Annotated in this window: 49 protein-coding genes (2 of these 49 cut by a window edge); 22 read left to right on the top strand and 27 right to left on the bottom strand. The window is 70.8% G+C overall.

The features are described 5' to 3' along the window. Nucleotides 1-2006, top strand: the 3' portion of a protein-coding gene (locus ACTJKJ_RS22540) for a LamG-like jellyroll fold domain-containing protein (protein WP_440822185.1). 187 nt of this gene lie to the left of the window's left edge; only the last 2006 of its 2193 coding nucleotides appear in the window; its start codon lies off the left edge, out of view; the stop codon is at nucleotides 2004-2006. 48 nt (nucleotides 2007-2054) lie between these two features. Here the strand turns inward: ACTJKJ_RS22540 and ACTJKJ_RS22535 are convergent, their stop codons facing one another. Then, nucleotides 2055-2693, bottom strand: a complete 639-nt coding sequence (locus tag ACTJKJ_RS22535; RefSeq protein WP_440822183.1) for an N-acetyltransferase family protein — start codon at nucleotides 2691-2693, stop codon at nucleotides 2055-2057. 238 nt (nucleotides 2694-2931) lie between these two features. Here ACTJKJ_RS22535 and ACTJKJ_RS22530 point away from each other — a divergent pair, with 238 nt between their 5' ends. Next, the gene (locus tag ACTJKJ_RS22530; protein ID WP_440822181.1) at nucleotides 2932-4383 is read left to right on the top strand and encodes a pectate lyase; all 1452 of its coding nucleotides are present in this window, start codon (nucleotides 2932-2934) and stop codon (nucleotides 4381-4383) included. A gap of 65 nt (nucleotides 4384-4448) precedes the next feature. Here the strand turns inward: ACTJKJ_RS22530 and ACTJKJ_RS22525 are convergent, their stop codons facing one another. Next, complete coding sequence (locus ACTJKJ_RS22525; protein WP_440822179.1) at nucleotides 4449-7610, bottom strand: hypothetical protein; 3162 nt, start codon at nucleotides 7608-7610, stop codon at nucleotides 4449-4451. A gap of 226 nt (nucleotides 7611-7836) precedes the next feature. Here ACTJKJ_RS22525 and ACTJKJ_RS22520 point away from each other — a divergent pair, with 226 nt between their 5' ends. Beyond that, complete coding sequence (locus ACTJKJ_RS22520; RefSeq protein WP_440822177.1) at nucleotides 7837-9240, top strand: pectate lyase; 1404 nt, start codon at nucleotides 7837-7839, stop codon at nucleotides 9238-9240. Between the two features lie 75 nt (nucleotides 9241-9315). Here ACTJKJ_RS22520 and ACTJKJ_RS22515 read toward each other — a convergent pair whose 3' ends face one another. After that, the gene (locus ACTJKJ_RS22515) at nucleotides 9316-9960 is read right to left on the bottom strand and encodes a YbhB/YbcL family Raf kinase inhibitor-like protein (RefSeq protein ID WP_440822175.1); all 645 of its coding nucleotides are present in this window, start codon (nucleotides 9958-9960) and stop codon (nucleotides 9316-9318) included. A gap of 50 nt (nucleotides 9961-10010) precedes the next feature. Beyond that, nucleotides 10011-10322, bottom strand: coding sequence for a putative quinol monooxygenase (locus tag ACTJKJ_RS22510; protein WP_091733606.1), 312 nt, complete (start codon nucleotides 10320-10322; stop codon nucleotides 10011-10013). Between the two features lie 108 nt (nucleotides 10323-10430). Here ACTJKJ_RS22510 and ACTJKJ_RS22505 point away from each other — a divergent pair, with 108 nt between their 5' ends. Then, entirely contained in the window at nucleotides 10431-11396 is a 966-nt protein-coding gene (locus ACTJKJ_RS22505; protein ID WP_440822172.1) for a GlxA family transcriptional regulator, read from the top strand. A gap of 52 nt (nucleotides 11397-11448) precedes the next feature. On the opposite strand, the gene ACTJKJ_RS22500 is transcribed toward ACTJKJ_RS22505, so the two are convergent. Beyond that, on the bottom strand, nucleotides 11449-12126 hold the full coding sequence (locus tag ACTJKJ_RS22500; RefSeq protein WP_440822170.1) for a type III effector: 678 nt from the start codon (nucleotides 12124-12126) through the stop codon (nucleotides 11449-11451). A 239-nt stretch (nucleotides 12127-12365) separates the two neighbouring features. On the opposite strand from ACTJKJ_RS22500, the gene ACTJKJ_RS22495 reads away from it, so the two are divergent. From ACTJKJ_RS22495 to phoR, 12 genes are all read left to right on the top strand, one after another. Then, nucleotides 12366-13184, top strand: a complete 819-nt coding sequence (locus ACTJKJ_RS22495) for an alpha/beta fold hydrolase (protein WP_440822168.1) — start codon at nucleotides 12366-12368, stop codon at nucleotides 13182-13184. Between the two features lie 92 nt (nucleotides 13185-13276). Continuing rightward, nucleotides 13277-13951: an RlmE family RNA methyltransferase gene (locus tag ACTJKJ_RS22490; protein WP_440822166.1), complete on the top strand. Its 675-nt coding sequence runs from the start codon at nucleotides 13277-13279 to the stop codon at nucleotides 13949-13951. 242 nt (nucleotides 13952-14193) lie between these two features. Then, nucleotides 14194-16098 (top strand): ATP-dependent zinc metalloprotease FtsH, encoded by a 1905-nt coding sequence (ftsH, locus tag ACTJKJ_RS22485; RefSeq protein WP_147240354.1) that lies wholly within the window; start codon nucleotides 14194-14196, stop codon nucleotides 16096-16098. Nucleotides 16099-16317: 219 nt separating this feature from the next. Beyond that, a complete protein-coding gene (gene folP / locus ACTJKJ_RS22480; RefSeq protein WP_440822163.1) occupies nucleotides 16318-17166 on the top strand; it encodes a dihydropteroate synthase in 849 nt (282 codons plus the stop codon). A gap of 145 nt (nucleotides 17167-17311) precedes the next feature. Continuing rightward, a complete protein-coding gene (gene glmM / locus ACTJKJ_RS22475) occupies nucleotides 17312-18646 on the top strand; it encodes a phosphoglucosamine mutase (RefSeq protein ID WP_297388635.1) in 1335 nt (444 codons plus the stop codon). 351 nt (nucleotides 18647-18997) lie between these two features. Further along, nucleotides 18998-20032: a phosphate ABC transporter substrate-binding protein PstS gene (pstS, locus tag ACTJKJ_RS22470; protein ID WP_147240352.1), complete on the top strand. Its 1035-nt coding sequence runs from the start codon at nucleotides 18998-19000 to the stop codon at nucleotides 20030-20032. Between the two features lie 87 nt (nucleotides 20033-20119). Further along, nucleotides 20120-21142 (top strand): phosphate ABC transporter permease PstC, encoded by a 1023-nt coding sequence (pstC, locus tag ACTJKJ_RS22465; protein WP_440822161.1) that lies wholly within the window; start codon nucleotides 20120-20122, stop codon nucleotides 21140-21142. Then, nucleotides 21139-21999 (top strand): phosphate ABC transporter permease PstA, encoded by an 861-nt coding sequence (gene pstA, locus ACTJKJ_RS22460; RefSeq protein WP_147240351.1) that lies wholly within the window; start codon nucleotides 21139-21141, stop codon nucleotides 21997-21999. Before pstC ends, pstA begins: the two co-directional genes overlap by 4 nt. Before the next feature lie 72 nt (nucleotides 22000-22071). After that, nucleotides 22072-22857, top strand: coding sequence for a phosphate ABC transporter ATP-binding protein PstB (gene pstB, locus ACTJKJ_RS22455; protein WP_091733906.1), 786 nt, complete (start codon nucleotides 22072-22074; stop codon nucleotides 22855-22857). A gap of 19 nt (nucleotides 22858-22876) precedes the next feature. Next, nucleotides 22877-23584 (top strand): phosphate signaling complex protein PhoU, encoded by a 708-nt coding sequence (gene phoU / locus ACTJKJ_RS22450; protein ID WP_099862999.1) that lies wholly within the window; start codon nucleotides 22877-22879, stop codon nucleotides 23582-23584. A gap of 83 nt (nucleotides 23585-23667) precedes the next feature. Beyond that, nucleotides 23668-24369: a phosphate regulon transcriptional regulator PhoB gene (phoB, locus tag ACTJKJ_RS22445; protein ID WP_091733626.1), complete on the top strand. Its 702-nt coding sequence runs from the start codon at nucleotides 23668-23670 to the stop codon at nucleotides 24367-24369. A 10-nt stretch (nucleotides 24370-24379) separates the two neighbouring features. Then, on the top strand, nucleotides 24380-25726 hold the full coding sequence (phoR, locus tag ACTJKJ_RS22440; RefSeq protein ID WP_440822158.1) for a phosphate regulon sensor histidine kinase PhoR: 1347 nt from the start codon (nucleotides 24380-24382) through the stop codon (nucleotides 25724-25726). A 22-nt stretch (nucleotides 25727-25748) separates the two neighbouring features. Here phoR and ACTJKJ_RS22435 read toward each other — a convergent pair whose 3' ends face one another. From ACTJKJ_RS22435 to trxA, 4 genes are all read right to left on the bottom strand, one after another. After that, a complete protein-coding gene (locus ACTJKJ_RS22435; protein ID WP_297388644.1) occupies nucleotides 25749-27398 on the bottom strand; it encodes a hypothetical protein in 1650 nt (549 codons plus the stop codon). A gap of 250 nt (nucleotides 27399-27648) precedes the next feature. Continuing rightward, nucleotides 27649-27912, bottom strand: coding sequence for a type B 50S ribosomal protein L31 (locus ACTJKJ_RS22430; protein WP_091733632.1), 264 nt, complete (start codon nucleotides 27910-27912; stop codon nucleotides 27649-27651). A 140-nt stretch (nucleotides 27913-28052) separates the two neighbouring features. Then, nucleotides 28053-29315 carry a transcription termination factor Rho gene (gene rho / locus ACTJKJ_RS22425; RefSeq protein WP_091733634.1) on the bottom strand — a complete coding sequence of 421 codons (1263 nt, stop codon included), beginning with the start codon at nucleotides 29313-29315 and terminating at the stop codon, nucleotides 28053-28055. A 236-nt stretch (nucleotides 29316-29551) separates the two neighbouring features. Beyond that, a complete protein-coding gene (gene trxA / locus ACTJKJ_RS22420; RefSeq protein ID WP_088383781.1) occupies nucleotides 29552-29881 on the bottom strand; it encodes a thioredoxin TrxA in 330 nt (109 codons plus the stop codon). A gap of 312 nt (nucleotides 29882-30193) precedes the next feature. Between trxA and ACTJKJ_RS22415 the strand changes: the two genes are divergently transcribed. Further along, a complete protein-coding gene (locus tag ACTJKJ_RS22415; protein ID WP_440822155.1) occupies nucleotides 30194-32893 on the top strand; it encodes a PD-(D/E)XK nuclease family protein in 2700 nt (899 codons plus the stop codon). After that, a complete protein-coding gene (locus tag ACTJKJ_RS22410) occupies nucleotides 32890-36474 on the top strand; it encodes a UvrD-helicase domain-containing protein (RefSeq protein ID WP_440822153.1) in 3585 nt (1194 codons plus the stop codon). Before ACTJKJ_RS22415 ends, ACTJKJ_RS22410 begins: the two co-directional genes overlap by 4 nt. 63 nt (nucleotides 36475-36537) lie before the next feature. On the opposite strand, the gene ACTJKJ_RS22405 is transcribed toward ACTJKJ_RS22410, so the two are convergent. Beyond that, nucleotides 36538-37221, bottom strand: a complete 684-nt coding sequence (locus ACTJKJ_RS22405; RefSeq protein ID WP_440822151.1) for a hypothetical protein — start codon at nucleotides 37219-37221, stop codon at nucleotides 36538-36540. Between the two features lie 148 nt (nucleotides 37222-37369). On the opposite strand from ACTJKJ_RS22405, the gene ACTJKJ_RS22400 reads away from it, so the two are divergent. Beyond that, nucleotides 37370-38062: a glutathione S-transferase N-terminal domain-containing protein gene (locus ACTJKJ_RS22400; RefSeq protein WP_297389313.1), complete on the top strand. Its 693-nt coding sequence runs from the start codon at nucleotides 37370-37372 to the stop codon at nucleotides 38060-38062. A gap of 41 nt (nucleotides 38063-38103) precedes the next feature. Here ACTJKJ_RS22400 and ACTJKJ_RS22395 read toward each other — a convergent pair whose 3' ends face one another. Together ACTJKJ_RS22395 and ACTJKJ_RS22390 are read right to left on the bottom strand one after the other, a co-directional pair. Next, on the bottom strand, nucleotides 38104-38331 hold the full coding sequence (locus tag ACTJKJ_RS22395) for a hypothetical protein (RefSeq protein WP_091733643.1): 228 nt from the start codon (nucleotides 38329-38331) through the stop codon (nucleotides 38104-38106). Between the two features lie 15 nt (nucleotides 38332-38346). Next, on the bottom strand, nucleotides 38347-39186 hold the full coding sequence (locus ACTJKJ_RS22390; RefSeq protein WP_440822149.1) for a PEP-CTERM sorting domain-containing protein: 840 nt from the start codon (nucleotides 39184-39186) through the stop codon (nucleotides 38347-38349). A gap of 365 nt (nucleotides 39187-39551) precedes the next feature. Between ACTJKJ_RS22390 and ACTJKJ_RS22385 the strand changes: the two genes are divergently transcribed. Then, nucleotides 39552-39809 (top strand): hypothetical protein, encoded by a 258-nt coding sequence (locus tag ACTJKJ_RS22385; RefSeq protein WP_091733647.1) that lies wholly within the window; start codon nucleotides 39552-39554, stop codon nucleotides 39807-39809. Nucleotides 39810-39891: 82 nt separating this feature from the next. Here ACTJKJ_RS22385 and ACTJKJ_RS22380 read toward each other — a convergent pair whose 3' ends face one another. The 3 genes from ACTJKJ_RS22380 to ACTJKJ_RS22370 form a co-directional block, all read right to left on the bottom strand. Next, entirely contained in the window at nucleotides 39892-40857 is a 966-nt protein-coding gene (locus tag ACTJKJ_RS22380) for a PA2778 family cysteine peptidase (protein ID WP_440822146.1), read from the bottom strand. A 7-nt stretch (nucleotides 40858-40864) separates the two neighbouring features. Next, a complete protein-coding gene (locus tag ACTJKJ_RS22375; RefSeq protein ID WP_175538485.1) occupies nucleotides 40865-41302 on the bottom strand; it encodes a PA2779 family protein in 438 nt (145 codons plus the stop codon). A 145-nt stretch (nucleotides 41303-41447) separates the two neighbouring features. Further along, nucleotides 41448-42257, bottom strand: coding sequence for a hypothetical protein (locus ACTJKJ_RS22370; RefSeq protein WP_440822144.1), 810 nt, complete (start codon nucleotides 42255-42257; stop codon nucleotides 41448-41450). Between the two features lie 395 nt (nucleotides 42258-42652). On the opposite strand from ACTJKJ_RS22370, the gene ACTJKJ_RS22365 reads away from it, so the two are divergent. Beyond that, on the top strand, nucleotides 42653-43810 hold the full coding sequence (locus tag ACTJKJ_RS22365; RefSeq protein WP_440822143.1) for a DUF2799 domain-containing protein: 1158 nt from the start codon (nucleotides 42653-42655) through the stop codon (nucleotides 43808-43810). Between the two features lie 64 nt (nucleotides 43811-43874). Here ACTJKJ_RS22365 and ACTJKJ_RS22360 read toward each other — a convergent pair whose 3' ends face one another. The 11 genes from ACTJKJ_RS22360 to ACTJKJ_RS22310 all read right to left on the bottom strand — a co-directional run bounded on the left by ACTJKJ_RS22360 (nucleotide 43875) and on the right by ACTJKJ_RS22310 (nucleotide 55082). Beyond that, entirely contained in the window at nucleotides 43875-44666 is a 792-nt protein-coding gene (locus tag ACTJKJ_RS22360; RefSeq protein ID WP_440822141.1) for a hypothetical protein, read from the bottom strand. Nucleotides 44667-44745: 79 nt separating this feature from the next. Next, nucleotides 44746-44970 (bottom strand): DUF350 domain-containing protein, encoded by a 225-nt coding sequence (locus ACTJKJ_RS22355; RefSeq protein WP_091733655.1) that lies wholly within the window; start codon nucleotides 44968-44970, stop codon nucleotides 44746-44748. Nucleotides 44971-45083: 113 nt separating this feature from the next. Continuing rightward, a complete protein-coding gene (locus tag ACTJKJ_RS22350) occupies nucleotides 45084-46685 on the bottom strand; it encodes a DUF4178 domain-containing protein (RefSeq protein WP_183480092.1) in 1602 nt (533 codons plus the stop codon). Nucleotides 46686-46717: 32 nt separating this feature from the next. Continuing rightward, on the bottom strand, nucleotides 46718-47770 hold the full coding sequence (locus ACTJKJ_RS22345) for an SPFH domain-containing protein (RefSeq protein WP_091733659.1): 1053 nt from the start codon (nucleotides 47768-47770) through the stop codon (nucleotides 46718-46720). A 119-nt stretch (nucleotides 47771-47889) separates the two neighbouring features. Further along, a complete protein-coding gene (locus tag ACTJKJ_RS22340) occupies nucleotides 47890-48582 on the bottom strand; it encodes a hypothetical protein (RefSeq protein ID WP_440822138.1) in 693 nt (230 codons plus the stop codon). After that, nucleotides 48579-50009 (bottom strand): aspartate aminotransferase family protein, encoded by a 1431-nt coding sequence (locus ACTJKJ_RS22335; protein WP_297388940.1) that lies wholly within the window; start codon nucleotides 50007-50009, stop codon nucleotides 48579-48581. The genes ACTJKJ_RS22340 and ACTJKJ_RS22335 overlap by 4 nt, the downstream gene beginning before the upstream one ends. A gap of 146 nt (nucleotides 50010-50155) precedes the next feature. Further along, the gene (locus tag ACTJKJ_RS22330) at nucleotides 50156-50818 is read right to left on the bottom strand and encodes a class II aldolase/adducin family protein (protein WP_297388937.1); all 663 of its coding nucleotides are present in this window, start codon (nucleotides 50816-50818) and stop codon (nucleotides 50156-50158) included. Then, nucleotides 50815-52419, bottom strand: a complete 1605-nt coding sequence (locus ACTJKJ_RS22325) for a xylulokinase (protein WP_297388933.1) — start codon at nucleotides 52417-52419, stop codon at nucleotides 50815-50817. Before ACTJKJ_RS22325 ends, ACTJKJ_RS22330 begins: the two co-directional genes overlap by 4 nt. After that, complete coding sequence (locus ACTJKJ_RS22320; RefSeq protein WP_297388930.1) at nucleotides 52419-53339, bottom strand: TorF family putative porin; 921 nt, start codon at nucleotides 53337-53339, stop codon at nucleotides 52419-52421. Before ACTJKJ_RS22320 ends, ACTJKJ_RS22325 begins: the two co-directional genes overlap by 1 nt. 24 nt (nucleotides 53340-53363) lie before the next feature. Then, complete coding sequence (locus ACTJKJ_RS22315) at nucleotides 53364-53771, bottom strand: DUF2147 domain-containing protein (RefSeq protein WP_297388927.1); 408 nt, start codon at nucleotides 53769-53771, stop codon at nucleotides 53364-53366. 117 nt (nucleotides 53772-53888) lie between these two features. Further along, on the bottom strand, nucleotides 53889-55082 hold the full coding sequence (locus ACTJKJ_RS22310; protein WP_297388920.1) for an MFS transporter: 1194 nt from the start codon (nucleotides 55080-55082) through the stop codon (nucleotides 53889-53891). A 125-nt stretch (nucleotides 55083-55207) separates the two neighbouring features. Between ACTJKJ_RS22310 and ACTJKJ_RS22305 the strand changes: the two genes are divergently transcribed. Continuing rightward, nucleotides 55208-55882, top strand: a complete 675-nt coding sequence (locus tag ACTJKJ_RS22305; protein WP_091733675.1) for a TetR/AcrR family transcriptional regulator — start codon at nucleotides 55208-55210, stop codon at nucleotides 55880-55882. Nucleotides 55883-55918: 36 nt separating this feature from the next. Here the strand turns inward: ACTJKJ_RS22305 and trhA are convergent, their stop codons facing one another. After that, on the bottom strand, nucleotides 55919-56457 hold the 3' portion of the coding sequence (trhA, locus tag ACTJKJ_RS22300; RefSeq protein WP_147241475.1) for a PAQR family membrane homeostasis protein TrhA. It continues 133 nt past the right edge of the window; only the last 539 of its 672 coding nucleotides appear in the window; its start codon lies off the right edge, out of view — the gene reads right to left on this strand; the stop codon is at nucleotides 55919-55921.

Here is a 56457-nt window from a genome sequence, read left to right as displayed (position 1 = left end):
CCTTCAAGCATCCGGGGGTGCTCCACACCGAAGAAGACTTCCAGCGGATGCGGACCCAGGTGAAGGCGGGCGCGCAGCCATGGCTCGACAGCTGGCGGGAACTGACCGGCGACGCGCAGTCGCGCCCCGGCTTGCCGATCAGCTCGCAGCCCGTCACGCGGCGCGGCGGCGAGGGCCAGAACTTCGGCACGATGGTGCATGAGATGAACCATGCGTATGAGCTCGCGCTGCGCTGGAAGATCTCCGGCGACCTCGACTGCGCGCGGGACGCCATTGCCGTGCTCAATACCTGGGCCACCACGATGAAGCGGATCGAGGGCAACGCGGACCGCTTCCTGGCCGCCGGCATCTATGGCTACCAATGGGCCAACACGGCCGAGATCCTGCGCACGCACGAAGGCTGGGCGGCGGCCGACGTCCGGCAGTTCCAGCAGTGGCTGCTGGACGTGTTCGTGCCGCTCAGCCGCGACTTCCTGCTCGCGCACAACGGCGCGGACATCACCAACTACTTCGCCAACTGGGACCTGTGCGCGCTGTGCGGCCTGATGGCCATCGGCGTGTTCTGCGATCGCCGCGACCTTTACGACGCGGCGCTGAGCTACTACCAGACGGGCCGCGGCAACGGCGCCGCGCTGCGCTGCGTCTACTACGTGCATCCGGGCTACCTGGGCCAGTGGCAGGAGAGCGGTCGCGATCAGGGCCATTCGACGCTGGGCGTCGCGCTGGCCGGCGCCTTGTGCCAGATCGCCTGGAACCAGGGCGACGACCTGTTCGGCCACCTCAACAACCGGCTGCTGGCGGGCGCGGAATACGTGGCCCTGTCCAACCTGGCCGACGCGGACGGCCATCGCCTCCACCAATTGCCGTTCGTTCCGATGACCCGCTTCAACAGCGCCAACGGCCATCCCGAGACCGCCACCGAGGTCAGCGGCTCGCCGCATCGCCGGCATTGCTGGGCGCTGATCCACAACCACTACGTCAACGTCAAAGGGCTGTCGGCGCCGTGGACGACGGCCATGGTGGCTCAGCTGCAGCCGGCGCCGGACGGACTGGACGGCGACATGCCGGGCTTCAGCCGGCTGACCTACAGCCGCCAGCCCGGCACGCCGGCCGCGGCGGCGAGCGGGCTCGAGGCCCGCGTGCGGGCCGGGCAGGTGGTGCTGTCGTGGTGGGGCACCTCGGCGGCGACGGGCTACGTGATCAAGCGCGGCAGGTCGGCCAGCGGCCCCTTCGTCGCCATTGGTCGCGCCACCGAACCGCGCACCTTCACCGACGAACCGGGGCGGGGCGTCTGGTTCTACGCGGTGACCGCCGTGACGGCGCGCGGTGAGGGCCGGCCCTCCAACATCGCGCGCGCGGCCACCGCCGGGGAGGTGCTGCTCCACCTGCCGCTGGACGGCAATGCCCGCGACGCTGGCGGCAGCGGCAAGACCGGACAGCTCGCGGAAGGCGCATCCTGGGGCGCGGGACGCAAGGCGGGACGCGCGTTGGCGCTGGACGGCAGCGCCGGACACCTGGTCCTGCCGTCCGGGATCCTGCAGGGCGTGAGCGACTTCACCGTCGCGCTGTGGGTGTACTGGGACCAGGCCGCCGACAACACCCGCATCTTCGACTTCGGACACGACGACGTCGCCTACATGGCGCTGACCCCTCGGCACCATGACGACCACCGGATGCGTTTCATGATCACCACCATGCGCTGGTCATCCGAGCGCATCGTCGCGACCAGCGGCGCGCTGCCAACCGGCCGCTGGGTGCATGTGGCGGTGACCTTGTCCGGCGGCGTGTGCAGCGTCTATGTGGACGGGCAGCTCGACGGACGCAAGGAGGGCTGGGACTTCGCGCCGTGCGACCTCGGAGCGACGACGCAGAACTGGCTCGGGCGCTCGCAGTATCCGGACGCGCCGCATTCGCCGGTCCCGCGATTCAACGGCCGCATGAGCGACCTGCTGATCCGCAGCGGCGCGATGGACGAGCGGGAGATCGCGGCGCTGGCCGCGGCGTGAGCGGTTCCGCCGGGCGCCGCGGGTCGCCCGAGCCGGTCCGGCCAAGCCTCAGCCGGCCTGCAGCACCAGGCCGAGGATCACCATGTCCCGGCTCTTCGCGTCCGCCCACACGATGCCCGGCAGGCGCCCCCAAGCGCTGAAGCCCTGCGCTCGGAACAGCGTCAGGCTGGCCGCGTTGTCGTGCCAGATGAAGGCCATCAGGCGGTCGATGTGCCACAGCGGCGCCTCGATCCGCGCGTGGGACAGCAGGCGCCGTCCGACGCCGCAGCCGCGCCAGCCGCTGGCGATGTAGATCGCGACCTCCGCCGCCGGCATGCAGGCGGGCCGGTCGGCGAAGCCGAGCAGGCTCAGCCATCCCACGACCTCCACGCCGGCCTGCGCGACCCACAACGGTCGGCCATTGGCGCGATGCGAGGCCATCCAGTTCGCGAGGCCGTCGGCCGGCAACTGCGCCAGGTAGCTGCCGAGCACCGGCCGGCCGCCGGCGCGCGCGTCGACGCCGGGCAGCGGCGTGGGCAACGGCGGCAGCGACTCGTTGTAGATCCGGGTGATGGCCGCGAGGTCGCCATCCAGCGCCGGACGGATCGCGATCGCCGTCGCGGCCGCGATGGGCGGCTCGCCCGTGATCGCCGCCATGGCCACGGTGAACGCGGTGGAGGCGGGCAGGGCATCGGTCGTCGCAGTCATGGCGGTTCGGCGCTGAAGTCTGGGATGACCGCAATCTAGGAAGGACCGTGAGCCGTCACGGCGCGCATCGCGAAGCGGCGCGTCGGCGCGCGAAGGGCGCAGGGTCCTGCCCGCGCGGCGCTTCGCGGCCGGGCACGTCGCTTCGCCCAGGGGCGCGCCGGGCGCAGGGCGATGCCTACCCTCACCAATCGATAACACGCGGCGCACCGCGCCATCCCGGCCTTACCCAGGAGCAGCCATGTCCATCGATGCGATCGATCGTCCCTCGTCCGTGCAGCGCCCGTCGGCGCTCGACCTCTACAGCCAGTTCCTCAACGCACCCATGGCGCAGCCGCAAGGGCCCGCTAGCGGTGGGTCGCCCGGCCAGCAGCTGATGGCCATGCTGGTCTACAGCCTCATGGCCGCCGCCCAGCCGCAGCAAGGCGGCGGCAGCCCCTGGCCCGACACCGCCGCCGGCCCCGGCTCGACCGCCGGCCCGGCCGGGCCGATGGGCCCGGGCACCGCGGGCAACAACCCGCAGGCCGGCCAGCTCGCGCTGATCAACAGCATCCTCCAGCTGCTGCAGGCCTTGCTGCCGCTGCTGCAGTCGCTCGCGCAGAACGGCCTGCAGCCCACCAGCGCCGCCAATCAACTGGCCAACCAGTTCGGCGGTGGCGGCGGGGGTGGAGGCGGCGGCTTCGGCAGCGGAGCGGGCGGTGGCGGTGGCGGCTCGCCCTTCGGTGGCATGGGCGGCATGGGTGGCATGGGCGGACCGTCGGTGGGCCCGGGCGCGGGTGGACCGGGCGGCGGCTCGCCGTTCTCGTCGATGCCCTCGGCCCCGTCCATCCCTTCGATCCCATCGATGCCTTCCTCGCCGGAGTCCGATCCCTTCTCGCCCTGGTCATCGCCACCGGGCAAGCCGTCGACGCCTTCGGTGCCGTCGTCCGGGCCGTCCTCGCCGAGCGCACCCTCGACGCCGTCCAGCCCGGCCGCGCCGTCGGCGCCGAGTGCGCCGTCCGCGCCGCCGTCCCCGTCCTCGCCGTCCGCGCCTTCCGGAACCGCACCGACCTCGGGCGCGGGCAAGCCGACCGAGATCCCGCCGGCGACCGGCAAGGTGATCGTGAACGAGCCCATCGTCGTCAAGGCCGGCCAGACCTTCAACGGCGAGGGCAAGCTCTACCAGGCCGGCCCGTCGCTGGGCGACGGTGGCCAGAGCGAGACCCAGAAGCCGGTCTTCATCCTCGAGCCCGGCGCGAAGCTGGAGAACGTGCAGGTCGCTGGCGGCGACGGCATCCACACCCGCGGCGACGCGACGCTCAAGGATGTCTGGTGGAAGGACGTCGGCGAGGACGCGATGACGATGAAGGGCCCCGGCAACGTCAAGGTGATCGGCGGCGGCGCCTACGCGGCCACCGACAAGATCTTCCAGATCAACGCGCCGGGCTCGCTGTCGATCGACGGCTTCACCGCGGACGGCTTCGGCAAGGCGGTGCGCACCAACGGCGGCCACGACTTCCCGATCAGCATCGACATCCGCAACTCGGTCTTCCGCAACGGCGACGAGGCCGTGGTGCGCAGCGATGCCAAGGACGCGAAGATCAACATCGCCTCGGACGTGGTGATCGAGAACACACCGCACAAGGTGCTCGCGCCCCCGACGGCCGACGTGCAAGGCGTCGGCGCCTGGGAATACAAGCCCTACAGCGGCTGATCGAACCGCCCCGGCCTGGCGCCGGGGCTTCGCGCACGAAGGCTCTCGAAGGAGGGCGCGCGGTCTCAGCGCGCCGGCACGTCGACTCGCGCGTCGATGTGCGACGCCTCGGCCGCGGTCACGCTGCCAAGCTGGACGACGAGGTCCAGCCCGTGCGTGCGCTGCGCCATGTTGCGCTCGTAGGAGCGCATCGAGTACGGCCGCATCGCCGCGGAATCCCGCCACTGCGATTCGATCTCGCGTTCCAGCGCGGCCACTTCCGCCGGCAGGCCGCCGGGCTGGCGCTCGCACAGCGCGATCGCGGAGCGGTAGGCATCGTCGCGCAATCGCATCTCCGTGCCGACCACCACCCGCGCCGCGGCGCTGTGATTCGGGCTGGCATGGCGCTGGATGTCGGTCACCAGCTGTTCCAGCCGCTGGCGGTCCGCGCCCGCCGCGACCCAGTCGCCGAGTTGTGGCTTCACGTGCTCGGCGAAGGCGTCGAGGTCCTGGTACTCGGTCTCGACGAAGGACAGCGGATGCAGGCGGCCGTCCTCGTAGACGGCCTCCCGCCGCTCGAAGACGCCGCCCAGGATGCGCTCCGCGCCGAGGCCCGCCTGCAGCGCGCCCATCGTGAGGTCGGCCTTGCCGGCATCGCCGACCGAGCCGGCCACCGTCTGCGACGCGCCCAGCGAGGCCCGCAGCGCCACGCCGACGCGGCTGGCGTGGCCGTCGATGCGGCGCTCGACGCGCATCGCGCCGCTGGCGTCGCCGTAGCGGCGGGTGACGTCGCGTTGCGTCTCGACGTAGCCGCCCGCGCTCGCCGTCGCCTTGAGCCGCCACCTGCCCAGCGACGCGGTGACGTCGGCCCCCAGGCCGTGCCGCCGACGCGCGTCCCCCGCGTCGCCGATCTGGTTGATGGTCACATCCGGAAATTCCTGCAGCAGCTGGCGCAGCAGCGGCGGATCCCCGGGGTTGCGGGCGGCACCGCCGGCGCTGTGGTCGATGATCCGGTCGATCAGGCGCGAGAAGTCTCCGCGCAGCTCGGACACGGGCCGGCCGACGCGCGGCAGGCGCAGCGACAGTCCCTGCATCTCGGACCAGTCGTGGCCGAGGAGCAGCGCATCGACGTTGCCGCCGACCTTGAACGCGCCCAGGTCCGGCCCCACGCTCACGCCCAGCCCCACCTGGCCGGTGGTCTGGCGCTGCGTCCCGAGCACGATCTCCATGTCGTAGGGCGGCATGGCGATCTCGAAGACGGCATGCCGGGCCCGCTGCGCGCGTGCATCGACGCGTCCCCGCACGAACAGCGCCGAGGCCACCGCGCTGATCGACGCCGTGATCTGCCGCAGCCCGACGCCGGCGATGCCGCCGCCGGTCAAGCGCAGCCGCGAGGAGCCCTCGATGTTGGCGACGATGTCCTTCAGCGCGGTCCGCAGCGTCTCGCGGTCGACCGTCTTCACGCGCGTGTCGCGGCCGTTGGCCTCGTCCTCGGCACGGGCGAGCGCGGCCGACGCGGTGAGGAGCAGGGACGCGGAGCTCGCCGGCGCTGCGTTGGCGGCGCTGGTCGCGTCGGCGTTGCCAGCGTTGGTCGGGTTGGCCAAGTCGGTCGGATGCGCCGGGGGCGCTCCGCTGGCGCCCTGTGAGCGCGCGTCGGCCACCCAGTCCGCCAGCGCCGCGGCGTCCAATCGCAAGCCGGCCAGCGCCTTGAGGTCGGGCAATTCGTCCAGGCGGCGGGCGAGGGCGCTCAGCACCGGCGGATCCGCGGCGGCCGCCTCGGACAGCATCAGCCGCGCCAGCCGCTCCCCGATCGCCTTGCGCGCGTCGGCATCGAAGCCCACGCGCTCGAAGGACGGGCTGGCCTCCTCCAGGCAGTGCGACAGGACCGCGGCGCGCAACAGGTGGGCCGGCACCGCGGCCGGGCCGCTCGACCGGCCTGCCGACGCCCGGAGCAGGCCGTCCCGCAGCGCGCTCGCGGCTTCGGTCAGGGCCCGCTCGCGCGCCGGGCGATGGCGTGCCACGGCCGGCCCGCGCTCCACGCCCTGCACGCCGTGCCGCAGCGCGCGGAACGGCGACTTGCCGATCAACGGATTACGCGGGCGCAGCGCGCCGCGCGGCGCGGCGCGGTCGATCCAGCGGCCCATCTTCATCAGCCGCGCGTCCAGCGCCGCGAACCGCGTGCCGGGCCCGGTCTCGTGCAGATCGTTGCGTACCGCCGCGAGCGCCCATCGATGCGGCTCGGCGGCTGCCACGTCGCCCGCCATCCGCGCGGCGGCGCAGAAGACCGCTTCGCCGGTGAGCGTCCGCAGCGTGGCAGGATCACGCAGCAGCGCCGTCGGATCGCCGTGGTGATCGAGCCCGCGCGGCGCGCCTTCGGACGCCTTCAGCAGCAGCGCGAAATCGCGTCGCCGCGCGGGATCGACCGGTCGCGCGGTGACGGCCATCAGCACGTCCATGCCGGCCGGCGTGCCGCCCAGCGCGGAGGAGGTCCGCCACGCGGCCTGCCGGGCGGCGAGCTCGTCCGCCGCCGCGTGCTCGATCAGCATCGGCCCCCAGCCCAGCCGGTTGTTGCGCAGCCCGTCCTGGCGCCGGCGACGGCCGACGTCGGTGAGCCGACCGGGACTGCCGAGCAGCGCGGCCGATGGCGACGCCGATGCCGACAGCAGCGGCGATCCCGCCGGCGTGCGGTTCGCGCCGGCCTGCCAGGCCGCGATCAGTTCCGCCTCCGCGTCGAGCGCGGCCAGCGAGTCCAGGGCGTCCAGCGCCAGCCGCGCGTCGCCTTCGCAGGCCGCGGCCAGCGACTGCGCGAGCAGCACCACCGGCGCGGACGGCAGGTCGGGCGTGGGCGGCACGCCGGACAGGTCCAGCCGCGACAGCTGGCCGGACAGGCGCGCCAGGTCTTCCGGCATCGCGCCGTCGCGGGTGAACAGCGTCGCGATCAGCGGGGCCAGGTCGGGCCGGTCGACGCGCATCGTGTCCAGCAGCACCGCGCCGGTGGGCGCGGCGCGGGACGGTGTCTCGGGCGGCGACACGGCGGCCGCGGCGGCGTCGCCGGCCTCGACCGGCCGGGCCGGCAGGGCGGCGCGCGGCGCGGCGGCGGACTCCGGCTGCGGCCGGGCCGGCGGGGCATCCAGCGGGCGGATCGCCGTGCTGGGCAGCAGCGGCGTGCGCTGTTCCTGGGAGAGCGGCGTGTCGATGGCGACACGAGAGAGGCCGAGCTGGCGTGCGATTCGAGTGGTGAAGGACATGGACTGCTCCTTCGTCCCGATCGTGGCGAGCGGTCATGACGGCCAGCCGCGCCGGAGCGAAGGGCTGGCGTCGGGCGCGAAGAGGCGACGGCTCGACGGGCGCATGCCGCCGCGGAAGGCGATGTCTTCGCTTCGCCGGACGGCGGTTCGGCGGCTGTCGACCGTCGCCCGGGTCCGGTCCCGAGAGTCAGGGGTGAATCCCCATGTCCTCGCACAGGAATCGTCCATGAGCGCCATCGATCCGATCTCTTCCCTCAACGGCAGCGGCCCGCGCCTGTCGCCGATGCAGCAGCTGTACCAGCAGCAGCTCTACGCGGACCCGCAGCCCGCATCCCCGGCCAACGTCATCGCGCCGCTCATGACGATGCTGGTCCAGCAGATCATCGCGATGCTGGTGCAGCAGCTCCTGCAGTCGCTGCAGGCCCAGCAGCAGGGGCAGCAAGGGCAGCAGGGCATGCCCGGCGGGGGCGGCGGCGCGGGCGGGGGGCTCGGCGGAGCGCCCGGCGGCGGAGGCGGGAACCCGTTCGCCGCCGGTGGCGGGCCAGGCGGTGGCGGAGGCAATCCGTTCGGGCCCGCCGGCGGCTTCGGTGGCGCGGGGAGCGGGAGTCCCGGCCTCGGCGGCTTCGGTGAGGCTCCGCCTGCGCCGGCGCCCGCTTCCCCAGAGCCAAGTCCTGCTCCGAGTCCAAGTCCTGCTCCAAGTCCGAGTCCGAGTCCTGCTCCGAGCCCGAGCCCGAGCCCGAGCCCGAGTGCCGCGCCCGCTCCAGCGCCGGCGCCAGCTCATAGCCATCATCACCACCATCACGGCCACGCCCCGGCTCCGGCGACGCCCGATCCGCTGCTCGCGCCCGCACCGGCGCCGGCACCTTCGGTCGGCGCTCCCGCCAAGCCCGACGACGCGGGTCCGGTGTCCAGCAGTACCCCCGCGACCTCGGTGCTGCCGCCGCATCGCGGCGAGGTCGTGGTGAACAAGCCCATCGTCGTCGGCCCGGGCGAGACCTTCGACGGCAAGAACCAGTTGTTCACCGCCGGGTCGGGACTGAGCGGCAATTCGGCCGAGACCTACCAGCCGGTCTTCATCCTCGGCCCGGGCGCCACGCTCAAGAACGTGCAGTTCAAGGGCGGCGACGGCGTCCACCTGCTGGGCGACGCCAAGATCGACAACGTCCACGCGGTGCAGGGCGGCCCGGACGACATGATCACCATCGACGGGCCCGGCAACCGCGCCCACGACGCCCAGCTGGCGGGGATCTCCCCGGCGTCGATTCCCAACGACCGGCCCGCCGAGGTCGAGATCAGGAACTCCTCGTTCCGGCACTCGCATGACAAGGCGATCCAGATCAACGGCGATGCCAACGTGAAGCTCAGCGGCGTCTATGCCGAGGACGTCGGCCAGCTGCTGGTGACGCTGGGCGGCCAGCCGATCAAGGCCAACGTGTCGATCGACGACTCGCAGTTCAGCGGCGTGCGCTCGCACCTGGTGCGGCTGGACGATCGCGACTCGACGCTGCGGCTCGGTCCGAACGTCAGCACCGACTCGGGCCGCCTCCAGGTCATGATGGGCACCCCGGCCAATGCCAGCGGCGCGACGGTGGTGATGCCGTCCTCCAGCCCGGCGGGCGGCAACGACTGAGCCGGCGCCATGGCCACGAGGACGAGCCGCCGGCGGGCGGTCGTCCTCGATCTCTGCATGGCCGGTGCCGGCGCGTCAGCGACCGTACAGCGCGGTGAACGAGGCCTTCCCGAGCATCTTGCGGCCCAGCCCCCGGTTCAGCACGAAGCCGTGCAGGGCCGCGGTCCCGGTCTTCGGGACGCCGGCGGCCGCGTCGATGTCCGCCACGGCCAACGCGTAGACGGTGAACACGTAGCGGTGCGCCTTTTCTCCCGCCGGCGGACAGGGGCCGCCGTAGTTGCCGTTCTCGCCGGTGACGCCCGTGTCGAGAAAGTCGTTGGCGCCGCCATGGGCGCCGGCGGGCAGGCGGGTCGCGGCGTTGCCCGCGCCGCGCGGCAACTGGGTGACCGAGGCCGGGATGTTGTAGACGGTCCAGTGCCAGAAGCCGCTGCCCGTCGGGGCATCCGGGTCGTAGACCTGCACCACGAAGGACTTGGTGCCGGCCGGGGCGTTCTTCCATTCCAGCGCCGGGGAGACGTTGTCGCCCGAGCAGCCGAAGCCGCTCAGGACGAACCGGTTGTCGATCCCGCCACCCGGCGTGATGTCCGGGCTGGAGAGCGAGAACCCGTCGCTTGGCGGGGCCGCCGCCGGCCGGGCGGTGGCGGGCAGGGATGCGACGCAGGCCAGGGCGGCGGCGCAGGTCGCGAGCAGCGACCGGCGGGGCAAGACATTCGGAGACATGGACTTCCTTGTCGGCAAGGATGAATGGGGGAGGAGGGAGGACTTGTCCATCAGGCCGGGACCGGGGCGTTCTTCAGGCCCAGCACCTGGATCGATTCGATCGACGGCGGCACCGCGAACAACTCGTCCGCCCGGGCCATCAGCGCCTGCGCGATCGGGCCGGCCAGGTGGTTCTGCCGGCCCGCCTCGTCGTGGAACGCGTCGAAGATGCCGAAGCTCGTGGGGGACAGCCGCAGCGCGAACCAGATCGGCGTCGATGGCTCGTCCAGGGCGAGCGCCAGGCCGGCGCGCAGGAACTCGGCCACTTCGGCCTCCTTGCCGGGCCTGGCTTCGAGACGCGCGAAAAGTGCAAACTGAATCATGGTGGGACACCTCTTCGGTTGATGCCGGACATCCGACAGCGGCCAATGTAGGTTTTCACCGCGTGGTGGCGTATTGCCGCGAATGACAACATCGATATCATTCGCGCCATGAGGATCTCGGTGCTCGCCGTCGACGGCGTCTTCGATACCGGCCTGGCCGCCGTGCTGGACACCTTTGCCACGGCCAACGAACTGGCCGAGCTGCAGCGGATGCCGTCACCGCGCTTCGAGGTCCACGTCGTCGGCGTGCGCAAGAGGGTGCGCACCGCGCTGGGCCTGCGGGTGCCGGTGAAGGCGGTGTCGACGCTCAGGCGGCCCGATTGGATCGTGGTGCCGGCCTTGGGGACCAAGATGCCGGAGCCCCTGCAGGAGGCGCTGGAGCGGCGGGAAGCGCAGGACGCGGCGGAGCAGCTGCGGTGCTGGCATGCCGGTGGCGCCCGCATCGGCGCTGCCTGCATCGGCGGGTTCCTGCTCGCGGAGTCCGGATTGCTCGACGGGCATGAGGCCACGACCGCCTGGTGGCTCGGCCCGCTGTTCCGCCAGCGCTACCCCGAGGTGCGGCTCGACGAGCAGCGGATGCTGGTGCCGTCCGGCCGGCTGGTGACCGCGGGCGCGGCGATGGGGCATCTGGAGCTGGCCTTGTGGCTGGTCCGGCAGAGCAGTCCCGCGCTGGCCGACATGACGGCGCGCTACCTGCTCGTGGACACCCGCCCGTCGCAGGCGCCTTACATGATCCCGGTGCATCTGGCGCAAGCGGACCCGCTGGTGCAGCGGTTCGAGGGCTGGGCCCGCGGCCGGTTGCGGGAAGGGTTTTCGCTCGACGCCGCGGCGGCGGCGATGCACACCAGCAAGCGCACGCTGCAGCGGCGCATCGAAGCCGTGCTGGGCAAATCCCCGCTGTCGTATTTCCAGGACCTGCGCGTGGAGCGCGCCGTGCACCTGTTGCGCACCAGCCGGCAGGATCTGGAGGCCATCGCCGCGGAAGTGGGCTACGCCGACGGCGTGACCCTTCGCACCCTGCTGCGCAGGAAGCTGGGACGCGGCGTGCGGGAACTGCGACGGCCGGGCGACTGAGTCCTTCGCGGTGGTGCTTGCGGGCGGTCCTCCGCCCCGGAGGCGCCGGCGATCAGCGGTCCGGCTCGGTCTTGACGTCCTTCAGCAGCGGCTGCATTTCCTGCGGCATCAGATGCGCTGGCAACGGGCCGACATCGTGGTCGAGGAGCTGCCTCACGTTCTCGGCATGGGCATGCACGCAGTTGCTGCCCTCCAGGCCACTGGTCTCATAGCGCGGGAAGACCGTGCGCGCCTGCATGGCCTCGTAGCGGCGCGACTGCTCCGGCGTCATCGTGCCGTGGTCGATCACCAGCGTCGACGGCCCGATCGGGATCGGCTTGTCCTCGCCCGCGAGCTTCGCTTCCGCGCGCACCCCTTGGACATTGAACGGCCGGCCACCGGACAACTCGCCGCTCACGGGGAAGGACTCGGACCGCTGGCCCGCCACGAACTGCGGCGAATGCCCCAGCGCGGGCGCCAGTCGCGGATTGAGCCGCAGGTCCTCGGCCGACGGCTGGAACTGCACGTGGCCGGGCGTGAGGATCTTGGTTTCTCCGTCAGCCTCGCGCGTGCGCGTGGGGTCGATGACCGTCGAGATGGGGCGGGAACCCCGCTGCGGCAGGTCCGCGAGCGCCCCGCTGGGCAGGTTGGATGTGGACGTGGACTCGGCGCCGGACTTGCCGGCGTTGTCGCGGACCGATCCCAGCGCGGCGCGGATCGGTGGCGAATTGGTGAGGGGGCGTCTCCACACGGGTGTCTCCTGTCGCGGTTGTGGTTGTCCGCCGAATCTAGGACGGGCGAGTCCGGATGCGATGCCCGGTGCGAAACGGAGCAGGGCAGGGCGAAGGACTTCGTTCCCGCGCACCACCCTTCGCACGCTGAGCTCCGGGGCCTCCGATGCGCTTCCTACAATTCCGTCCGGGCCTTGCGCGGTGCTGAGCAAGACCTGGCACCTCCGCCGACCTTCTCCCGATCTTTCCTCGTACACCCATGCCTGTCATCGACATCGCCGGCCGTTCCCTGCACTTCCAGGACCACGGCACCGGATTCCCGCTTCTGCTCGGACACAGCTATCTGTGGGATTCCGCCATGTGGGCGCCGCAGATCGAGGCGCTCTCGCGGTCCTATCGCGTCATCGCGCCGGACCTCTGGGGGCATGGACGATCCGATGCGCCGCCCGAGGGCACACGCACGCTGGGCGACCTCGCCGCGCAGGCCGGGCTGCTGCTGGACGCGCTGGGCATCCGCGAATGCGCGGTGGTGGGCCTGTCGGTCGGCGGGATGTGGGGCGCCGAGCTCGCCCTGCGCGAACCCGAGCGGGTCCGCGCGCTGGTCATGATGGACACCTACCTCGGCGCCGAGCCGGAGGCGACCCGCGCGCGCTACTTCCAGATGCTGGACACGATCGAGTCGCTGGGCCGGTTCCCACCGCCCATCCTCGATGCGGTGGTCCCGCTGTTCTTCCGCAGCGGCGCTGACCTGGGCGGTCCCCTGCCGATGGCCTTCCGGCGCGCGCTGGAGGGGTTCTCCACCGAGCAGCTGCGCAACGCCATCGTGCCGCTGGGCCGGCTGATCTTCGGCCGTCCGGAGGCGCTACCGCGCCTGGCGGCGCTCGATCCGGAACGTACCTTGCTGATGTGCGGCGCGCTGGACATCCCCCGTCCGCCGGCCGAAACCACCCGGATGGCCGAACTCATCGGCTGCGAGCAGGTCATCGTGCCCGACGCGGGTCACATCTCGAGTCTCGAACAACCCGCGTTCGTCACGCGGGCACTGGAGGCTTGGCTGGAACGGCAGATCGGGCGCTGACGCGCGCCGAGCAGTCCCGGCATACATATCCGAGGTGATATGGTGCGGCCTGCGTCCAGGCGATCCCGCCCGAAGTCGCCGTGATCCGTGCCATGAAAGTCGATACCAAAAGCAAGAAGGTGAACAAGGCGTGGTTGAACAACCATGTCAACGATCCCTACGTGAAACAGGCCCAGAAAGAGGGCTACCGGTCGCGCGCCGCCTACAAGCTCAAGGAAATCGACGAGGAATTCCAGTTGATCCGGCCCGGGCAGGTGGTCGTCGACCTGGGGGCCTCGCCCGGGGCGTGGAGCCAGTACCTGCGCCGGCGCTTCGCGCCCAAGGAGGCGGGCGCCGGCGGCGCGGCGGTGGGCGCGCTGAACGGCCGCATCATCGCGCTCGACCTGCTGGACTTCGAACCGATCGAGGGGGTGGAGTTCCTCCAGGGCGACTTCCGCGAGCAGGAGGTGCTGGCGCAACTCGAGGCGACGCTGGGCGGGGCGAAGGTGGACCTGGTGGTCTCCGACATGGCACCCAACCTGTCGGGCATCGAAAGCACCGACGCGGCGCGGATGGAACACCTGATCGAACTGGCGTTGGATTTCGCCCAGCAGCACCTCAAGCCGGAAGGCGCGCTGGTTGCCAAGGTTTTCCACGGCAGCGGCTATGACCAGCTGGTGCAGGCCTTCCGGGCGCAGTTCAAGCGCGTGAAGACCGCCAAACCCAAGGCCTCCCGAGACAAATCCGCGGAAAACTTCCTGGTCGGCATCGGCCTGAAGAAGGGCTGAGCGGGCGCAAGCGGCCGTGCGGGCCGGTTCGGCCCCGGCTGAAGCCGCGATCAAGCGTCAAAGTCGGGGCCGCTTCGGGCGCTTGTCTTGAGGCACGCATGGCAATATCTATCGTGGCGTGTGGGAATGCCAATCAAGTCGTGGGACTTGACTGGCCTAGAATCCGCCCCATATGCCGTGAAAGTCCGCTGCCCGAGGCTGTTTCCATGGGTCGGCGGTGATGGAATGACAAAGGAGTCGCGGTGAACAATCAGTGGTTCTCGAAAGTGGCTGTGTGGATGGTGATCGCCTTGGTGCTGTTCACCGTCTTCAAGCAGTTCGATCGCAGCGCAACCCAGGGGACTCAGATCGGTTACTCGGACTTCCTCGAAGAAGTCCGCGCCAAGCGCATCAAGCAGGTGGTGCTGCAGGAAACCCCTGCCGGCACCGAGATCCAGGCAACGACCGGTGACGGCAACAAGCTCCGCACCACCGCGCCCTACATGGACCGCGGCTTGGTCGGCGACCTGATCAACTACGGCGTCAAGTTCGACGCCAAGCCCCGCGAAGAGCCCTCGGTCCTGATGAGCATCCTGCTCAGCTGGGGCCCGATGCTGCTGCTGATCGCCGTCTGGGTGTATTTCATGCGTCAGATGCAGGGCGGCGGCAAGGGCGGTGCGTTCAGCTTCGGCAAATCGAAGGCACGCATGCTCGACGAAGCCAACAACACGACCACCTTCGCCGACGTCGCCGGTTGCGACGAGGCCAAGGAGGAAGTGAAGGAGCTCGTCGACTTCCTGAAGGACCCGCAGAAATTCCAGAAGCTGGGCGGCCGCATCCCGCGCGGCGTCCTGCTGGTCGGCCCTCCCGGCACCGGCAAGACGCTGCTGGCCAAGGCCATCGCCGGTGAAGCCAAGGTGCCGTTCTTCACGATCTCCGGTTCGGACTTCGTCGAGATGTTCGTCGGCGTCGGCGCGGCCCGTGTGCGCGACATGTTCGAGCAGGCCAAGAAGAGCGCGCCCTGCATCATCTTCGTCGACGAAATCGACGCGGTCGGTCGCCATCGCGGCGCTGGCCTGGGCGGCGGCAACGACGAGCGCGAGCAGACCCTCAACCAGATGCTGGTCGAGATGGATGGCTTCGACACCAACCTGGGCGTCATCGTGATGGCCGCGACCAACCGTCCGGACATCCTCGACCCGGCGCTGCTGCGTCCGGGCCGCTTCGACCGTCAGGTGTACGTCACGCTGCCGGATGTCCGCGGTCGCGAGCAGATCCTGAACGTGCACATGCGCAAGGTGCCGGTCGGCCAGGACGTCCGCGCCGACATCCTGGCGCGCGGCACCCCGGGCTTCTCCGGTGCCGACCTGGCCAACCTGGTGAACGAGGCCGCGCTGTTCGCCGCCCGCCGCAATGGCCGGGTGGTCGACATGCAGGACTTCGAGAAGGCCAAGGACAAGATCATGATGGGCCCCGAGCGGAAGTCCATGGTCATGCCCGAGGAAGAGCGCAAGAACACCGCCTATCACGAAGCCGGCCACGCGCTGGTGGCGCGCCTGCTGCCCAAGACCGATCCGGTCCACAAGGTGACGGTGATCCCGCGCGGCCGCGCGCTGGGCGTGACGATGCAGCTGCCGGAAGGCGACCGCTACAGCATGGACAAGGAGCGCATGCTCTCGACCATCTCGGTGCTGTTCGGCGGCCGCATCGCGGAAGAGGTCTTCATGAACCAGATGACGACCGGCGCCAGCAACGACTTCGAGCGGGCCACGGCGATCGCCCGCGACATGGTGACCCGCTACGGCATGACCGATGAGCTGGGCCCGATGGTCTACGCGGACAACGAAGGCGAGGTGTTCCTCGGCCGTTCGGTGACGAAGACGACCAACATGTCGGAAGAGACCATGCGCAAGGTCGACCAGGAGATCCGCAAGATCATCGACGAGCAGTACACCATCGCTCGCAACCTGATCGAGGAGCACAAGGACAAGATGCACGCGATGGCGACGGCGCTGCTCGAATGGGAAACCATCGACGCCGACCAGATCGACGACATCATGGACAACCGCCCCCCGCGTCCGCCCAAGGACTGGACGCCGCCGGCCAACAAGTCGGACAGCGGCGGCACCCCCGCGGTGAACACGGGCAGCGCTCCCGCCGCCGCCTGATCGTCGGGCAGTCCACGCACCAGGGGCAATCCCTTTGAAAGGCCGGTCGAGAGACCGGCCTTTCTGCTTTCCGCCCGGCGAAGTTCACGACGGACCATTGGCGGGCCGTTAGCGGACCGTTAGCGCCGCACCTCCGCAGCTTCCGTCATACTGTCCGCTTGGCGTGGCAGTTCCCAGCGCGATCTAGCGTGCCGCCGCGCGCCCGATGTCCTGCCGCCCATGACTGCTGCCTCGCTCTGGAAAACCACCCGCTTCGATCTCGACCTGACGGAGCGCCCCCTGGTGATGGGCATCGTGAACGTGACGCCCGATTCGTTCTCCGACGGTGGCCAGCATGCCGAGGCGGCCAAGGCGATCGACTTCTGCGAGCGGCTGCTGGGCGAGGGCGTCGACATCCTGGACCTGGGCGGCGAATCGACGCGGCCCGGCGCCCCCCGGCTCGACGCCGACGAGGAATGGCGTCGCCTGGAGCCGGTCATGCGGGCGGTGCTGAATTTCGGCGTCCCGGTCTCCGTCGACACCTGCAAGACCGAGGTGATGCGCCGGGCCCTGGACCTGGGCGTCGACATCATCAACGACGTGCAGGCGCTGCGGGACGAGGGCGCCGACGCGCTGCTCGCGGAACATGGCAGCGCTGGCATCTGCCTGATGCACATGCGGGGCGAGCCCGCCGGCATGCAGCAGCTGACCGATTACGCGGATGTGGTGACCGAGGTGTCGGCGTTCCTGGATGAGCGGATGCGGCACCTGGTCACGCAGGGCGTCGCGGCCGAGCGGATCACGCTCGATCCGGGATACGGATTCGCCAAGACGGTCGACCAGAACCTGGACCTGCAGCGCCGGCAGCGCGAGCTGCTGACGCTGGGGCGGCCGCTGCTGGTGGGGTGGTCGCGCAAATCGACCTTGGGGGCCGTGACGGGTCGGGCCGTCGACGAGCGCCTGCCGGCCAGCATTGGCGCGGCGCTGGCGTCGGTGGCCCTGGGCGCGCGGATCGTGCGCGTCCACGATGTCGGCGCCACGGTCGACGCGCTCAAGGTCTGGCAGGCTTTCGGCGCTCCACAAGGATGACCGGCCCGCGCCGTTTCCGATCCATCCCCAATCCCCCATCCCCCATCCCCCGATTACGGGGCCCCATCCTGGGCGAGGAGTGCCCGATACGGCTTCGGCGACAATCCGCGGATTCACGATTGAGAAGTCTCAGGAGGTTGCTTCAATGAGCCGCAAGTATTTCGGGACCGACGGCATCCGCGGGACCGTTGGCCGTACCCCCATCACGCCTGACTTCATGCTGCGGCTGGGCCATGCGGTGGGCCGGGTGCTCAAACGCAGCTATGCCAAGCCCAGTGTCCTGATCGGCAAGGACACCCGCATCTCCGGCTACATGCTCGAGTCGGCGCTCGAGGCGGGCTTTGCCTCCGCCGGCGTCAACGTCCTCCTGACCGGTCCCTTGCCGACCCCGGGCGTCGCCTACCTGACCCGGGCGCTGCGGCAGCACCTGGGCGTGGTCATCTCGGCCTCCCACAATCCCTTCGCGGACAACGGCATCAAGTTCTTTTCCTCCAGGGGCGAAAAACTGCCCGACGCGTGGGAACTCGACGTCGAAGCCGTGCTGGACGAGCCGCCGGTCTGGGTGGATTCCGCCAGCCTTGGCCGGGCGCGGCGCCTGGATGATGCACAGGGCCGCTACATCGAGTTCTGCAAGGCCAGCTTCAGCGGCGACCTCAGCCTGCGTGGCATGAAGCTGGTGGTCGACGCCGCGCACGGCGCCGCCTATCAGGTGGCGCCGTCCGTGTTCCACGAGCTGGGCGCGGAAGTGATCACCATCGGCAACAAGCCGGACGGCTACAACATCAACGACAAGGTCGGCGCCACGGCGCCCGAGGCCCTGGTCGCCGCCGTCAAGGAGCACCAGGCCGACTACGGCATCGCGCTGGACGGCGATGCCGACCGCCTGCAGATGGTCGACGGCGACGGCCGTCTCTACAACGGCGACGAGCTGCTGTACGTGATGGTGGCGGATCGCCTGGCGCGCGGCGAGCGGGTCCCGGGCGCCGTCGGCACGCTGATGACCAACATGGCGGTCGAGCTGGCGCTGCGCCAGCGGGATGTCGAGTTCGTGCGCGCCAAGGTGGGCGACCGGTACGTGCTCGAGGAACTGGCCGCCCGCGGCTGGCAGCTCGGCGGGGAGGGCTCCGGTCACCTGCTGGCGCTGGACCGTCACACCACGGGCGATGGCATCGTCAGCAGCCTGCTGGTGCTGGAAGCCGTCTGCCGCAGCGGCCGTCGCCTCGTCGACCTGCTGGACGGCGTCTCCCTGTTCCCGCAGACCTTGATCAATGTGCGCCTGCAGGCCGACCAGCAGGACTGGAAGAGCAACCCGGCGCTCGCCCGCACCGAGGCCGAGGTCATGGCCGAACTGGGCGATCGTGGCCGGGTGCTGATCCGCAAGTCCGGCACCGAGCCGCTGCTGCGCGTCATGGTCGAGGCGAGCGATGCCGGGCTGGCGCAACGTTGCGCGGAACGTCTGGCCGACGCGATTCGCAGTTGAGCCTTGGAAGCCTGGGCGGCACGCGCCGCTCCGGGCAGTCGGGAACGTGAAAAGAGAGCCGCCGGCGCGAAAGCGTCGGCGGCTTTTTTCCGGTTCATCGCCCCAGCACGCGCCGACACCGTCGTCGAAAGGGTTTTCTGCGCGGTCTGGCGGGCCCTGGAATGAAGATGACAACGGGGTGAATTGAATATGACAATGGCCGCGACCCGGTGGCCCAAGGGTCATTTCTCCTCTGGGGCGCTCTCCGTAACGAGATTTTTCCGACCCGGGGTCAGCGTCACGGATGTGTCACATTGAGGTCATAGCATCCGCTCCGTTCGCCAACCAACCAAGCGATAGGACTGAATGACCATGAATCAACTGCGTGCTGGCCTGCTGTTCGCCGCTTGTGCCGCGATGTTCTCCGTGGCCCATGCTCAAGAGGTGACCGGCGCGGGTGCCTCCTTCCCGGCCCCCGTCTACGCCAAGTGGGCTGACGCCTACAACAAGGCCACCGGCGTCCGCATCAACTATCAGTCGGTGGGTTCTGGCGCCGGCATCAAGCAGATCCAGGCCAAGACCGTCGACTTCGGCGCGTCGGACGCCCCCCTGAAGGACGAGCAGCTGGCCAAGGACGGCCTGGTCCAGTTCCCGACCGTGATCGGCGGCGTCGTGCCGGTCATCAACGTCAAGGGCATCACTCCCGGTCAGCTCAAGCTCAACGGCCAGATCCTGGGCGACATCTACCTGGGCAAGGTCGCCAAGTGGAACGACCCCGCCATCGCCGCCCTGAACCCGGGCGTGGCGCTGCCGGACGCCGCCATCGCCGTGGTTCGCCGCGCCGACGGCTCGGGCACCAGCTTCCTGTTCACGAACTACCTGTCCAAGGTCAATGCCGAGTGGAAGTCCAAGGTCGGTGAAGGCACCGCCGTGAACTGGCCCACCGGCGCCGGCGGCAAGGGCAACGAAGGCGTGTCGGCCTTCGTGACGCGCCTGCCGAACTCGATCGGTTACGTCGAGTACGCCTACGCCAAGCAGAACAAGATGACCTACGTGCTGATGAAGAACGCCGCCGGCAACTTCGTCAGCCCCAGCGACGACGCCTTCAAGGCCGCTGCCGCCGGTGCCAAGTGGAACGAATCGTTCTACCAGGTGCTGACCGAGCAGGCCGGCAAGGACAGCTGGCCCATCACCGGCGCGACCTTCATCCTGATGCACGCCGCCCAGGACAAGCCGGCCCAGGCCGCCGCCGCGCTGAAGTTCTTCGACTGGGCCTACACCCAGGGCGACAAGACCGCCGACGAGCTGGACTACGTGCCGCTGCCGGCCGCCGTCAAGGATCTGGTCCGCAAGCAGTGGGCCGATCATGTGAAGGACGGTTCGGGCAAGGCCGTCAGCTTCAAGTGATCCTCGCCTGACGACACAGCCCGGTGACCCGCGTCGCGGCCACCGGGCTTTCGCACAAGAATTCCAGACACTCCCAGCGGAGGCCCCGTGGCCGCAATACTTCCAGCCAATTCCATCGACCGAGATCGCGGCCAGGAGCGCGCCCAGCCTGACGGCCGTCCGCCCCAGCGCCGACGCGTCGCGCCCTGGGCCGACACCGTGTTCTCGGCGCTGACGCACGGCGCGGCCTGGCTCACGCTGGCCTTGCTGGCCGGCATCATCGGCTCGCTGCTGATCGGGGCCGCGCCCGCGATCAAGCAGTTCGGCCTGAACTTCCTGATCACCGCGGACTGGGACCCGGTGCAGGAGAAGTTCGGCGGCCTGGTGATGATCTACGGCACGCTGATGACCTCGCTGATCGCGCTGCTGATCGCGGTGCCGGTGAGCTTCGGCATTGCGCTGTTCCTGACCGAGCTCGCGCCGGGCTGGCTGCGCCGCCCGCTGGGCATCGCCATCGAGCTGCTGGCCGCGGTGCCGTCGATCGTCTACGGCATGTGGGGCCTGCTGGTGTTCGGGCCGATCCTGGCGACCTACGTGCAGCAGCCGCTGCAGTCGCTGCTGGGCGGCGTGCCCTACCTGGGCGCGCTGGTGTCCGGCCCGCCGGTGGGCATCGGCATCCTCTCGGCCGGCATCATCCTGGCCATCATGATCATCCCGTTCATCGCCTCGGTGATGCGTGACGTCTTCGAGGTCACGCCCGCGATGCTCAAGGAATCGGCCTACGGCCTGGGCTCCACGACCTGGGAAGTGGTCTGGAAGGTCGTGCTGCCGTACACCAAGACCGGTGTCGTGGGCGGCATCATGCTGGGCCTGGGCCGCGCGCTGGGCGAGACCATGGCGGTCACCTTCGTGATCGGCAACATGAACCAGCTGAACTCGCTGTCGGTCTTCGAGGCCGCCAACAGCATCACCTCGGCGCTGGCCAACGAATTCGCCGAAGCCGGCGCCGGCCTGCACCAGGCCTCGCTGATCTACCTGGGCCTGGTGCTGTTCTTCATCACCTTCGTGGTGCTGGCGTTCTCCAAGGTCCTGCTCAACAAGCTCAAGAAGAACGAGGGAGCCCGCACATGAGCGCCACCAACGCCAAGCGCCTGGCGATGTACAACAAGCGCAAGCGCGTCAACCAGATCGCGCTGACGCTGTCCCTGGCCGCGATGGGCTTCGGCCTGGTCTGGCTGATCTGGATCCTGCTGGAGACGCTGATCCAGGGCGTCGGCGGCCTGACGATCGCCACCTTCACCCAGATGACGCCGCCGCCGATGGCGGAAGAGGGCGGCCTGGCCAACGCGATCTACGGCTCGCTGCTGATGGTCGGCCTGGCCACCTGCGTCGGCACTCCGATCGGCGTGCTGGCCGGCGTCTACCTCGCCGAGTACGGCCAGAAGACCTGGCTCGGCGCCTGCGTGCGCTTCATCAACGACATCCTGCTGTCGGCCCCGTCGATCGTCGTGGGTCTGTTCATCTACACGGTCGTCGTTACGCGGATGAAGTCGTTCTCGGCGCTGGCCGGCATCCTGGCGCTGGCGCTGATCGTGATCCCGGTGGTCATCCGCACCACCGAGAACATGCTGAGCCTGATCCCCAATGCGCTGCGCGAGGCCGCCTACGCGCTGGGCACGCCCAAGTGGAAGGTCATCCTGACCGTCACGCTCAAGGCCGCCCGCGCGGGCGTCGTCACCGGCGTGCTGCTGGCGCTGGCCCGCATCTCGGGCGAGACCGCGCCGCTGCTGTTCACCGCGCTGTCCAACCAGTTCTGGACCAGCTCGCTGGGCAGCCCGATGGCCAGCCTGCCGGTGACCATCTTCAAGTTCGCGATGAGTCCCTACGAGAACTGGCAGAAGCTCGCCTGGGCCGGCGTCTTCATCATCACCATCGGCGTGCTGCTGCTCAACATCGCGGCCCGCGTGCTGTTCAAGGAAAAGCATTGACCGGCTGACTGCCGCCGGAGCCGCGTGCTCCGGCGCCTCACGATCAACGAATCCCACGAATCGAGAAACAACATGGACGTCAAAGTCGACATGCCGGTGACCGAGAAGGCGAAGCTCTCGGTGAAAAACCTGAACTTCTACTACGGCAGCTTCCACGCGCTGAAGAACATCAACCTGGACATCCCCGAGAACAAGGTCACCGCCTTCATCGGGCCGTCGGGCTGCGGCAAGTCCACGCTGCTGCGCACGCTGAACCGGATGTTCGAGCTCTATCCGGAGCAGCGCGCCGAGGGCCAGATCCTGCTGGACGGCGAGGACATCCTCACCAGCAAGGAAGACGTGTCGCTGATTCGCGCCAAGGTCGGCATGGTGTTCCAGAAGCCGACGCCGTTCCCGATGTCGATCTACGACAACATCGCCTTCGGCGTGCGGCTGTTCGAGACGCTGTCGCGCGTCGAGATGGACGAGCGCGTCGAATGGGCGCTGAAGAAGGCCGCGCTGTGGAACGAGGTCAAGGACAAGCTGAACCAGAGCGGCTCGGGCTTGTCGGGTGGCCAACAGCAGCGCCTGTGCATCGCGCGCGGCATCGCCATCAAGCCGGAAGTCCTGCTGCTGGACGAGCCCTGCTCGGCGCTGGACCCGATCTCGACCGGCAAGATCGAGGAGCTGATCCACGAGCTCAAGCACGACTACACCGTCGCGATCGTGACCCACAACATGCAGCAGGCCGCCCGCTGCTCGGACTACACCGCCTACATGTACCTGGGCGACCTGATCGAATTCGGACCGACCGCGGAGCTCTTCATGAAGCCCAAGCGCAAGGACACCGAGGACTACATCACGGGTCGTTTCGGTTAATCAGAGGGGAGCGAAGACCATGACTGACAAGCATCTGTCCACCCAATTCGACGCCGAACTCAGCGGCATCTCCACCCGCGTGCTCGAGATGGGCGGCCTGGTCGAATCGCAGGTCGCGCAGGCCGTCGAGGCGCTGGGCACCTTCAGCGGCGACATCGCCAGCCACGTCCTCAAGCAGGAGGAGATCGTCAACACGATGGAGATCGAGATCGATCGCGACCTGTCGACGATCATCGCCCGCCGCCAGCCGACCGCGCGCGACCTGCGCCTGCTGATCGCCGTGTCCAAGACGATCGCCAACCTCGAGCGCGTCGGCGACGAGGCCGCCCGCATCGCCCGCACCGTGCAGCGCCTGATCAACACCGGCGTGTCGAGCCGCCTGCGCCTGCCGATGTCGGACCTGTCGTACGAGGCCGAGCTGGCCACCGCGCAGCTGCGCAAGGCGCTGGACGCGTTCGCGCGGCTGGACGTGGACCGCGCGCTGGAAGTGCTCAAGGCCGACGACCAGATCGACAAGGAGTTCGACGGCCTGATGCGCAAGCTCATCACCTACATGATGGAAGACCCGCGCACCATCTCGTCGTCGATCGACCTGGTCTTCGTCGCCAAGGCGATCGAGCGCGTGGGCGACCATGCCAAGAACCTGGCCGAGGTCATCATTTACGTGGTCAAGGGCACCGACGTCCGCCACAACTCGCCCGACGCCGTCGAGCACATGGTGCGCTGAGCACCGATCGCGATCCTCCCGTGCGGCCCGGCCCTGATCGGGGTGCCAGGACCGGCGGGACCGAATAAGAGGAGTTACCCCGCATGAGTCGCATCCTGGTCGTCGAGGACGAATCCGCCATCGCTGAACTGATCTCCATCAACTTGCGCCACGCCGGTTATGAGGTCACGCTGGCCGGCAATGCCGAGCAGGCGCAATTGGAAGTGGACCGCGTGCTGCCGGATCTGGTCGTGCTCGACTGGATGCTGCCGGGCCAGACCGGCCTGGCGCTGGCGCGCCAATGGCGTGGCGCGACCCGCACCCGCGAACTGCCCATCATCCTGCTGACGGCGCGCGCGGAGGAGGTCGACAAGGTCTCCGGCCTGGACGCCGGCGCCGACGACTACCTGACCAAGCCGTTCTCCACCAACGAGCTGCTGGCCCGCATCCGCGCGGTGCTGCGCCGCAAGGCGCCCGAGGCGCTGGACACGGCGGTCGAGGTCGGCGGCCTGGTGCTGGACCCGGGCACGCGCCGCGTCAGCCGCGAGGGCGTGGAGGTCAAGCTCGGCCCGACCGAATTCCGCCTGCTGCACTTCTTCATGACGCACCCGGAGCGCGTGCACAGCCGCTCGCAGTTGCTGGACCGCGTCTGGGGCGACCATGTGTTCATCGAGGAACGCACCGTCGACGTCCACGTCAAGCGCCTGCGCGAGGCGCTGGAGAAGGTCAGCTGCGCCCGCATGATCGAAACGGTGCGCGGCGCCGGCTACCGTCTGACCCAGCAAAGCAGCGCCCTGTCGGCCTGAGGACGCGTCCATGGCATGGATGTTGTCGCGGGTGCTGATGCTGGTGCTGGGCACCGGCGTGGCGGGGGGACTGGGCTACTGGTTGGGGGAATGGATGCGGATGCCGCAGCTGGCGGCGGCGCTGGCCGCGGCGGCGGCCGTCATCCTGATGGCCGTCTGGGACGCGGCGCGGGCGCATCGGCTGGTGACCTGGCTGCGCGGCGACCAGAACGACGACGCGCCCCGGCTTGGCGGCCTGTGGGGCGAGATGGCCTACCGCGTCGAACGCGGCCTGCGCGACCGGGAGCGCCGCTACGACCGCGAGCGCCAGCAGCTCGAGCAGTTCCTGCTGGCGATCGAGGCTTCCCCCAATGGCGTGATCCTGCTCGACGGCCAGGACCACATCCAATGGTGCAACGTCGTCGCCGGCGACCATTTCTCGCTGGATCCGCAGCGCGACAAGCTGCAGCGGATCACCAACCTGGTCCGGTATCCGGCCTTCGTCTCCTACCTGCAGAACGGCAATTTCCAGCAGCCGCTGACGCTGACCAACACCCGCGCGAAATCCACGCTGCAGGTGCTGGTGCGCGATTACGGCGTCGGCGGGGAGTCGCGCAAGCTGGTGCTGTCGCTGGATGTGACGGACCGCGAGCGCAACGAGGCGATGCGGCGTGATTTCGTGGCCAACGTGTCGCACGAGATCCGCACGCCGCTGACGGTGCTGGCCGGCTTCATCGAGACCATGGCCAGCCTGCAACTGACCGAAGCCGAGCGCAAGCGCGTGCTGCACCTGATGCAGCAGCAGACGACGCGGATGCAGACGCTGGTCGGCGACCTGCTGACGCTGGCGCAGCTCGAGGGCAGCCCGCGGCCGGCCGCCGATCACTGGATCGCANCGCAGGCGCTGTCCAGCGGACGGCATGAACTGGTCTGCGAGCGCCAGACCGGTGTCGAGCTGGCGGGCGTCGAGACCGAAATCCTCAGCGCGATCGCCAACCTGGTCAGCAACGCGGTGCGCTATACGCCGGAAGGCGGGCGCATCGAGCTGCAATGGCGCTGGACGCCGGACCATGGCGGCGAGATCTCGGTGATCGACAACGGCCCCGGCATCGCGCGCGAGCACCTGCCGCGGCTCACGGAGCGCTTCTATCGCGTCGACGGCAGCCGCTCGCGCGATACCGGCGGCACCGGGCTGGGACTGTCCATCGTCAAGCACGTGGTCCAGCGCCATGGCGGGGAACTGCGCATCGACAGCGAGCCGGGCAAGGGCTCCAGCTTCCGACTCAAGTTCCCGGCCACGCGCGTCCGGCTGGCGGATTCGCCGGCGATGGGGGATGAGGCCGCACCGGCGGCGCTGGCGGGCGGCGAAGGGCTCTGAGGCGCTTCGGCGGCGGGGCGGGTCAGCGATCCTTCTGCATGACCAGGTAGGTGGCGAAACGGTCCGTCGGGCGGCGGACGACGCCCAGGACCTTCCAGCCGCTCGGCGGCGTCGGCGTGCCCTCGCCCTGCACCGAGATCGCGATCGAGCAGGCGGTGGCGGCCAGGTTCTGGGTGGCATCGACGCGCCAGTGGCCCTGGAACTCCAGCGCAGCCAGCGCATGCGTCGGCAGGCTCGGCGCGGCGATGCAGTCGACATCCCTGGGCACATGCGCCGCGATGCGGTCGACCAGCGGCTTGTTGCTGCGCGCGTAGTTCAGCGGATGCAGGCCCAGGGTCATGGCCAGCAACCAGGCCAGCGCCACGCCGCCGGCCGGCAGCGCCAGGCTCTTCCAGATCGCGTGGCGGTGGCGGGCGGTGCGCCAGCGCACCAGCCACAACCAGGCCAGGGTGCCCAGCAGGGCCAGCACGAAGGTGAGCAGGCTGAATTCCGGCTCATAGCCCTGGGCCAGCTTGCGGACGTTGGCCAGGAACTTGGCCGGCCAGCCGACCTGCAGCGCGGTGTAGTACAGCCACAGGAAGATCGCGCCGGCGGTGAAGAAGAACACCGAGAACCAGTCGAGCAGCGCGCTGGCGCTGCGCTGGAAGGTCGGCAGCGCGAAGCTCGCCAGCACCGCCAGCGGCGGCAGCGCGAGCAGCATGGCGCGGTCGTCGGCCCCCATCAGCAGGCTGGTCAGCAGCGGCACCAGCGAGGCCAGCAGCGGCACGGACAGGTGGCGCCGCATCAGGTGCGAGCGCCAGCGCCACAGCGACCAGGCCGCCAGCGGCCAGGCCGGCCAGCAGAACCAGCCCAGCAAACGCAGCCAGTCCAGCACGCTGCGTTCGCTGGCCTTGACGCGCCAAGCCCAGCCATGCATCGGCCAGGCCACGAGCGCCGCCAGCGCCATCGCGCCGAGGATCCAGGGCAGGAACTTGCGGGCGTCCTCGTAGGTCGAGCGGTAGCAGAGCCACAGCGCGCCGATGGACAGCGCCAGCGCGACGGCCGGCGCGCCGCTGGTCGCGAGCACCGGCAGCGCGGTGAACATCGCGGCGCGCGCCTTCCCTCTGCGGAAGGGGAGCGCCGCGAGGCTGTAGACGAAGAGGGTGATGCCCAGCAGCTGGAGGATCTCGGGCGTGATCTCGTGGCCCAGGCGCAGCAGGCCGACGCTGGCGATCAGCGCCAGCAGGCAGCCGTCGGCCATGGCGCGGGCGTAGTCGACCGCATGGGCCTCGCCGCCGAAGGCGAACGCGACCGGCTGTGCGGCCTCGGTGCGGGCCAGGTGCAGGCAGCTGTACCAGGCCAGCGCCAGCACCGCCGCCAGCATCAGGCCGAAGGGCATGCGTGCCGCCACCGAGGGCTCCAGGAAGGGCAGCAGCTTGATGCCCAGCGCGCCGACCCAGTAGGGCAGCAGGCCGCCATCCGCGGGCAGGCCGGCGATCGCCGGCTGCAGCCACGGCGCGTGGCCCTGCGCGATGCTGGCGATGAAGCCGTAGGCGGTGAGATCGGCGTTGCGCCACGGGTCACGGCCGAACAGGCCGGGCAGCACGTAGGCCGCGCACAGCAGCAGCAGGGCCCAGCGAGGGATCGGGTGCGTGCTGCGCTCGGCCACGACGGCCGGGGTGGGCAGATTCATGCGCGTCTGTCTCGTTGTCGTTGTGAATGCCGGTGCGCATCATGCCGCAGCTTCGGTGCCCTCGGGACGACTCTGCTGGCAGCGCACGGTAAAGGGCTCGAGGGCCGCGACGCGCTGTACCGGGCGGGAGCGACGCGGCGTCGGCGGGCCGGACGGGAAGGCGTGGCGCCGCGCGGCGCCATGAAAAAAGGCAGCCGGTGTGGCTGCCTTCTTCGCGGGGACCGGATGAGCATCCGGTCGGGGAGGGCGCTCAGGCCTTCTTGCGCAGGTTCGCAAACTTGTTGCGGAACTTCTCGACGCGGCCACCCAGGCTGTCGACGCTCTTCTGCGTGCCGGTGTAGAACGGGTGCGATTCGCTGGAGGTTTCCAGCTTGACCAGCGGCAGTTCGCGGCCGTCGTCCAGCTTGATCGATTCCTTGGTCACCACCGTCGAGCGGATGATGAACTGGGCGCCGTTGGACTGGTCCACGAAGACCACGTCACGGTAGTTGGGGTGAATGCCTTCTTTGGCCATCTCGCTTACCTCGCTGCAGTGCCGCCAGCCACACCGCCCCTTGCAGTGCACTTGTCGACAGCGGAAAAACGCGGAGTATAGCTGAAATGAAGGAAGCCGCCCAGAGGGCGGCTTCCGTGAAGTCCTTGGCAGGGCCGGTATCAGCCGCCTCTGCGCATCATGTCGAAGAAGTCGTGGTTGTTCTTCGAGGACTTCATCTTGTCGAGGATGAACTCCATCGCCTCGATCTCGTCCATCGGGTAGAGCAGCTTGCGCAGGATCCAGGCCTTCTGGAGGATCTCCGGCTTGAGCAGCAGTTCCTCGCGGCGCGTGCCCGACTTGTTCAGCAGGATCGACGGGTAGACCCGCTTCTCGGCCATGCGGCGATCCAGGTGGATCTCGCAGTTGCCGGTGCCCTTGAACTCTTCGTAGATCACCTCGTCCATCTTGGAGCCGGTGTCCACCAGCGCGGTGCCGATGATGGTCAGCGAGCCGCCTTCCTCGATGTTGCGCGCCGCGCCGAAGAAGCGCTTGGGGCGCTGCAGCGCGTTGGCGTCCACGCCGCCGGTCAGCACCTTGCCGGAGCTGGGCAGCACGTTGTTGTAGGCGCGGGCCAGGCGGGTGATCGAGTCCAGCAGGATGATCACGTCCTTTCTCAGCTCGACCAGGCGCTTGGCGCGCTCGATGACCATCTCGGCGACCTGCACGTGGCGGGCGGCCGGTTCGTCGAAGGTGGAGCTGATGACCTCGCCGCGCACGGTGCGCTGCATCTCGGTCACTTCCTCGGGGCGCTCGTCCACCAGCAGCACCATCAGGTGGGCGTCGGGATAGTTGGCCGCGATCGAGTGCGCCAGGTGCTGCATCATCATCGTCTTGCCCGACTTGGGTGGCGCGACGAGCAGCGCGCGCTGGCCCTTACCGAGCGGGGCGATCAGGTCGATGATGCGGCTGGTGATGTTGTCCTCGCCGCGGATGTCGCGCTCGAGCTTGAACTGCTCCTTCGGGAAGAGCGGCGTCAAGTTCTCGAACATGATCTTGTGCTTGGACTCCTCCGGCGTCAGGCCGTTGACGCGGTCCACCTTCACCAGCGCGAAGTAGCGTTCGCCGTCCTTGGGGACGCGGACCTCGCCTTCGATCATGTCGCCGGTGTGCAGGTTGAAGCGGCGGATCTGGCTCGGCGACAGGTAGATGTCGTCGGTGGACGCCATGTAGCTGGTCTCGGGCGAGCGCAGGAAGCCGAAGCCGTCCGGCAGTACTTCCAGCACGCCGTCGCCGAAGACCTGTTCGCCGGCCTTGGCGCGCTTTTTCATGATCGCGAACATCAGCTCCTGCTTGCGCATGCGAGCGACGTTGTCGATCTCCAGCTCTTCGCCCATCTTGATCAGGGCGGAGACGTGAAGCGCCTTCAGTTCAGAAAGATGCATGGGGGGGTTGACCCGGTCTGTCGTCCAGGGCCTGCCAAGGCCAGGGACACAAACAACGGCGAGCCCAAGGGACGCGCTGCCGCGTTGCTGCGGACGGAGAGGATGCGTGGAGACTTGGGCGCCGAGTCCACGCGCTCACCCGGAACGTCGACGGCGTCCGGGGACGCCGCGCTGCCCGGGAGGGCGTGTTGGCAAGTTGTCCACCGGAGCCGCATGGGCCCCGGCGGATCGGATGATTATAGGTGGGCGTCCAGGAACGACGTCAACTGGGCCTTGGACAGGGCGCCGACCTTGGTGGCGGCGAGCTGGCCGCCCTTGAACAGCATCAGCGTCGGGATGCCGCGGATGCCGAACTTGGCGGGCACTTCGCGGTTGTCGTCGACGTTGAGCTTGGCGATCTGCAGCCGGTCGCCGTAGTCCTTGGCCACTTCGTCCAGGATGGGGGCGATCATCTTGCAGGGGCCGCACCACTCGGCCCAGTAGTCCACCAGCACGGGCTTGTCGGACTGGATGACGTCGCTGTCGAACGAGGCGTCGGAGATGTGTTTGATCTGTTCGCTGCTCATGGAGATGGTCCTTGCGTGATGTCCCTGCCGGGCGGATGCCTCGGGATGGGCGGCCGGCCGGGCGACAATATGTGCCGCCTCGGGAGCCCCAGGGTTGCAGGGCGAGCGACGATTCTCACACAAGCCCGGAAACCTCGGCCCGAGTAGGCGCTCCAGCCACATGACGGTGCGCAGGGCGGATCTCAAGGCGCGGGGGCCGAGGATTTCGCTATCGTCGCGATTCGCGGAATGCCGCCGTCCCAGCCTTCAATCCCTCATTCGCCAGAGTCCGCCACCGCCTTGACGCCTCAGTCGCCCCCGCCGATGCCCCGGATGACGTCCGCTCCGGACCTGCCGCCGTCGCTCCCGCGCGCGACGGCGACCGTCGACTTCCCGTTGCTGCCTGCCCACACCAGTGCCGCGATCTGGGACGGCGTCGCGCGCCGCGCCGCGCAGTGGCTGGAGGCCAACGGTCTGGCGGCCCGTGACGCGGTGCTGCTGCTGCCTTTCGCGCAGCACCTGCAGCCGGCGCGGCTGGCCTGGATGAAGCTCTCGCGCTGGCAGCCGCGCATCGAGACGACCCGCAGCCTGGCTTCGGCGCTGGGCCCGAGCCCGCTCCCGCAGGCCCGCCAGATCACCGGCGACGCCGCCATCGACGCCCTGGCCGCGCGCGCGCTGCTGCGGAGCCAGAGCTGGGCCGAGGCGCTGCGCGAGCAGGACCCGCGGGCCCACGACGCGGCGGTGCTGCGGCTGGTCGAGTCCGCGCATGCGCTGGCGCGCGAGGCGACGCTGCGGGATCCGGCGCGGCGCGCGGCGTTCTGGGACGACGGCCGGCTGGCGCTGGCGCAGCAGGGCGGCGTCGGTCACCTGGAGCGCGCGCTGCTGGCGGTCGCGCTCGAATGGGCGGCCGCCGACGGCCGCGCGCCGGCGACCGATGCGCTCTTCCACCTGCGCCCCAGCGCCTGGCTCCACCTGCAATGCGGCGGGCCCGATGCGCTGGCCGAGGCGCTGCTGGCGAGCGCCGAGGCGGCCGGCATCCCCTGCCTGCGCCTGAACGCCGACCTGCCGCTGGACACGGCCTTCGACGGCGGCGCGCCGGTCGGGCGGCTGGAACAGGCGGTCTGCGAGGACTTCGAGGACCTCGCGCAGTGCAGCGCCGCGTCGGTGCTGGACCACCTGCAGGCCGGGCGCGCGCCGGTCGCGCTGATCGCGCAGGACCGGGTGCTGCTGCGCCGGGTGCGCGCGCTGCTGGAGCGGCAGGGCCTGGGCATCAAGGACGAAACCGGCTGGACGCTCGCCACCACCGCGCCGGCCGCGCAGCTGATGGCGCTGCTGCGGGCGGCGCGGCGCGAGGCGACGGTCGACGAGTGGCTGGCCTGGCTGAAGACGCCGCTGGCCGCGTCGCTGCGGGAACACGGCGGCAGCGCGTCGCTGAGCGCGCTGGAGAGCCACTGCCGCAAGCGCGGCTGGTCCTCGCCGCAGGCGGTGCGCGCCGAGCGCCTGCCCGCCGGCAGCGCGCGCCTGTGGACGGCCGCGCGCGAGGCGCTGGCGCCGCTGCAGCTGCGCGGCGCGCAGGCGCTCGAGCAATGGATCGCCGCGCTCACGCAGACGCTGCAGCAGCTCGGCGCCGACGAGCAGCTCAAGCGCCAGCCGGCCGGCGGGCCGCAGGTGCTGGATGCGCTCTGGCTGAGCAAGACGCCCTGGCCGGGATCCGGGCACGAGGCGGTGCTGCGGGAGGCGCAGCTGAGCGCGGCGGAGTTCGTCGACTGGGTGTCGCAGACGCTCGAGGCGGGCGAGTACAAGCCGCCGCTGGAGGGCGGGCTGCAGGTCATGATCACGCCGCTCGCGCGGACGATGCTGCGCCCGTTCGGCGCCATCGTGCTGCCCGGCGCGGACGCCGCGACGCTCGGGCCGGTGCCGCCCGGCCCGGCCTTGATCGGCGACGGGCTGGCGCGCCAGCTGGGCCTGCCGACCGCCGAGGACAAGCGCCAGGCGCTCGCCTGGCAGTTCGCGCAGCTGCTGCGGGCGCCGGCGGTGACGCTGCTGCGCCGCGGGCACCTGGGCAGCGAGCCGCTGGCGGCCAGTCCGCTGCTGGAGCGGCTCGAACTGGCGCTGCGGGCGGTGGGAGCGAGCTTGCCGGCGTGGCGCGATCCTCGCATCGAGGTGGCCGTGCAGGCCGCGCCGGCGGACCGCGCCGCGGCGCGCGCCGGCGGGCGGCTGCCCGCGGCGCTGAGCGCCAGCGCGGTGGAGTCGCTGCGCCAGTGCCCGTACCAGTTCTTCGCCCGCGTGCTGCTGGGGCTGCGCGAGGCCAACGAGCTCGAGGTCCAGGCCGACAAGCGCGACTACGGCACCTGGCTGCATGCGGTGCTGCACCAGTTCCACACCGAGCGGGTGGAGGGCGTCGACCCGGCGCTCGACGACGCCGCGCGGCTGCAGCGCGCGGCGCAGGACCAGATGCGCGAGCTGGGGCTGGCGCCGGCGGAGTTCCTGCCGTATTCGGCGAGCTTCGCGCGCTTCCTGCCGGCCTACCTGGACTGGCTGGCCGAGCGGGAGTCCGAGGGGCAGCGCTTCGAGCGCGGCGAGGTTGATCGCCGCGTGCGTCCGTGGGCCGGGATCGAGCCGGCGCTGGAGGACCTGGCGCTGCTGGGCCGCATCGACCGGGTGGACGGGTCGCCGGAGGGGCAACTGCTCGTCGACTACAAGACCGGCAGCGTCAAGGGCCTGAAGGACAAGGTCGCGAATCCGCTCGAGGATACGCAGCTCGCCGTTTATGCCGTATTGATGGGGCATTCGGGCTCCCACGCACCGCTCCGCGCGCAATACCTGGCCCTGGACGATTCGAAGGGCATCACCCCGATCGAGCACGAGGACGTCGCCACCACCGCCGCCGTCATGCTGGACGGCCTGCGCGGCGACCTGATGGCCATCCACGCGGGCGATCTGCTGCCCGCGCTGGGCGAGGGCGTCGCGTGCGCCTACTGCGAGATGCGCGGCCTGTGCCGTCGCGACGATTGGGAAGGAGCCGCGCCGTGACCGGCTCGACGGACATGACGACCGACATCGCGACCGACGCCGTCGCCGGCACCGCGGCCGCCTACACCCTCGACGGCGCGCCGGTCGCCCGCGAGCGCTTCTACGCGCTGGCCTGCGATCCGGCACGCAGCGTCGTCGTCGAGGCCTGCGCCGGCGCGGGCAAGACCTGGATGCTGGTGTCGCGCATCCTGCGCGCGCTGCTGGACGGCGCCCGGCCGCAGGACATCGTCGCGATCACCTTCACCCGCAAGGCAGCCGGCGAGATGCGCGCCCGCCTGAACGAGTGGCTGCATGAATTCGCCCATTGCGACGACGCGGGCCGCGTGCTCGCGCTGCGCCAGCGGGGCCTGCCGCAGGCCCAGGCCGAGGCGCTCGCTCCCCGGTTGGCGACGCTGCAGCAGCGCCTGCTGCAGGAAGCGCGGCCGGTGGAGATCCGCACCTTCCACGCCTGGTTCTCCCAGCTGCTGCGCGCCGCGCCGCTGGAGCTGCTGCGCGCGCAGGGGCTGTCGCCGGAGTTGCAGCTGCTGGAGGACGAGACCGACCTGATGCCCGAGCTCTGGCAGCGCTTCCACGCGGCCGTGCTGGCGGACGAATCGCTGCTGGCGATCTATCGCGAGCTCTGCCTGGTCCACGGTCGCAACAAGCTGCAGGACTGGCTGATGGCGGCCTTCGACAAGCGCGTGGAGCTGCGCCTGGCGCAGGCGCATGGTCGACTGATGGACAGCGTGCCGACCGCGGCCGACGTGGTGCCCGAGCTGGCCGCGTTCGGCGATCCGATGGACGCCTTCACCGCGATGCGCGGCGAGCTGCAGGCGCTGGCCGCCGAGCTGGGGCAGGGGCGGAACAAGACGCAGAAGGCCGCGGCGGTGGCCCTGGAGATGGCGCTGTCGGCGCCCCGGGACGAGCCGCTGGCCGAGGCCCGCGCGCTCGCCGCGGTGCGCGCCGAACTCTTCACGCAGAAGGGCACGCTGGTGAAGGCGCTGGGCGATTCGCCGCTGTTGCTCGAGCTGGGCGACCGGCTCGCCCGGCTGCAGCTGGCGCTGGACCAGGCCGACGCGCGCGCCTGGCACCAGCAGATGTGCGGGCTCGCGCTGACGCTGCTCGAGGCCTTCGAGCGCCTGAAGCGGGAGCGCGGCCTCGTCGACATGAACGACCTCGAGCGCGGCGCGCTGGCGCTGCTCGGCGACGCCGAGCTGTCGGGCTGGGTGCAGGAGCGGCTGGACAGCCAGGTGCGACACCTGCTGATCGACGAATTCCAGGACACCAGCCCGCTGCAGTGGCACGCGCTGTACGCCTGGCTGTCGGGTTATGTCGGCGCCGGGGGCGGCGCCAGCGGGCAACGGCCGCCCTCGGTGTTCATCGTGGGCGATCCCAAGCAGAGCATCTACCGCTTCCGACGCGCCGAACCGCGCGTCTTCGCCGCGGCGCGGGACTTCGTCCGCGAAGGCCTGGACGGCGTGCTGCTGGCCTGCGACCACACGCGGCGCAACTCGGCGCCGGTGCTGGCGGCGGTGAACGCGGTGTTCGAGCAGGCCAGCCTGGCGCAGCAGTACACCGGCTTCCGGGCCCACACCACCGAGGCGGGCGGCGGCGATCCGCTGGATGGCGTCCACTTCATCGCGGGCGACGAGGCGGACGACGAGGAATCCGCGACGTCCATGCGCGACGCGGACACCTGGCGCCCGAGCCTGACCGAGCCGCGGCGCGAGCCGGAACTGCATCGCCGTGAAGCGGAGGCCCAGCGCATCGCCGCCTGCATCGCGGCATTGCTGAGGGACGGCCAGGTGCAGCCGGGCGACGTGTTCGTGCTGGCGCGCAAGCGCGAAGGGCTGCGGGTGCTGGCGCAGGTGCTCAAGGGCCTGGGCATCGCGCATGCGGCGCCGGAGGACATGGCGCTGCTCGACGCGCCGGACGTGCGGGACCTGCTCGCGCTGCTGGATGCGCTGGCGTCCAGCGGGCATCAGCTGTCGCTGGCGCATGCGCTGCGCAGCCCCTTGTTCGGCGCCACCGAGGCCGACCTGCTGTGGCTCGCGGCCGAGTCGCGCTCCGCGCATTGGCTCGGCCAGGAGCCGCCGCAAGCGCGCCGGTCGACGCCCGCGGTCGATGAAGCGCCTCTGGCTGACGACGCGCCGCCGAACGGCTCGGCGGACAGTGACGAATCCGCAGCCAGCTCGACCGGGCCGGTCACGCGCTCCTGGTGGGAAGTCCTGCTGCAGGCCGAGCCTGCGTCGCTGAGCGAGCCGCTGCGACGCGCGCAGGGCCTGCTGTCGCGCTGGGCGGCGGTGGCCGCGCTGCGCAGCCCGCACGACCTGCTGGATGCGATCGTCGACGAGGGCGACCTGATGGCTCGCCTGGCCGCCGCCGTGCCGGCCAGCGAGCGCCGTGCGCGGCTGCATGCGGTGGAGGCGCTGCTGGCGCTGGCGCTGGAGCTCGACGGCGGGCGCTATGCCGGCTTGTACGGCTTCGTGCGCGCGCTGAAGAGCCGCGCGCTGAAGCTGGCCGCGCCCGCCGAGCCCGATGCGGTGCAGCTGCTGACGGTGCATGGCGCCAAGGGCCTGGAGGCCAAGGTCGTGGTCCTGATGGACGCGGAAGCCGGGCCGGCGCGCGCCGAAAGCATGGCGCTGGCGATCTCGTGGCCGGTGCAGGAGCCGGTGCCGCGGACCGTGGCCTTCATCGTCTCGGAGGCGAAGCCGCCGCCGTCGCTGCAAGCGCTGCTCGACGATGAAAAGGAGCAACGCCAGCGCGAGGAGCTGAACGCGCTCTATGTCGCCATGACCCGGGCGCGTCATCGACTGCTGCTGAGCCGCACGCCGGCCAAGCGCCAGAGCGCATCGGCGAGTTGGTGGGCACGAGTGCAGCCGCACGCGGCGCCGCTCGCGGTGCCGGAGCTCGACGCGGGCGTCGATGTCGACGCCGCCAACGCGGAGGATGCTGCTCGTGCCGCGCATGCCGCTGCCGCCGCGCATGCCGATGGCGTTGCCACCGTGGCCCGCTTGAAGGTCCTGCCGCGCGTCGCGCCGCTGCCCGCCGAGGCGGTCGATGGGATGGGCGCCGAGGTCGGCCAGAGTCCGGACGAGGTCGACGAAAGCGCGGCGCTCGGCGAGGCGCTGCATCGCGTGCTGGAGTGGCACAGCGGCCCGCGAGGGCGCGATCACACGCTCGACCGTCTGATGGCGGCGGCGGCCCAGATGTACGGGCTCGACGCGCGTCGCGACGAGCGCCTGCAGCGCAGCGTGAAGGCGATCCTCGGCAGCGCCGACTGCGCCGCCTTCTTCGATGCCGGTGCGCTGGCCTGGCATGGCAACGAGGTGCCGCTGAGCTGGAACGGGCACGACATGCGCCTGGACCGGCTCGTCTGCCGGCAGGACGCCGCGGGCGCGCGGACCTGGTGGGTGCTCGACTACAAGCTGAATCCGGCGCCGCAGCGCAACCCGGACTACCTGCAGCAGCTGTGGCGCTACCGCGAGGCGGTGATGGCGCTGCAGCCCGGCGAGCCGGTGCGCTGCGCCTTCATCACCGGCCAGGGCCGGCTGATCGATTGCACCGAGGCGGTCGCGGGCGCGGCGGATCTCTTCGCCTGAAGTGCGCGGCGCGGGCCGCCGTGGGGCATGCCCCGCCGTCGCCGGCCAGGCCGCGAGGGCGGCTCAGACCGGCGCGCCGTAGTCGCCTTCGGACGGCCGGCTGTGCCAGGCCACCGAGGTGGTCGTCGGCCAGGGACCGCCGTCCCCGATGCGCTGGTGCACCGCCAGCGCGCTGCCCGCCGCGGCGTCCAGCACGCGGGTCAGGGCCTCGACCTCGCCCAGTGCCGGCTCGGGCATCGCGGTGCGCAGGTAGACGTTGCCACGCAGGCTCAGCAGCACGAAGGGCCGGCCCTCGATGAGCACGTCCTGCGTCGCCTGGGCCAGGCGCTCGGACAGGTCCTTGTCGAGCCAGGCCATGATCAGCTCGCGGTTGATGCCGACCGCGCCGAAGCGCTGCCGCACGAGCTTGGACTCGATCTGCGACTGCTTCGGGAACATCACCAGCCAGCGCATCTCCTCCGGCGTGTCGGTGTCCACGCGGGTGCGCAGCGTGTCGGTGTAGGCCTCGAAGACGCTGCTCTCCAGGCGCTCCATCAGCTTGCGCTCGATGAGCATCATCTGCATGTCGGGATTGACCTTGAGCTCGCATCTCATGCGCAGCTCGAAGCCCTCGATGTAGCTGCGTTGCGAGGGCCCCCATTCGATGCGGGTCAGGCCGGGCAGGGTGCGCGGCAGGTCGATCACGAAGCCGCGGCCGTCGCGGGCGTGGCGCAGCTGGCCGCCGCGTTCAGCGGCCCATTCGCTCAAGGGGCGCCACCGGGCCGAGTTGGCGCGGGCGGTCAACCACTGTTTGATTTGTTTGATTACCATGAGGCGGGACGATGCGCGAGCGGCCTGGTGTCCGTGCATTGAGGTGTCGGCGACCGGGGCCCCGCGCCCCTAGGGAGAACGCGTGATGATCGAAGTGTATTCATGGCCCACGCCCAATGGCCACAAGGTCCACATCATGCTGGAGGAATGCCGGCTGCCTTACCGGGTGATTCCCGTGGACATCGGCGCGGGCGAGCAGTTCGACGCGAGCTTCCTGGCCATCAGCCCCAACAACAAGATCCCCGCCATCGTCGACCCCGACGGGCCGGACGGCCAGCCGATGTCGCTGTTCGAGTCGGGCGCGATCCTGCTGTACCTGGCCGGCAAGACCGGGCAGTTCCTGCCGCCCGACACCCGCGGACGCTACGAGGCGCTGCAGTGGCTGATGTTCCAGATGGGCGGCGTCGGGCCGATGCTGGGCCAGACCCATCACTTCCGGATGTACGCGCCCGAGAAGATCGAGTACGCCATCGATCGCTACACCAACGAGGCCAGGCGGCTGTACGGCGTCATCGATCGCCGCCTGGCGCGCAGCCGCTACATCGCGGGCCCCGCCTACGGCATCGCCGACATGGCGATCTTCCCGTGGCTGCGGGGCGCGAAGAACCAGGGCGTGGAGATGGCGGACTTCCCGCACCTCAAGGGCTGGTTCGACGAGATCGCGGCCCGCCCGGCGGTGATGCGCGCCGTCGAGGTGCTGGCCGAGAAGCGCCGGCCGCTGGTCGACGACAAGGCCCGCGAGGTGCTGTTCGGCAAGACCCAGTACGACCGGCGCTGAGCCGCCAGGCGCCTGCGCGGGCGGCCTCCACCGGCACGGGGTCAGATCTTGCCCAGTCGCGCGCGGTCGCCGAGTTCCGTGAGCCAGCGCCGGCCGTCCTCGCGGATCGGCGTGGCCAGGCCCTTGTCCTGCAGCCGCTGCTGCATCTCCTCGCTGACCGGCATGCCGCCCGGCGATTGCGGGATGAAGTAGAGCGCGGCGCGCTCCTCGTCGGTGATCACCAGGTCGGGAGGCGGAACGGGGAACTTGAAGGTCGGCGGCGTGGACATGCGCGGCAGTATCCCTCAGGCCCGGCGCGCGCGGCGGCGGCCAGCCACGCCCGCTGCCACCGCGGCGATGCCCAGCAGCGCCAGCGAGCCCGGCTCCGGCAGCTCGCCCGCGGCGAAGGCCAGCGAGTTGGCCATCAGCCGCGCGCCGTCGGTGGTGCTGTCCCACAGGCCTGCCTGCACGTCGCCGGAGACCGGGAACATGTTCAGCCCGACGACGATGCCCTTGTGGTCGGTGCGATAGCCCAGCAGCGGCTTGTCGTTGGTCCAGTAGGCGACGACGCTCGCGCCGGCCTTGGGCGTGACGCGGTAGCACAGCGCCGACAGGCCGCCGCTGAAGCTGTCGATGTCGCGCATCAGCGGGCTCTGCGGATCCGCGACCCGGCCCAGGCTGCCGCACGAGTTCTGGTTGTTGTTGGCGTTGAAGACGTCGTAGCCCCCGGTCACGAAGCGGCCGGTGAGCCCGCCGAACGGGATGGTCGCGTGGGACAGGCCGGCCTCGACGACACCGCCGCCGGCGTCCACGTAGTCCGCCAGCACGTTGCCCAGCTGCGTGGCGCTGGCAAAGGGCTTGTTGAAGGTGTCGTTGAACACCAGGACCGCGTCGTAGCTCTTGAGCAGCGCGAGCGTGGGCGTGCCGGTGTTGGCGTTGAACACGTCCACCGTGCCGTTGACCACGCCGGTGGCGGCGATCTTGGACTGCACGTCGGTCAGCCCGCCGGGCTGACCTGTCGCGCCCAGGATCAGCACCGAGGCCTGCGCGGCCCCGCCGAGGGCGCACAGCGCGGCGGCGGCGAGGGAGGCACGGAGGCGGGGAAGGCAGGAAAGAAGTCGGGGAACGAGGGGCGAGCGCTTCATCGGGATCTCTCTGGCGGTCATTCTTGTGGAGGCCCTGGGCGGGAGGCCGGGCGACATCCGGCGCGCGGCCGGAAGCGGCTCGGGGAAGCAACATCCAAGCCACGGGGCAGGATGTCCCGCTGGCTCAAGCACTTGCAAGGCCTGTCCCCCGAGAAGGGGTCAGGCGGTGTAATGAATCCCGACACCGGCGGTGCGGAAGTTGCTTCGCGCATCGCCCCTGCAGGCAACCTTGTAATGCGGGGGTAAAACATCGTCGGCGCGCGTGGCGCCGGACGACGCTTGGAGGGAAACTTGCCCAGGCGCTGAACGCGCGGCCCGTCGATCCTCTGGCCGCGGTTGCGGCCCCAACGCGAAAAGGAGCGTCCATGTCAGCCAAGCCAGACCATACCGATGCCGTCGGCGGCGTCGAGAGTCACAACGGGCGCTGGTTCGTCCGTGAAGTCGTCGGCGAGGCGCCGCCGTTCCGGGCGCGCTACCTGGTGATCGCCGCGCATCCGGCAGCGGGCGGGCAGCCGGAACTCAACGGCTACTGGCATGAGCTGGAGCGCAGCTTCGACACCTGGAGTTATGCGGCCGATGCCGCGCTCGAGGCGGCGCAGCGCACGATCGACTTCCGGCCCTGAGGTCCCCAGCGACCCAAGCAGCCGCAAGGCCCCGAGGCCTTGATGCCTTGCGGCACTGGGCGCGAGGCGAGGCCGGCCCGGCTCACATGCCGGTGGTGATCTTCTTCTGCAGCGCCTTGTACTGGTCCAGGCGCGGCCCGCCGAGCGCGACCGCGCGCTCGATCGCCAGCGAGGCCTTGTAGCGCTGCCCCTGTTCCATCAGCACCTGCGCCAGGTTGTTCCAACCCTCGGGCAGGTCGGGGCGCACGTCGGTCAGCCGGGCGTAATGGCGGGCCGCGGTGCGGCGGTCCTTGGCGGCGTAGGCGGTGTTGCCGGCGCCCAGCAGCAGCACCGGCTCGCCGGGCCAGCGCGCGAGCGCGGCCGAGTACCCCTTGCGCGCCGCGGCCGGATTCAGGCGCTCCAGCGCCGCCAGCGCTGCGCCCGTCTGCGCGCCGTCCAGCGAGGCCGGCAGCAGGTCCGGCGGCAGCGTCGTCATCGCCCAGTAGTCGCCACGCGCCCAGGTGCGCTCGAAGACCGGCAGTTCGACCTCCTGCCGCTCGGTCTTGCCGCTGTGCAGCAGGACGGTGCGGCGCTGGCGGTCGTAGCCGACGGCGACCGCGTAATGCCACACCGGTGCCAGGTCCAGCGACAGGTTCTGGAACACGATCACCGGATGGCCGGCCGCGAGCTCGGCCAGCAGCGCGTCCAGCCGCGGCGGCAGCACGTAGGCGGGCAGGCCCTGGCGGCGCGTGGCCACCAGCATCTCGGTCTGCAGCGAGCCCTTGCGGCCCGGCAGGAAGACCTGCGGCTTGAGCTGCTCCACGGTCGCGGTCTTGCCGGCGGTGCGCAGCAGCATCGCGAGCGCGGCCGGGCCGCATTCATAGTCGTCCTGCGCGATGAAGGGCGTCTTCGCGGACAGGTCCACGCGCGCCGGCAGGTCCGCGGGCCACTGCGCTTCCAGCGCCTTCAGCTGCGGCGGCGTGCTCGCGCAGCCCCCCAGCAGCAGGGCCAGCGCCAGCGCGGGAGCGGCCAGCGGGAGCAGGGACCGGGACGACCGGACGACGCGCATGCGGACCTCAGCGGATCGAGCGGGTGAACGGGAAGACCTTGGTGAAGCCCAGGATGTCGGTCACCAGCAGGATCACGAAGACCGCGAAGATCACGCCCAGCACGTCGCCGCCGGCCGGGGCCTGCGCGATACGACCGTCCAGCGCGCGGATCTCGTCATCGGACATCGCGTCCACGCGCGACTGGGCGTCGGCCGGGTTCACGCCTTCCTTGACCATCGCCTGGCGCACGTCCTCGCGGGCGAAGAAGGCATTGACGCGCACGCGGCTGTCGGCGGCGGTGCCGGCGGGCGCGTCCTGCTGCACCAGGGCGTCGGTGGGCACGACCTGGGCGCTGGCGTGCATCGGCAGCGCCATCAGGGAGCAGGAGACGATCAGCGTCGAGGCGATCGCGCGCTTGGCCAGCGAGGGGCGGGCGGCGTCTTGGCGGGAGGCTTGTGGGTTCATGAGCGGACCTGAAATTGAAGGATCGATGAAATCCTAGGTCCGCCCTCGACGCTGTTACAAGTTCGATTACCGAGCGTCACATCGGATGCAATTCGGCTGTCCGACGGGACTTGAAGAACGTGTTAAGCCCGCAGCGCCGGCGGGGTCACGGCTCGCAGCGCGGGGCGCTGGCGCTGCGCAGGATCCAGCGTTCGCCCTTGCGGGACAGCAGGGCGGTGGCGCTCAGCGTGCCCAGGCCGCAGGTCGAGGGGTCGACCTCGGCGAACTGCGCCAGTTCGATGGTGTCGGCGTCACGCCAGCGCAGGAAGCGGAAGCTGACGGCCGTCTGGTCCGGCGTGGGCTGGAAGCGGTAGCGCTCGACCAGGCGACCTTCCTCGCGGCGCCAGATGACGACGCCGTTGAATTCCGTGCCCGGCGACGCATGGGTGACGACCAGGTGGCGCCCATCCGGCGACGGATGGACGTTGCCGTGCATCGCGTAGCGGGTGCCATCGGCGCGGGAGATCCAGAGCAGCTCGCTGCCGGCGGCGAGCGTTGCGCGCACGACATAGAACTCGCGGTCCGGCGAGAGGCCGTCCAGGCGGAAGTCGACCTCGGGCGAGGCCGGGTCGGACGGATCGGCACGCCGGCTGTCCAGGACGACCGGCCGTCCCTTGGCGATGGGCAGCCACAGGCGCTGGTCCTCGCGCCGCACCCCGGCGCCGACGCGGCGCAGCACCTCGGCCTCGGCGCGGGCGCGGAAGTCCTCGTCGGAACCGTCGTCGGCGCCCGCGGGGGCGGAGGCCTCGGACGTCGGCGTGAAGAGCGCGCCGCGCGGCGCGATGCCCACCACCGCGGCGGGACGAGGATTGGGCGGGGCGACCGGGACCGCTTCGGCGGCCGCCAGCACGGCGCACAGCGAGAGACCCGTCAGGCCGGTCCGGAGCGCGCGGCCGAGGCGATCGGCGGGCGCCATGGGACGGGCGGCAGGAGGGGCGATGGGTCGGACGACGGGACGGGCGACGGACGGGACGATCGAAAGGGCGGGCATCGGGCGGAGCGGCGACAGCGGAAGGCGACAACGGAAGGCGACAACGGAAGGCGGAGCGGAATCGGCCAGCGGAACGCAGCGGCGCCGACGGCGGGCCACCGGCGCTGGGGCGCGGCAGTCTAAGAGCGGTGTTGCGTGCGGGCCCGGCTCCTTACGACTGGTGACAAAGCCGGCCTCCTGCCAGCCACACGGATCGTGAACTGGATCACGACATGACGCGCACGACGCGGTCCCTCCGGGAGATGGCCGATTCGCCGCCGCCGAGGCTCGTTCAAGATGCGCCCGAACTTCTTCCTCCGCCTCCTCCTGGAACTCCCGTCATGACGCTTGATCCGACCCTCCCGCGCGCCCGGCAAGGCGTGCTCGTTCTCGCGGCCGCCGCGCTGCTGGCCGGCTGCGCGGCCATGAGCAAGAGCGATTGCGAGAAGGCCGATTGGCGCGAACTCGGCCGGCAGGATGCCGAGCGCGGCCAGGCCTCGTCCCGCTTCGCGCAGCGCGCCGAGGCCTGCTTCAAGGCCGGCGTGAACAACGCCGACTCGTCCGAATACGCGGCCGGGCATGCACTGGGGCAGTTGACCTTCTGCACGTCCGACCGTGGTCGCGACGAGGCCATGGCCGGCCAGCCGCGATCCGCCGCCTGCCAGGTGCCGGCCGCCGCGCGGGCCTATCGCATCGGCTACGACGAGGGCCTGCTGCGCTTCTGCACCGCCAAGAACGGTTTCGACTTCGGCCGCCTCGGCGGCGGCGATCGCGACACCTGCCCACCCGAATCGAGCGCCGCCTTCCAGGGCGGTTATCGGCTGGGCAAGGAGCTCTTCGACCTGAACCGGCGACTCGAGCGCATCACCACCGAGCAGCTGGACCAGCGCAAGCTGCTGGCCGACAGCAAGACCCAGGCCGCGGCCCGCGAGGCCGCCAGCCGCCGGCTCGGGCAGCTCGACAGCGACGAATCCGCCGTGCGGCGGCTGATCCGCCAGGCCGAGCGCGACGGCATGGCCATCGCCGCGCCCGAGGCGGCGCCGGCGGTCACGCGCGCCCGGGCGCTGGACCTGGTGGTCGGCACCTGGCAGGTGTCGGGCGTGCGTTTCGACCAGCCGGTGGACCTGAACCGCGATGGCGTCTCGTCGAATGACGCGATGAGCGAATACTCGCCGTGCTCGCGGGACACCCGGATGGAGATCGGCGCCGACCGCAAGGGCACGATGCGCTACGGCGCGAACACCGCCGGCTGCAAGGCCTGGTCCAAGGCCCATGACTGGAGCGTGGTCGACGCCAAGACGCGCAAGGCACGCTACGAGAAGGGCCAGCGCATCGTCGACGAACGCGCCGTCGTGGCCCTGCAGTTGCGCGGGTCGACGGGCACCGACACCCTGATCATCGAATCGATCACCATCGACACGCTGATCGTGCGGACCGACCTGCCGGACGGCAGTGACAGCAACAGCGAGGCGACGGTGGTCTACAAGCGGGTCCGCTGAGGACGCCGGCGCCGGATGCCGGACGCCGGGTCAGGCGCCGGGGCTTCGCGCGCCGCGCGGGGCCTCAGCGCTTGCAGCGCGACGCCGTCACGTCCTTGACGGCCCACTGCTCGCCATCGCGGGTCAGCACGGCCAGCGCCTCCTGCGTGCCGCCGTGGCAGGTGATCTCGTCGCCCAGGGCGGTGTGCTCGAGTTCCACCGTGCGCCCGTCCTTCCAGCGCATGAAGCGGTAGAACGAGATCCCGACCAGCGGCGGCGAGAAGCGGAAACGCTCGACCAGCCGCCCGCCGAGGTTCTCCCAGACCACGATGCCGTTGAAGTCGTGCGCGACCGAGGCGTTGGCCATCACCAGGAAGCGGCCGTCCGGCGAGGGGCGCACCTCGCCGTGCATCGTGTAGCGCGTGCCGTCCTTGCGCGAGACCCAGTAGACATTGCTGCCTTCGTAGAAGGTGGCGCGGACGACGAAGAACTCGCGGTCGGGGGACAGGCCGTCGAAGCGGTAATCCTCGTAGGCCCCCTCGTTGTTGCCCGAGGCATTGGGCCAGACGCTGTCGAAGACCTCGGGCCGGCCGGAGCCGGTCGGCAGCATCAGGCGCGAGCCGGCGCGCTTGATGAGCACGTGGCCGCCGCCGACGTTGGCCTTGCGGATCGCGTCGGCCTCGGCCTTGGCGCGGAAGGCCTCGTCCGAACCCTCGCTGCCGGCGGCCTGGCCGGGATCGAGCTCGGGCCGGGCCACCTCGAGGCCCTTGGTGAAGTCGCCCTTGGGCGCGATGCCGGTGGGCCGCGCGGGCGGCGGCGGCTTGTAGGGCTGGGTCTGGGCCAGTGCGACGCCGCCGGTGGCCGTCAGGGCCAACACGGAAAGGGTGGCGAGGGCGCAGAGGCGAGCGGGCAGGTGGGCGGACAGTCGCGCGGATCGACGCATCGGCATGGCCCGTTCAGCCGTGGATCGCCGCGGCCACGATCTGGCCGATGGAGATGCACATCGCCGCGACCACGACCGCGAGCGCCATGTTCTTGTGCTCGACGATCTCCTCCCACAGCTTGTAGGGGGTGAGCTTGTCGATGATGACGAAGCTGATCCAGAACACCAGCACGCCGATGACGGCATACAGGATGGAGCCCAGCACGATGGCGGGCTTGAGCCATTCGAATCCTTCCATCTCGTTCTCCTGGTCGGTCGTTCGGTGGGGTTGAAGGTCTGGGGTCGGCGTGGGCCGGCGATTGTCGCGGGGAAGTCGGCGTGGATGCGGACGGGTCGGCGGGACGATGGCGACTACTTGTGACCGCCGCCGCCGCTGCTGTAGCCGCCATACGAGCCACCGCTGGAACCGACGTAGCCCACGCCGCTGCCGCGGCTGCTGCGCTTGCACTGCTGGTACTCGGCGCTGCTTTCGCCGTAGCTGTCCTTGTAGCGGTCGCAGTCGTCGCTGCTGCAGGCGCGCAGCAGCGCGAACAGCACCGCGATCACGAAGATCGCGATGATGATGTTGCGCAGCAGCTTGCCCTGGTCCAGGCCGGACGACACGTCGCGCTGCAGCGCCGGCATGCGGTCCTCGGGCAGCGAGAAGAAGCGCCGCACCTCGGCCGCGTCGATCGCGCGGCCGTGGCTCCAGGTGACCTCGTTGCCGGTCTGCTCGCTGCTCAGCAGCTCGAGCCGCGTGCCGTTGCGCCATTCGTAGTCGCGCACCAGCGCGCGTTCCTCGCGCTTGACGCGCCAGTAGAACTCGCCCAGCACGTAGGTGACCTTGGCGGTGTAGGTCCACTTGTGCCTGAAGTCCTTGCCCTGGTGGCTGACCGACTTCGCCCCCGCATTGGCCGGCGCGCCGGTGATCGGGCGCACCAGGCTCCAGCCGTCCTCGGTGTCCACGAGGAAGGCGAAGCCCTCCATGCGGTTGAACAGCAGGTACTCGCGCCAGAAGGTCTGTTCGTCCTCGGCGGACTCGGGCAGGTCGCAGCGCTCCAGGTAGCCGACGACCTGCCACGGCTGCGGCGCGCCGCCGGAGATCGCGAGCTGGCCGGTCGTGCCCAGCGGGATCTGCGGCTCGCCGCCGGTGTTCTGCCGGTAGGCGGCCAGCTCCGCGCCGGCGCCCTTGGAGATGTCGACGACCGACTTGCACTGGCCGCAGACGATGGACTGCGTCGTGTCGAGCCGCGGTTCGAGCGCGGCGCCGCAGTTCGGGCAGGGCAGGGCCTTGGACTGCAGCGTCGCGCCGCTCTCGGCGCGCAGGCCGGTCAGCTGCAGGTCGGCGAGCTTGACCGGGCGGCCGACCGACCAGGTGGGCTGCGCGGGGTCGCTGTATTCCAGCGACGCGACCTCGTTGGCGGTGTTGCGCAGGTCGACCACCGGATAGCTGCTGGCCAGCCGCGGCGGATGGGGCAGTTCCCCCTGGGCCGCGGCCACGGTCGCGTCGACGATGCTGGCCACCTGCCAGGCCGAGCCGGCCAGCATCTGCAGCCCGCCCGGGCGCAGCGTGGCGGGATCGGGCGCGCGCTCGGCCAGCGGCGCCTCGAAGCTGATGACGAAGCTGCCGTTGTCCTCGGCCAGCCAGCCGCTGCGGGGCGGCTGGTCGGCGCTGGCGTCGAAGAGCAGGTGCCACTCGTTCCAGCCGCCGTCCGCATAGGACATCTGCAGCCGGCCGACGACCACGAAGCCCGCGCCGGCATAACGCCCGGCGCTGCCGAGCTGCAGCGGCGAGTAGTCCTCGAAGACCTCGGCGCTGGTGCCGATCCGGCGCAGCGCGTCGCCCTCACGCAGCAGCGTGGAGCGGCAATAGCTGCAGACGGCGCTGGCCGACGCGGCCGAGGCGAACTCGACCGGCGCGCCGCAATGGGGGCACTGCGCCTGCCAGCGGCGCTGGGGGGAAGCGGTAGCCAATCAGGACCCGGGGCGGAGCACGCCTGGCGGCGTCAGCTGAGCTTCTTCAGCAACTCGGCCTTCTTGGCCGCGAATTCCTCGTCGGTGAGGATGCCCTTGGCCTTGAGGTCGCCGAGCTTCTCCAGCAGCAGCAGGACCTCGTCGGCGCCCTGGCTGACCGGTTGCGGCTGGACCGGCGCGGCCGGCTGGGCGCCCTGATTGGCGCCGGTCAGACCCTGCTGCAGCTGCTGCGCCATGGTCTGGCCCAGCGCCAGGCCGGCGCCCAGTCCCATCGCGTCGCCGGCCACGCCACCGCCGCCGGAGCCCACGCCCTCGGCGAGCTTGGGGATGGCCTGCGCGGTCTGGTACTGCATGAACTGGCCCATGTTCTGGCCGATCATGCCCATGCCGATCTTCTGGTCGAGGATCTTCTGCAGTTCCTCGGGCAGCGAGACGTTCTGCAGCGTGACCATCTCGAGCTTGAGGCCCAGCGCGTCGAAGGCGGGCTGGGTGGCTTCCTGCAGCGCCTTGGCGAACTCGACCTGGTTGGCCGCCAGGTCCAGGAACGGGATGCCGGACTGGGCGACCGCGTCGGAGATGTGCTGCAGCATCAGGCCGCGGAGCTGGCCGTCGAGCTCGGTGACGGTGTAGCGCTCGCGGGTGCCGGAGATCTCGGTGTGGAACTTCTTCGGGTCGACGACGCGGTAGCTGTAGTTGCCGAAGGCGCGCAGGCGCACCGCGCCGAAGTCCTTGTCGCGGATGGTGACGGGCTGCGTCGTGCCCCAGCGCTGGTCCACCTGCTGGCGGGTGGAGAAGAAGTAGACGTCGCTCTTGAAGGGGGACTCGAACAGCTTGTCCCAGTTCTTGAGGTAGGTGAGAACCGGCAGCGTCTGCGTGGTCAGCTTGTACATGCCGGGGCCGAAGACGTCGGCCACCTTGCCTTCGTTGACGAAGACGGCCATCTGCGATTCGCGCACGGTGAGGGAGGCGCCGTACTGGATCTCGAAGTCCTGCATCGGGAACCGGTAGGCCAGGACGCCGTTGTCGTCCTCGGTCCACTGGATGATGTCAATGAACTGTTTCTTGATGAAGTCCATCAGGCCCATGGCGCAGCTCCACAAAAAGATGCGATCCAAACCGACCGCCGCGGGCGAGTATCCCTCAGCGCACCGGCGACCTTGGTCACCCCGAGGGGGGAGATTCCATGACGCCGCCGGTCCCCCCGTCAGTACCCCCGCGTCTCCGCCGGCCAGCGGCCCTGGCGCACCTGCTCGCAGGCCTGGGCCTGTTCCTTCCTGAGCCGGCCGTTGGCGACGTGGCGCACCAGCCAGGGCAGGGGGCGCACCGCCGCGCCGCCGGCCACGGCCGGCACCCAGGCCTTCGCGCATTTCTCGAAGAGCTCCGCATTGAGCGCGAGCCGCGATGGCGTCATGCCCAGCACGACCAGCCGACCCGCATGCAGGGTGACGTTGCCGCCCTTGGACAGCGCCTGCGGCAATCGCGCCAGCGCCTCGGTCGGCCGGCCCATGTGGCCGAGCTGGCGGATCTGCTCGTCGAAGACCGCCGGCATCCAGCCGCCGAAGGCCTGCAGCTGGCGACCGAAGGCGCCGCCGCCGATCAGCACCGCGCAGACGTCCTGCCGCGCGGCGTAGACGGCGCGGTGCAGCGCGATCGCGGGCAGGTGGCCGTCCACGCGGTCCGGGCCGCCCACACCGTCCGCGCCCTCCCTGCGGGCGCCGATCGCCGGCGCCAGGGGCTCGACCAGCGCGAGCGCATCCTCCGCCGTCCCCCAGGCCATCGCCCCGCTGGCGGGATCGCGCAGCGACAGGCTGTCCGTGGCCCCTGGCATCAGCCCCCGCGCCAGCAGCCGCCGCCGCAGCCCGAGCCAGGTGTCGCGCAGCAGGTCCTCGCCGCTCATGTCAGCGCCATCACGTCGTCGAAGCGGTTGAGCGCGTCGTCGATCACCGCGTCGGTGTCGGCCAGGCTGGTGTACAGCCGGCTGCCCGCCACCGAGATCAGGCCGTGCGCGGTGAAGGCCGCGCCCATCTCTTCCATCATGTGCTTGCGCCGCCGCGCCTCGTCCTTCAGGCGGAACAGCTTCCACAGGCTGCTGGTGTCGAGCAGCAGCACGCCGGAGGTCTGCAGGTGGACGATCGAGCCGATGTTGTAGGCGACGTAGGGCAGGCCGCGCCGCCCGATGATCTCCTCCAGCCCGCGGCGCAGGCGATCGCCGGCACGGGCCGCCACGCCGGGGGCGTTGGTCCGCTCGGCCTCGAGCAGCGCGTGGTAACCCGCCACGCAGCTGAGCGGATTGGCCGACAGCGTCCCTCCGACGAAGGCCCGCCGCGAGGTGGTGCCGATCCCGCCGACGAGCGACATCATGATCTCCCGCTTCCCCCCGATCGCCCCCGCCATCGGGTAGCCGCCGGCCAGGCACTTGCCCAGCACCGTCAGGTCGGGTGTCACGCCGAAGTAGGCCTGCGCGCCGCCCAGGCCGGCGCGGAAGCCGGTCACCACCTCGTCGAAGATCAGCAGCGCGCCGAACTCGTCGCAGAGCGCGCGCACCTGGGCGTTGAACTCACGATGCACCGGCCGCGTGCCGCTCTCCGGCCCGAAGGGCTCCAGCAGCACCGCCGCCGTGCCGCCGCGCAGGCGGTTCCAGCGCAGCAGCCGGCGCAGCGCCTCGGGATCGTTGGGCAGGCATTCCTGCGTGTGCGCCGTCGCGCCGCGGGGAATGCCGGTGGCCTCCATGCGGCCGGTCTTGGGCAGGCGCATGCCGTAGACCAGCTGGTCGCTCCAGCCGTGGTACGCGCCGCCGATCTTGATGACCCGCTGGCGCCGGGTGAAGGTGCGGGCCAGCCGCACCGCGCCCATCACCGCCTCGGTGCCCGAGCCCAGCATGCGCAGCATCTCCACGCCCGGCATGTGGCGGCAGACGAGCTCGGCCAGTTCGACCTCGTAGGCATGCAGCAGCCCGGTGACCGGGCCGCAGTCGTCGAGCAGCGCCTGCACCGCCTCGCGCACCGCCGGCGGATTGCTGCCCAGCAGCGTCGGACCGCCGGCCTGCAGGAAGTCGATGTAGCGGTTGCCGTCGACGTCGGTGAGGTGGGCGCCGCGGGCCTGCGCGATCGCCAGCGGGAAGGGATGGTTGAAGGCAAGGTTGTGCTGGACGCCGCCCGGGATGACGGTGGCGGCGCGCTCGGCCAGGCGCTTGGAGCCGGCGCAGTGCTCGTCGAACCAGCGCAGCACCTTGGGCATCGCGTCCGGACGGATCGGGCGCATCGGCTGGTTGACCAGCGCGGCGAAGCGCTCGTAGAGCGCGTGCGTGTCGGGCCAGGTGGGCACGGCGGGCAGGTCCGCGTCGGCGGTCTCTCGCGCGGGACCGTCCGTCGCGAACGACGGCGTGGCTGACGGCGATGCGGGCGACGACGACGCGGACGCCGAGGGAGACGGAGAAGGCGGCGAAGACGAGGAAGAGGCGAGCGAAGACATCACGGTCCCTTGAGATGAAGCAGCAGGTCGCGCACCGGGGCGAGGCGATCCCGGAGATCGGGTGCGAGGCGGACGCGCTCGTCGATGCGCGCGGCGAGGCGGTCGCGGGCGAGGTCCTCCAGGCGCTCGACGGCCGCCATCGCCGTGTCGGTGTCCGCGGCGCAGCACAGGATGCCGTGGTTGCGCAGCAGGTAAGCCTGGCGTCCGGGGCGCACCGCCTTGCCGAGCTTGCCCGCCAGCCAGGCGGTGCCCGACGGCGCATACCCGATCACCGGCACCTCGTCGCCGAGCCAGCCGCGCAGCGCCGGCGGTACCGCCAGCGGCTCGCCGATCAGCGCGCAGGCGCTGGCCAGCGGCTGGTGGGTGTGGATGCTGCAGCCGACGTCCGGCCGCGCCCGCAGCACGCGCGCATGCAGCCCGGTCTCGACCGAAGGCCGGCGCGCGCCGCCGCTGGCGTCGTCGACGACGGCCAGGTCGGCCAGGCGCAGCACGCAGACGTCCTCCGGCCGCATGACGAGGTAGTCCGTTGCCGACGGCGTCACCGCGACCCGCTCGTCGTCGATGCGCAGCATCAGGTTGCCGCCGGTGCCGGCGAAGTAGCCGCGCTCGGACAAACGCAGGCACAGCGCCACCACCTGCCGCCGTTCGGCTGCGTGCTTCATGCGGTGGCTCCCGTCGCGGGCACGCGGTTGAGGCGGTGGTACAGCGGCGCCAGGCGCGCGCGGACTTCCTTGAAGGCCTCGAACTTGTCGCCATAGAGCCGGCGCAGCGCGGCGGCGGGTTCGTAGAGGCGGCGCGTGCGGCGCAGCGCCGGCAGGTCGCCGAAACGAAGCGCGCCGGTGCCCACGCCGGCGAGGAAGGCCGCGCCGATCGCATTGGCCTGGATCGGATGCGCCAGCTGCCGGATCGGTTGGCCGGTGACGTCCGCGAGGATCTGGCACCAGACGTCGCTCTGCGCGCCGCCGCCGACCGCCGCGATCGTGCCGGGCGACCGGCCCAGCAGCCGCCCGAAGGGCTCCATCATCCAGCGCGTGTTCAGCGCGACGCCTTCGAGGAAGGCCCGGAAGATGTCCTCGCGCGAATGCTCCAGCGACAGGTTGATCAGCCCCGCGCGCAGCAGCGGATCGTCCACCGGCGTGCGCTCGCCGAAGAGCCAGGGCGTGTAGATCAGCCCGCGCGAGCCCGGCGGCACGCGCGCGGCGATGCGGTTGAGCGCCTCGTAGACGGCGGGATGCTCCTCGTCGGCGGCCAGCTCATCGGGGTGGTAGAGGATGCGGTCGCGCAGGAAGGACAGGTTGGCGCCGGCCGTCGACTGCAGCGCCAGCGCGAGGTAGCGGCCGTCGACCGCCGACGGCACCGCCGCGATCTTGTGGCGCACGTCGGTCCGCATGCCCGGCACATGCGCCCCCAGCCAGGACGAGGTGCCCAGGTACAGGTGGGTCTCGTAGTCCGGCACCGCGGCGCCGACCGCGACGGCCGAGGTGTCCACCGCGCCGGCCACCACCGGCGTCGTGGCCGGCAGGCCCAGTTGCCCGGCGACCACCGGCAGCAGCGGTCCCAGCACGTCGGTGGAATGCACGATCGCGGGCAGCTTGCCGGCGTCCAGCCCGAGCGCGCGGATCAGGCGGTCGTCGTAGCGGATGCGCGAAGGATCGCGGTTGTCCGTCACCCAGCTGGTGAGGATGGAATCCTGCGTCGCGCAGAGCCGGCCGCAGAGGCGGAAGTTGAGGTAGTCCAGCGCGTTGAGGAAGCAGCGCGTGGCCTCGTAGACGGCGGGTTGCTCGTCGCGGATGAAGGCCATGTGGCCGGCCGCGTCGCGCCCGGTCAGCGAGGGCGCGCCGCCGGTCAGGCGCAGCCAGCGCCACAGCTTGAGCGGCGCATAGCCCTCGATGTTGAGCCAGCGACCGCGCACGCGCCGGGCGACGGCGGCGGCGCCGCGCGCGTCCAGCCAGCTGAAGGCCGGCCCGATCGCGCGGCCATCGCGGCCGAGGCAGACGGTCACCTCGGTCTGCGTGGAGCAGCACACCGCCGACACGCGGCCTCGATGGCTGGCGTCGGCCGCGAGCACCTCGCCGGCGGCCTCGAGCAGCGCCTGCCACCAGGCCTCGGGGTCCTGCTCGGCCCGCACGCCCTCGACATGCAGCGCCACCGGCCGGAAGGCCCACGCGACCACGGTGCCGTCCTGCGCCACCAGCGCGCATTTGCAGCCGCTGGTGCCCAGGTCCACCGCCAGTACCAGCGGCGCAGTGCCCGGCGTGGTCATCAGAACTTGCGCGACACGGAGACCACCAGCGTGTTGTTGTCCTGCCGCTTCCAGCCGTCGCCGTCGGGGATCATGAAAAGCTCGGGCCGATGGGTGCGGGTGGCCACCCATTCGGCGGTCCAGTTCAAGCCCCAGCGCTGATGGGTGACGCCGATCGAGTAATCGCTGAAGTCCGCCTCCTTGAAGTGGCGGATCTTCTGGGTGCCGGCATGCAGGTTCAGCGTGGTCGTCGGCGTGAGCGGGTGGCGATAGCTCAAGTCGTAGAGCATGCTGCCGCGCGAGTTCTGGTCGCCGCGCGCGTAGCACTCGAGCGCCGGCGTCGGATCGACGGCGGCGGCGAGGATCTGGCCGCAGACGCCCCCGGTGTCCGCGCCGCGGTAGGTGCGCGAGAGCACGTGCAGCACCCGGCCCTCGAGCCGGCCCCAGCCGATTTCCAGCACCGCGTAGGCCGTGTCGTAGCGGGTGCGGCGGAAGTCCACCGGCACGCCGGCTTCCAGGTCGATGCCGTGCGGCGCGTCGAACTTGGCGCCGGGGAAGAATTCCTTGGCCAGTCCGACGCCGAAGTGCCAGGCGTCCGGATCGCCGAAGCGGTAGCCGGTGCCCAGCAGCAGGTTGACGCCGTCGCCGTCGGTGAAGGCCTTCTTGCTGACGGTGGAGAGCTGCGCCAGGCCGATGACGCCGGACTCGTGGGCGAGCTGCACGCCCAGTTGCAGCGAGGGCTTGCGGCCGGAATCGGAGACGCCGCGGTTGCGCAGGTCCGAGAGCAGCTTCACTTCGGTGTCGATGGCCATCGTGGCCACGCCGGCGTCGTCGGCGCGGGCGCCGGTGGGGCCGAGAGCGGCCAGGGCGGCCAACGCGGCGTACACCGCGTAGGCGGCGAGGGCCGGTCGGGGCGCGGGGGCGGAGGTCGTGCGGGTCATCTCGGGTCTCCTCGTCAGGGCTGTTCAGGACTTGCAGACCGGCGTCGCCGGCAGGGCGGCCACGCGCTTCATCTGCTCGGTCTGACCGAGGATCTCGGTCCCGATGAAGGCGCGCAGGTACAGGTCGCCGCCCTTCACGCGCAGCGCGCCCTTGTATTTCTTCCGGTCGCGCGGGTCGTAGACCCAGCCGTCGCGCCAGGCCTCGTTGTCATAGCGCTCCAGCTGCGCGACCTGGATGCCGCAGGTGTCGTTGGCCTGGCCCGCGTCCTTGTCCCAGACGATGCGGCCGCACAGCGCGGACGGCTTGTCGCCGCAGGGCTTGAACTCGATCACCGCGCCGCCGTCGGCGCTCAGCCACAGGCCCTTGGCGTCGTCAGGGCCGGCGGCCAGCGCCGGCGCGGACAGGGCCGCCGCGCACAGAAGGGCGACCATGGCCCTGGCCATCGGCCAGCGGCGTCGCGGAGGGACCAGTCGTGAAGCCATCGCCTGCTTTCCGGAGGGGTACGCCCTCGCGTCAAGTTGATAGTGATGGCTATGGTATAGCGATGACTACCGAAATTGACGCTCGGAGAAACCCTGGCGCGGCGCGCCGCGGGTCAGCGGCAGCGCGAGCATGGCCAGCAGCGCGAAGCCGGCGGCCACGAAGGGCACCGGCGCGACCGCCTCGCCGGTGACGACCAGCGAGGCCATCAGCGGCCCGAAGGCGCTGCCGAAGAGCTGCGCCGCCGGCACCAGCGAGGCGACCTGACCGCTGCCATCGACGCGAAAGGCCAGCGCCATCTGGAAGGGCAGCATGAACAGCCAGGTGAAGGTGAACAGGCCGCACAGCGCGGCGAAGGCCAGGGGCCCGCCCTGGGCGGTGCGCGCGATGCCCAGCGCGCTCAGCCCCAGCACCATGCAGCAGCCGAGCAGGACCGGCCGGATCGGCGCGCGCCGGACCAGCCAGGTGCCGACGCTGCCGCCCAGCACCTGCATGCCCAGCCCGGCCGCGATGAGCGTCTGCACCGCCGTCGGCGAGAAGCCGGCGCGGGTGCCGAGCGGCTCGGCATAGGCCCACAGCGCGCCCAGCGTCGCGAGTTGGAGGAAGACGAGCAGCAGCGCGCCGATGCGGGGCCGCGTCCAGCGCATCCCGACGCCGGCCTGGCTCACCGTGGGCGTGAGCGGACCGAGCGGGCGCGCGAAGCGGGCCGCGAGCAGGGCCGCCAGCGCGCACAGGCCGGCCAGCAGCGCGAAGCCGCCGGGCCAGCCGGCGACGGGAAGCACGAGGTGCGCCAGCACCAGGCCGGTCGTCGCCTGCGCGAGGGTCTGCACGACGAAGAAGAGGCCCGCCAGCCGCTCTGGCACGGCGGCGCGCACGATCACGGCGGTGGTGCTCCAGATCAACAGGCCCTCGGCGATGCCGGCCGCCGCGCGGACCAGGCCGAGCGCCAGGTCGCCGCCGACCCGCGTGGTGACGAGGTCCAGGGCGGCCGCCGCCAACGCGGCCAGGGTGGTGATGGCGCGCAGCGAGCGCACCGGCAAGCAGAGGTCGCCGATCAGCACGCCCAGGCCCAGGGCCACGATCTCGCCCATGGCGACGAGGCCCACGCCCTCCAGCGTCACCTGGCCGGCCTCCAACAGCGCGCCCAGCAGCAGCGGTTGCAGGCCCAGCATCAGCAGGGCGACGGAGCCGACGAGGATCGCCAGCACCTGCGCGCCGCGGGCGCTGGGAGACGTCTGGCCGGGAGGCAGCGTGTGTGTCATTTCGGCGCAAGCGGAGCGGTGGATGATGGCTGGCGATCTTATAGTCATGGCTATCGTTCTGGGGTGCCTCGCGCCCTGGAACAATCCCGCAGCCTTCCTGCCGTTGCCTCGCCATTTCGATTCCCATGCCCACTGCCCGCCGCAAGACCGCCGCTCCTCCGCCCACGCCCACGACCGCCGCGCCAGCGCTCGCGGCCAAGAAGCTGCCGGCGCAGCAGCGCGCCGCCGAGACCTACGAGCGGGTGCTCGAGGCCGCGGCGCAGACCCTGATCGAGGTGGGCGTGGAGCGGCTCTCCACCAACCTGGTGTGCGAGCGCGCCGGGGTGTCGCCGCCGGCGCTGTACCGCTACTTCCCCAACAAGTACGCGCTGCTGCATGAGCTGGGCCAGCGCCTGATGCAGCGCCAGAACGAATGCGTCGCGAAGTGGATGTCCGTCGAGGTGATCCAGGGCGGCGTGCCGGCGCTGGAGCAGGCGCTGGCGGGCCTGCTGCTCGACACCTACGAGGCGACGCGCGCGACCGCCGGCGGCGTGTGGATCATGCGCGCGATGCGGGCGGTGCCGGCGCTGCAGGAGGTGCGGCTGGCCTCGCACGCGGCGGTGACCGAGGCGCAGACGCAGCTGTTGGTGCAGGCGCTGCCGGGCGCGCGGCGCGCGGAGCTCAAGCTGGCGAGCCGCATCGTCGTGGAGCTGATCTACGCGACGGTGGAGATGCTCTTCGACGAGAGCCTCAAGCCCAAGGAGGTCGCGCGCATCACCGCCGGGATGCTGGCCAGCCACCTGGCGAAGGTGAAGGCCTGAGCGCGCCGCGCCGAGGCCGCCAGCCGGGCGCGGTCCTCAGCGATAGGCGTAGAACAGCGCCGCGAAGAAGTGGCACACGCTGCCGCCGAGCACGAACAGGTGCCAGACGAAATGCGCGTAGCGCAGCTTGTTGTCGAGCAGGAAGACCGCCGCGCCCAGCGTGTAGCTCAGCCCGCCGGCCACCAGCAACGCCAGGCCCGGACCGGGCGTGCGCTCCACGAGGGGCCCGATGGCGAAGACCACCACCCAGCCCATGGCCAGGTACAGGGCGGTGGACACCAGCGGGTGGCGCAGCCGGTTCAGCAGCTTGATCGTCACGCCGAAGGCCGCGGCGGCCCAGACGGCGACCAGCAGCGTGACGCCGGGGCCGGTCTGCAGCACGCCGAGGGTGAAGGGCGTGTAGCTGCCGGCGATGAACACGTAGATCGCCGCGTGGTCCAGGCGCATCAGCCAGGCCTTGACCCGGCCGTTGGCCAGGGAGGCCGGCAGCGCGTGGTACAGCGTGGAGATGCCGTACAGCAGGATGCCGGTGGAGGCGAAGATCGCGGCGGCCACCACGTCCGCGACCTCGCCGT

The sequence above is a fragment of the Roseateles sp. 22389 genome, from assembly GCF_052044995.1.
Classification (GTDB): Bacteria; Pseudomonadota; Gammaproteobacteria; order Burkholderiales; family Burkholderiaceae_C; genus Roseateles.
Note: the sequence above shows the minus strand (reverse complement) of the source record. Positions and strands in the feature narration are given on the sequence as shown.

Excerpts from the sequence above, each read along its gene's own strand:
- ACTJKJ_RS22505 (WP_440822172.1), top strand. The coding sequence starts at position 10,431 with ATGAGGATCTCGGTGCTCGCCGTCGACGGCGTCTTCGATACCGGCCTG.
- ACTJKJ_RS22375 (WP_175538485.1), bottom strand. The coding sequence starts at position 41,302 with ATGAACCCACAAGCCTCCCGCCAAGACGCCGCCCGCCCCTCGCTGGCC.
- ACTJKJ_RS22415 (WP_440822155.1), top strand. The coding sequence starts at position 30,194 with ATGACGTCCGCTCCGGACCTGCCGCCGTCGCTCCCGCGCGCGACGGCG.
- ACTJKJ_RS22490 (WP_440822166.1), top strand. The coding sequence starts at position 13,277 with ATGAAAGTCGATACCAAAAGCAAGAAGGTGAACAAGGCGTGGTTGAAC.
- ACTJKJ_RS22400 (WP_297389313.1), top strand. The coding sequence starts at position 37,370 with ATGATCGAAGTGTATTCATGGCCCACGCCCAATGGCCACAAGGTCCAC.
- ACTJKJ_RS22510 (WP_091733606.1), bottom strand. The coding sequence starts at position 10,322 with ATGATTCAGTTTGCACTTTTCGCGCGTCTCGAAGCCAGGCCCGGCAAG.
- ACTJKJ_RS22390 (WP_440822149.1), bottom strand. The coding sequence starts at position 39,186 with ATGAAGCGCTCGCCCCTCGTTCCCCGACTTCTTTCCTGCCTTCCCCGC.
- pstA (WP_147240351.1), top strand. The coding sequence starts at position 21,139 with ATGAGCGCCACCAACGCCAAGCGCCTGGCGATGTACAACAAGCGCAAG.
- ACTJKJ_RS22340 (WP_440822138.1), bottom strand. The coding sequence starts at position 48,582 with ATGAGCGGCGAGGACCTGCTGCGCGACACCTGGCTCGGGCTGCGGCGG.
- ACTJKJ_RS22430 (WP_091733632.1), bottom strand. The coding sequence starts at position 27,912 with ATGGCCAAAGAAGGCATTCACCCCAACTACCGTGACGTGGTCTTCGTG.
- phoB (WP_091733626.1), top strand. The coding sequence starts at position 23,668 with ATGAGTCGCATCCTGGTCGTCGAGGACGAATCCGCCATCGCTGAACTG.
- ACTJKJ_RS22315 (WP_297388927.1), bottom strand. The coding sequence starts at position 53,771 with ATGGTCGCCCTTCTGTGCGCGGCGGCCCTGTCCGCGCCGGCGCTGGCC.
- ACTJKJ_RS22385 (WP_091733647.1), top strand. The coding sequence starts at position 39,552 with ATGTCAGCCAAGCCAGACCATACCGATGCCGTCGGCGGCGTCGAGAGT.
- ACTJKJ_RS22435 (WP_297388644.1), bottom strand. The coding sequence starts at position 27,398 with ATGAATCTGCCCACCCCGGCCGTCGTGGCCGAGCGCAGCACGCACCCG.
- ACTJKJ_RS22320 (WP_297388930.1), bottom strand. The coding sequence starts at position 53,339 with ATGACCCGCACGACCTCCGCCCCCGCGCCCCGACCGGCCCTCGCCGCC.
- ACTJKJ_RS22520 (WP_440822177.1), top strand. The coding sequence starts at position 7,837 with ATGAGCGCCATCGATCCGATCTCTTCCCTCAACGGCAGCGGCCCGCGC.
- ACTJKJ_RS22365 (WP_440822143.1), top strand. The coding sequence starts at position 42,653 with ATGACGCTTGATCCGACCCTCCCGCGCGCCCGGCAAGGCGTGCTCGTT.
- ACTJKJ_RS22305 (WP_091733675.1), top strand. The coding sequence starts at position 55,208 with ATGCCCACTGCCCGCCGCAAGACCGCCGCTCCTCCGCCCACGCCCACG.
- ACTJKJ_RS22530 (WP_440822181.1), top strand. The coding sequence starts at position 2,932 with ATGTCCATCGATGCGATCGATCGTCCCTCGTCCGTGCAGCGCCCGTCG.
- ACTJKJ_RS22310 (WP_297388920.1), bottom strand. The coding sequence starts at position 55,082 with ATGACACACACGCTGCCTCCCGGCCAGACGTCTCCCAGCGCCCGCGGC.
- ACTJKJ_RS22325 (WP_297388933.1), bottom strand. The coding sequence starts at position 52,419 with ATGACCACGCCGGGCACTGCGCCGCTGGTACTGGCGGTGGACCTGGGC.
- rho (WP_091733634.1), bottom strand. The coding sequence starts at position 29,315 with ATGCATCTTTCTGAACTGAAGGCGCTTCACGTCTCCGCCCTGATCAAG.
- pstB (WP_091733906.1), top strand. The coding sequence starts at position 22,072 with ATGGACGTCAAAGTCGACATGCCGGTGACCGAGAAGGCGAAGCTCTCG.
- ACTJKJ_RS22330 (WP_297388937.1), bottom strand. The coding sequence starts at position 50,818 with ATGAAGCACGCAGCCGAACGGCGGCAGGTGGTGGCGCTGTGCCTGCGT.
- ACTJKJ_RS22395 (WP_091733643.1), bottom strand. The coding sequence starts at position 38,331 with ATGTCCACGCCGCCGACCTTCAAGTTCCCCGTTCCGCCTCCCGACCTG.
- pstS (WP_147240352.1), top strand. The coding sequence starts at position 18,998 with ATGAATCAACTGCGTGCTGGCCTGCTGTTCGCCGCTTGTGCCGCGATG.
- ACTJKJ_RS22380 (WP_440822146.1), bottom strand. The coding sequence starts at position 40,857 with ATGCGCGTCGTCCGGTCGTCCCGGTCCCTGCTCCCGCTGGCCGCTCCC.
- trxA (WP_088383781.1), bottom strand. The coding sequence starts at position 29,881 with ATGAGCAGCGAACAGATCAAACACATCTCCGACGCCTCGTTCGACAGC.
- ACTJKJ_RS22495 (WP_440822168.1), top strand. The coding sequence starts at position 12,366 with ATGCCTGTCATCGACATCGCCGGCCGTTCCCTGCACTTCCAGGACCAC.
- ACTJKJ_RS22355 (WP_091733655.1), bottom strand. The coding sequence starts at position 44,970 with ATGGAAGGATTCGAATGGCTCAAGCCCGCCATCGTGCTGGGCTCCATC.
- ACTJKJ_RS22345 (WP_091733659.1), bottom strand. The coding sequence starts at position 47,770 with ATGGGCCTGATGGACTTCATCAAGAAACAGTTCATTGACATCATCCAG.
- folP (WP_440822163.1), top strand. The coding sequence starts at position 16,318 with ATGACTGCTGCCTCGCTCTGGAAAACCACCCGCTTCGATCTCGACCTG.
- glmM (WP_297388635.1), top strand. The coding sequence starts at position 17,312 with ATGAGCCGCAAGTATTTCGGGACCGACGGCATCCGCGGGACCGTTGGC.
- phoU (WP_099862999.1), top strand. The coding sequence starts at position 22,877 with ATGACTGACAAGCATCTGTCCACCCAATTCGACGCCGAACTCAGCGGC.
- ACTJKJ_RS22525 (WP_440822179.1), bottom strand. The coding sequence starts at position 7,610 with ATGTCCTTCACCACTCGAATCGCACGCCAGCTCGGCCTCTCTCGTGTC.
- ACTJKJ_RS22535 (WP_440822183.1), bottom strand. The coding sequence starts at position 2,693 with ATGACTGCGACGACCGATGCCCTGCCCGCCTCCACCGCGTTCACCGTG.
- ACTJKJ_RS22515 (WP_440822175.1), bottom strand. The coding sequence starts at position 9,960 with ATGTCTCCGAATGTCTTGCCCCGCCGGTCGCTGCTCGCGACCTGCGCC.
- ACTJKJ_RS22370 (WP_440822144.1), bottom strand. The coding sequence starts at position 42,257 with ATGGCGCCCGCCGATCGCCTCGGCCGCGCGCTCCGGACCGGCCTGACG.